Genomic DNA, 56,391 nt, shown 5'->3' on the forward strand with positions numbered 1-56,391 from the left:
GCGGCCAGCGTCTGTTGCGTGAAGCAAAAACACTCGATCTTCTTGAAGAATTCCGTTGCCTGCTTCGGCGCGTAGCTCGGAATCGCCTGCGCCACCATCGGCCGGCCCTGCCCGTTGGTCACGTCGTACACGATCGTCGTGAGTTCGCCCGGATGCACGTCGAGGCTGTTGTGCTCCGGCTTGAACCCGAGCGGACCGCGCGCATTCGCATCGAACTCGACCGACACCGTGCGGCTGTAGTCGACCTGCGTGTTCTTCGCCTCGCGTTCGCTGACATCGCGCTGCACCAGGTTGTTGATGCCGGTGATCTGGCAAATCGCGCGATACATCGGAATCAGCGCGAAGCCGAAGCCGAACATCAGCCCGGCCACGACGAAGAGCTTCATCAGCATCGAACGATTGAACGCGCGATCGACGGCGCCCTCTTCCGGCTTCGACATACGACTACTTCCTCGCTACTGCGTCAGTTGCTGCATCAGTGAGTGGACAGCCACCACTGCTTGATCACGACACCCACAAAAAAAACGGCGGCGATGACGAGCAGGGTGAGGCCGAGCCGCTTGTTGCCCGCGCGAATCTGCTCGGGCGTTCGTCTTTCTTGTGGATTCCGGTTCATCTGAAACTTCGGTTCCGCGCCCGCCGCGCCTGCCTGCGCGGCAGGCAGCGGCGGAACGCTGGGTGAAACTTATTCGACGTGCGGCGGTTGCTCGAACGTGTGGAAGGGAGCCGGGCTCGGCACCGTCCACTCGAGGCCCGTCGCGCCATCCCACGGCTTGTCCGACGCCTTTTCCAGCTCGCCGCCGCCACGGTAGGCCGGCAGCGCGACCGCGAACAGGAAGTACACCTGCGCGAGGCCGAAGCCGAATGCACCGATCGTCGCCACCTGGTTGAAGTCCGTGAACTGCGCCGGGTAGTCCGCATAGCGGCGCGGCATGCCCGCGAGACCGACGAAGTGCATCGGGAAGAACGTCAGGTTGAAGAAGATCATCGACGACCAGAAGTGGATCTTGCCGCGCGTCTCGTTGTACATCCAGCCCGTCCACTTCGGCGCCCAGTAGTACCAGCCCGCGAATAGCGCGAACAGCGACCCGGCCACCAGCACGTAGTGGAAGTGCGCCACCACGAAGTAGGTGCCGTGGTACTGGATGTCGAGCGGCGCCATCGCCAGCATCAGGCCCGTCAGACCGCCGAACGTGAACACGAACAGGAAGCCGATCGCGAACAGCATCGGGGTTTCGAACGTCATCGAGCCGCGCCACATCGTCGCGAGCCAGTTGAACACCTTCACGCCCGTCGGCACCGCGATCAGCATCGTCGCGTACATGAAGAACAACTGACCGGTGACCGGCATGCCCGTTGCGAACATGTGGTGCGCCCAGACCATGAACGACAGGATCGCGATCGAAGCCGTCGCGTACACCATCGAGCTATAGCCGAACAGCGTCTTGCGTGCGAACGCCGGGATCACCTGCGACACGATCCCGAACGCCGGCAGAATCATGATGTACACCTCGGGGTGGCCGAAGAACCAGAAGATGTGCTGATACATCACCGGGTCGCCGCCGCCTGCCGCGTTGAAGAACGACGTGCCGAAGTGGCGGTCGAACAGCACCATCGTGATCGCGCCTGCCAGAACCGGCATCACGGCGATCAGCAGGTACGCGGTGATCAGCCAGGTCCATGCGAACATCGGCATCTTCATCAGCGTCATGCCCGGTGCGCGCATGTTCAGGATCGTCACGACGATGTTGATCCCGCCCATGATCGACGAAGCGCCCATGATGTGGACCGCGAAGATCGCGAAGTCCATGCCCGGGCCCATCTGCGTCGACAGCGGTGCGTACAGCGTCCAGCCGGCGGCCGTCGCGCCGCCCGGCGCGAAGAACGAACCGACCAGCAGCACGGCCGCGACCGGCAGCAGCCAGAAGCTGAAGTTGTTCATCCGCGCGAACGCCATGTCGGACGCGCCGATCTGCAGCGGAATCATCCAGTTCGCGAAGCCGACGAACGCCGGCATGATCGCGCCGAACACCATGATCAGGCCGTGCATCGTCGTGAGTTCGTTGAAGAACTCCGGACGCATGATCTGCAGGCCCGGCTCGAACAGCTCGGCACGGATGCCGAGTGCCATCACGCCGCCCGACAGGAACATGATGAACGAGAACAGCAGGTACAGCGTACCGATGTCCTTGTGGTTGGTGGCGAACAGCCAGCGACGCCAGCCGTGCGGGGCTTCGTGCGCGTGGTCGTCGTGCGCGTGGTCCGCGGCTACGTCGTGCCCGATGCTAGACATGAGAATCTCCTAATGCGAATACGTCGACTAACTGAGCGACACGTCAAGCCGCCGGCCCGATCTCGACCCGCCGGGCTTCCTTGGCGTCAGCCCCGCCCGTGATCGTTTCCGGCTTTTTGAGAATAATGTGGTCTTCCGCCACGCCTGCTGCCTTCAGCGCGTCGCGCACGGCCTGTGCACGATGCTTGGCGAGTTCGGCGTTCGCGTCGGCCGAGCCCGACTTGTCGGTGAAACCCGACAGCGCGAGCTTCGCGTCCGGATGTGCCTTCGCATAGTCGGCCGCTGCGGCGATCGCCGCTTTCGCGTCGGCCGGCAGCACGCTCTTGCCGGTCTCGAAGTAGATCGTCGACAGCGCAGCCGATGCTGCCGCCGGTTCCGCGCCCGACGCGGCTTGCGCCGGTGCCGAGGCCGCTTCGGCCGGAGCCGCCGCGCCTGCCGCGTCTTCCGGCATCTTGCCGTTGCGCGCGTCAGCCACTTGCTTCGGCTGCAGCAGGTCGTTCTTGTGGTTGCCCCACGAATTGCGCTCGTACGTGATGACCGACGCGATGTCGAGGTCCGACAGCGATGCCCACGACGGCATTGCGCCCTTGCCGTGCAGCACGCGCTCGACGTGACCGGCGATCGGGCCGTTCACGATCTGGCTGCCGTCCATCGCCGGGAAGGCGCCGAGGCCCTTGCCGTTCACCTGGTGGCAGGCCGCGCAGTTCGCCTTGTAGACTTCCTCGCCGTGCGCGACGAGTTCGGCCATCGTGTAAACCTTGTTCGGATCGACCGAAGCGCTGGCCAGCTTGGCCTTCTGCGCAGTCACCCACTTCGCATAGTCGTCGTCCGACAGCACAACGACCACGACCGGCATGAATGCGTGTTCCTTGCCGCACAGTTCGGTACAGAAGCCGCGGAACGTGCCGACCTTGTCGGCCTTGAACCACGTGTCGCGTACGAAGCCGGGGATCGCATCCTGCTTCACGCCGAACGCGGGCACGTACCACGAGTGAACGACGTCGTTCGCGGTCGTGATGATGCGGATCTTCTTGTTGACCGGCACGACGAGCGGATTGTCGACTTCCTGCAGGTACGTCTCGGTGATCGGCTTCTTGCCCATCACTTCGTCACGCGGGGTGCTGAGCGTCGACAGGAAGCTGATGCCCTCGCCCGGGCCCTTCACGTAGTCGTAGCCCCACTTCCACTGGTAGCCGGTGACCTTGATCGTGAGATCGGCGTTGGTCGTGTCCTTCATCGCGACGACGGCCTTCGTGGCCGGCAGCGCCATCAGCACGACGATGATGAACGGCACGATCGTCCAGATGATTTCGACGGTCGTGCTTTCATGGAAATTGGCGGCCTTGTGGCCTTTGGATTTGCGGTGCGCGAAGATCGAATAGAACATCACGCCGAACACGCCGACGAAGATCACCGTACACAGGATCAGCATCATCGTGTGGAGATCGTAGAGCTCCTCGGCGATCTTCGTGACCGGCGGCTGAAAGTTGATCTCGTTGACGCGGGGGCCGCCCGGGCTATCACCGACCGCCAGAGCAGCGCCGGCAAAGAGCAATCCGCTGCATGCCAGCACGCCCGTGAGGGCTCGCTTGATTGTTTTCATAGCATCCTTACCCAAAATTTCCATTCAAACCCTCCCCCGTCGCAAGCCGTCGACCCGTTCCGGTCGATGCCCGCGCCTCGTCAGCCGCAGCGCCTGAGCGACACGCGCAGTTCGTCGGCGAACTGCGCACGCTTGTGCTGCGCGAGATGCTGCCCAATTACGACGGTCTGCCCGCGCGATACCAGTCGAATCGGATCGCGTGGCGTCGCACCCGGCTCGACCCGCACCCAGCGCGGGTTGAATTCGATCTGCGTGAACCGCTCCGCATCCATCCGCTCGATCACGAGCCGGTGCGGAAACAGCCTGATGCGCTCGTAATCGACCGCATGACGGGCGTAGACCGCAAACGCGACGCCTACCGCCAGCAATTCGATTCCGGTGAAGGGCATGACGAGCCAGGCCCCCCGCCACATCAGCAATGCCGCGATCACCAGCGAGAAGCCCGCGAGCGACGCGTAAAACAGCACGAACTGGCGCGGCGACACCGAACAGTTGCGTTTCATGAGCCAGTCTTCGAGGACCGGCTCACCGTTCGTCGTCTCCGCCAAAACCCTCGCTGCTTCCATCGCCGCCTCACGCGAATGGCATGCGATGCATGCCTGCATCGGGCTCGCCGGCCCGTATTGCGGGGACCCCGGGACGACAAGCTGACGCATTATAGGCGGGTTCAATGGCATCCACAAGCAAGCGGCTATCGGCCCGCGAGCCAAGCGCCACAAGCTTCCCGGCCGTTTTTCGCGTCAATTCGACCCCGCTTTGCGCCGCTAATTTCGGACATAACAAAACCCCTCTTTACCGCTTCAACGATTCTTCGGACGCCCCTTTCCGATATCTTCGATGCGCACGATCCCATGCCCCTCGGCGGTCGTGCGCGGCACAGCCTTCCACGCGTGGCCGTAGATCACTTCGAACGTCAGCGGAATCGTGCCGTCCGCACGCCGGCGCGCTTCCAGCGCGTCGCCGAGCGCCGCGCGAAAGCGCCGCGCCGCATGCTGCGGCACCGCGCGGTCGAACGGATAGGCGCCCCAGCGACGCACGTCGGCCAGCAGGGAATCGGCAGTCTTGTACGTGACGGTCAGCACTTCCTGGTCCATCACCGGAATCTCGAAGCCGCTCTCGACGAGCATGTCGCCGAGGTCGTGCATGTCGACGAAATCGACGACGCGCGCGGCGGGCGGCGCGATGCCGAGCGCCGCTTCGGCGTCCGCGCAGGCCGCGCGCAGTTCGCGCAGCGTATCGGGGCCGAGCGTGCTGAACATCAGCAGGCCGTTCACGCGCAGCACGCGCTGCCATTCGGGGAACACCGTATCGGGACGCGAATGCCAGTGCAGCGCGAGATTCGACCAGATCAGGTCGAACGCGCCGGCCGCGAACGGCAGCATCGAGAAGTCGGCCTGCGCGACGCGCGGGCCGCGCTGGCCCAGCGCCCGGCCGAGCGACGCGGGCAGCCAGCGGCGCCAGCTCGCCTGCTCGACCTCGCGCTGGCCCGCCCGCGCGAGCATCGCGCCGGACAGGTCGACACCGAACACCGGGGCTTCGGGAAAGCGCGCGCGCAGCGCCGGCAGGTCGTCGCCCGGACCGCACCCCGCGTCGAGCACGGCCGCGGGGCTCACCTTGATGTATTCGAGGCGCTCGTTCATCCGCTGCGCGATCTCGCGCGGCAGGAACGCGACCGCGTCGAACGCGGCGGCGCGGCGATCGAAGATCCGCCGCAAACGCCGGGCGTCATTGGCCGGACGGCCGGTTGAAGTCGAAGCTGGGGACATGTCAGGCACACTGGCGAAGAGCCCGAAGTATACTCGCTCGCCTCGCTGCCTTCAGCGAGACGGGGCCGCCAGGAGTGTTCGCGATGGATCGCCGTTTCGCCCCGCGCCCAATGCGCGTCGTTTTGTCGCAGGTTCGTGCGCTAGCCATGCGCGTCGTCGCACTCGCGTTGCCGAATCGGTGCGCGCTGTGCGGCAATTTGTCACATACGGTGATGTGCAGCGCCTGCGACGCCGCGTATTGGAACGAAGCGCGACTGCGCTGCGACGTCTGCGCGGTGCCGCTGGGCGCCGGGCAGCCGCGGCCGCGCCGAGCGCGCGGCCGGCATGATGGCGCCGGTTCCGCGTCCGCGTACCGGTGCGACGCATGCCGCGCGACTCCGCCGCCGTTCGATGCGACGCTCGCGCTCGCCGATTACCGCGCCCCGCTCGACGGGCTCGCGCGCGGCCTGAAGTTTCATGCGCGGCTCGCGCTGGGTGCGGAATTCGCGGCCCGGCTCGCGCAGCGGGTCGACGACACGGACGCGATGCGCGCCGCCGGCCGCTTCGACGTGATCGCACCGGTGCCGCTGTCGCGCGGACGGCTCGTCGCGCGCGGCTACAACCAGGCGTGGGCGATCGCGCGGCCGCTCGCGCGCCGGCTCGGCGTGCGCGCCGACGCGGCGCTGCTTGCACGCGTGACCGAAACCGCGCCGCAGTCGCGGCTCGACCGGCGTGCGCGGCGCGACAACGTGCAGGCAGCGTTCGCGGCGGCGGGCGACCTCACCGGCCGCCACGTGGCGCTCGTCGACGACGTGATGACGTCCGGTGCGACGCTCGCGGCAGCCGCGAATGCGTTGAAGGCGGCGGGTGCCGCGCGCGTGACGAATCTGGTTGCGCTGCGCACCGCCAGGGATTAATTAGTTAGAGAGGCCGGCCGCCCGCTCGCGGCGACGGCCGTCACGAACCGGCCGGCCGGGACGGAATGCACGCTGCTCCGCCCCGGCCGGCCCAGCCAGACCCAACCATGTTCAACGTCGTCCTCGTCGCCCCAGAAATTCCGCCGAACACCGGCAACGTGATCCGCCTGTGCGCCAATACCGGCGCGCGCCTGCATCTGATCGAGCCGCTCGGCTTTCCGCTCGACGACGCGAAGATGCGCCGCGCGGGCCTCGACTATCACGAGTATGCGGAAATGCGCGTGCACCGCGACTGGGACGCGTTCGTCGCTACCGAAGCACCCGATCCCGCGCGGATGTTCGCATTCACGACCCGCGGCTCGGGCCGCTTTCACGACCATGCGTTCGTGCCCGGCGACTGGTTCGTGTTCGGCTCCGAGACGCGCGGCCTGCCGGCCGAATTGCTCGAACGCTTCCCGAACGAACAGCGCGTGCGCCTGCCGATGCGGCCAGGCAACCGCAGCCTGAATCTGTCGAATACGGTGGCCGTGGTCGTGTTCGAGGCGTGGCGCCAGGCCGGTTTCGAAGGCGGCGCCTGACGCGCGCCCGGCCCGAACCGCATCGCGCAACGTTAGCTGCGCGCGAGCCGCGCGCGATACAGGTCGTAGATATCGGATGAAAAACACGCGAATACCACGCGTGCGAGGTTCGGCGCCTGCGGCAGCATTTCGGCGACCGTGCCGACGGCGATGTCGACGGCCTCCTCGGCCGGATAGCGGTACACACCACAGCTGATCGCCGGGAATGCGATCGAGGTCGCCGCCACTTCCTCGGCCAGCTCGATCGCGCGCCGGTAGCATCCGGCAAGCAGTTCGGGCTCGCCGCGCCCGCCGCCGTGCCACACCGGGCCGACCGCATGAATCACGTACCTCGCCGGCAACGCGTGGCCGCGCGTGAGCTTCGCGTCGCCGGTCTCGCAGCCGCCGAGCGTGCGGCACTCGGCCAGGAGGCCCGGGCCGGCCGCGCGATGGATCGCGCCGTCGACCCCGCCACCGCCGAGCAGCGAACCGTTCGCGGCGTTGACGATCGCGTCGACGTCGAGCGTCGTGATGTCGACGCGTTGCGCGTCGAACGTGGTGGAACCGATCTGCAGCATGACACCCTCCCGAAACACCGGAGACTGTTCAAGCGTAGTGCGCTTTGGCGCCGCCCGCTTTGCGCGGGCGCGCCCGGCCGCAAAAATCGGTGTGATTTGTCAGTGTTATTCGGCGCGCGCGTCGCGCCGCAGCAGGCCGCTGACCGCATCGCGCGGTGCGACGCCGTCGAACAGCACACCGCATACGGCTTCGGTGATCGGCATTTCGATCGCTTGCGCGCGCGCGAGCGCGAGCACGGCCTGCGCACAGCGCACGCCTTCGGCCACATGGCCGAGCGCGCCGAGGATGTCGTTCAGCGAGCGGCCGGCCGCCAGTTGCAGGCCGACTGTGCGATTGCGCGACAGGTCGCCCGTCGCGGTGAGGATCAGGTCGCCGAGGCCCGTGAGGCCCGTGAAGGTTTCCGCACGGCCGCCGAGCGCGACGCCGAGCCGCGACATTTCGGCGAGGCCGCGTGTGACCAGCGCGGCGCGCGCGTTCAGCCCGAGCCCAAGGCCGTCGGAGATGCCGGTCGCGATCGCCAGCACGTTCTTCACCGCACCGCCGACCTCGACGCCGACCACGTCGTCACCCGTATAGATCCGCATCGCGCCGTGATGGAACGCGGCTAGCGTGCGCTCGCGGCACTCGGCGGAGGTGCTTGCGACCGTCAGCGCGACGGGCAGCGCGAGCCCGACCTCGCGAGCGAAGCTCGGCCCCGACAGCACGCCGTTGCTGTGCTGCTCCGGCAACTCGGCCGCGATCACCTGGTGCGGCAGCAGGTGCGTGTCGGCCTCGAAACCCTTGCAGACCCACACGATGTGCGCAGGCACGCAGCCTGCGTCGCGCATCGCGCCGAACAGCGTGCGCAGCCCGGCCACGGGCGCGGCGATCACGCACAGCGCGTCGTCCGCGGCGCCGTGCGCGAGCGCGGCGCCGAGATCGGCGTCGTAGCGCAGCGCATCGGGCAGCGCGATGCCGTCCAGATAGCGGGAATTTTCGTGCCGGGCCTGCAGCCCGGCGATCAGCGCGGCGTCGCGCGCCCAGAGAAGCGTATCGTGCCGCGCGGCCAGATGGCCCGCGAGCGCGGTGCCCCAGGCACCGGCGCCGAGAACGGCTACTTTCATACCCAGCACCGGTCCGGAGTGAAACGTCAGTTCAGCGTCGTGCCGTTCGGTGCGCCTGCGGCACCGGCCTGCTGCTGCTGAAGCTGCGCGAGACGCTGCTCGTACAGCGCCTGGAAGTTGATTTCCGCCAGGTGGATCGGCGGGAAGCCCGCACGCGTGATCGCGTCGGCGATGTTCGAGCGCAGGTACGGGAACAGGATCGTCGGGCAGGCGATGCCGACGAGCGGGTCGAGCTGTTCGTCGGGAATGTTGCGAATGTCGAAAATGCCGGCCTGCTTCGCTTCGATCAGGAACGCGACCTTGTCCTTCACCTTCGCGGTGACGGTACCCGACACGACAACCTCGAACACGCTTTCCGCGAGGCGGTCGGCCTTGACGTCGACTTCGACTTCAACCGACGGCATGTCCTGCTCGAGGAAGATCGCCGGCGAATTCGGCTGCTCGAGCGACATATCCTTCAGGTAGACGCGCTGGATGTTGAAGAACGGTTGGTTTTCGACGTCGGACATGGTGTTTCCCTAAAAGTGGTGACGGGGCGGCCCGGCTTCACGCCGGCCGCCTCGGTTGAATCCTGCGCGCTCGAGCCGCGGCGCGACCGGCGGCCATTCTGCCCTAATCAGGCCGCTTGCAGAAGCGGCAAGAGGCCGCCTTCGCGGTCGAGCTTCGACAGATCGTCGTAACCGCCGACGTGCGTCTCGCCGATGTAGATCTGCGGCACCGTGCGACGGCCCGTGCGCGTCATCATTTCGTCACGGCGGGCCGGATCGCGGTCGATGAGCACCTTTTCGATCTGCTCGACGCCGCGCAGCTTCAGCAGGCGCTCGGCCTGGATGCAATACGGACACACCTGCGTGCTGTACATCAAAACCTTGCTCACTTCGCCACTCCTTGTTTGACGACCGGCATCCCGGCCTGCTGCCAGGCGGCAACGCCGCCCTCGAGCACGTGCACCTCGGCATAGCCCGCCGCCTCGACCTCGCGCGCCGCCTTCTGCGACTGCTGGCCATTCTGGCAGACGAGCAGCACGGGGGTGCTCTTGTTTTTCGCGACCTGCGCGATCTTCGCGCCGATCTCGCCGGCGGCGACCTGACGCGCCGACGGCAGGTGGCCGGCGGCGAAGTCGGACGCGGTACGCAGGTCGATCACGATCGCGTTGCGGCGGTTGATGAGCTGCGTCGCCTCCGCGGCCGACAGGCCGCCACGGCCGCGGCGCAGGGCCGGCCATGCGAGCAGGCCGCCGGAAACCAGCAGGATCGCGATAAGGGCCAGGTTCGTGTAATTGGTAAAGAACGTCACGGAATGCCGCCGGAAAAAGAGAAATCGGAAAAGGACAATCCTGCCATTATAAAATAACCGTCTTGCGCGATGGCGGGCCCGGACCGGGTACCGCGCGACGCGCCCCGCTTCCCTATCACTACCGACCGCAAGATCCATGTACAAACTCGTTCTCATCCGCCACGGCGAATCGACGTGGAACAAGGAAAACCGCTTCACCGGCTGGGTCGACGTCGACCTGACCGAACAGGGTCGCAACGAGGCCTACCAGGCCGGCGAATTGCTCAAGGAGGCAGGCTACACGTTCGACATCGCGTACACGTCGGTACTCAAGCGCGCGATCCGCACGTTGTGGCACGTGCAGGACAAGATGGACCTGATGTACCTGCCGGTCGTCCACTCGTGGCGCCTGAACGAACGCCACTACGGTGCGCTGTCGGGCCTGAACAAGGCGGAAACGGCCGCCAAGTTCGGCGACGACCAGGTGCTCGTGTGGCGCCGCAGCTACGACACGCCGCCGCCGGCGCTCGAGCCGACCGACGAACGCGCGCCGTTCGCCGACCCGCGCTACGCGAAGGTGCCGCGCGAACAGCTGCCGCTCACCGAATGCCTGAAGGACACGGTCGCGCGCGTGCTGCCGCTGTGGAACGAATCGATCGCGCCGGCCGTCCGTGCGGGCAAGCAGGTGCTGATCGCCGCGCACGGCAACTCGCTGCGCGCGCTGATCAAGTACCTCGACGGCATCTCGGACAGCGACATCGTCGGCCTGAACATCCCGAACGGCGTGCCGCTCGTGTATGAACTCGACGAGAACCTGAAGCCGATCCAGCACTACTACCTGGGCGACCAGGACGCGATCGCGAAGGCACAGGCTGCCGTCGCGAAGCAGGGCAAGGCGGGCTGATACCCGCGATGCCGGGCATGCCGCCGCGCGCGCGGCCTGCCCGGCCCAACCCGGCGTGTGGCGCGAACCTTCGCGGCCCCGGTGCGGTCGAATCCGCTTTCGAATCCGCTGCGCGTCCGGCGGCACCCGACGGGAACCAGGGCTCCGGGGCCAATTCGCACCGTTCCACTGGGCAATCGGACGAACAGTTATACTTGTCCGCTACATCCCCGCTACCGCCACGCGCTTCCCGACCGCACCAGACTCTCTATGCGAATGAAATTGAAGAACATCGGCCTGATTGCCGCGGGCCTCGCCACGGGCGTATTCGCCACGCTGCAGGTTTCGGCGTCGGCCGAGCAGACCGCCACGGCGCCGCTTCCCCTCGACCAGCTCCGCCTGTTCGCGGAAGTGTTCGGCCAGATCAAGCGCGAGTACGTCGAACCGGTCGACGACAAGAAGCTGCTGACGGCAGCGATCAAGGGCATGGTGTCGAGCCTCGACCCGCATTCGTCGTTCCTCGACAAGACCGACTATGACGAACTGCAGGAGCAGACCAAGGGTCGCTTCGCCGGTCTCGGCATCGAGATCTCGCAGGAAGACGGTCTCGTCAAGGTGATCTCCCCGATCGAAGATACCCCCGCGTTCCGCGCCGGCATCCGTCCGGGCGACCTGATCACCCGCATCAACGACAAGCCCGTGCGCGGCATGACGCTCGACAAGGCCGTCAAGCAGATGCGCGGCGAGCCGGGCACCAAGGTCACGCTGACGATCTTCCGCAAGAGCGACGACCGCACGTTCCCGATCACGGTCACGCGCGCGATCATCAGGGTCCAGAGCGTCAAGATGAAGCTGCTCGACCCGGGCTACGCATACATCCGGATCACGAGCTTCCAGGAGCGCACGACGCCCGATCTCGCCGCGAAGCTGCAGGACATCGCTCGCCAGCAGCCGAATCTGAAGGGCCTGATCCTCGACCTGCGCAACAACGGCGGCGGCCTGCTGCAAAGCGCGGTCGGCGTCGCCGGCGCGTTCCTGCCGCCCGACTCCGTCGTCGTGTCGACCAACGGCCAGATCCCGGATTCGAAGCAGGTCTACCGCGACACCTACGACAACTACCGCCTGCCGTCCTTCGACGGCGATCCGCTGAAGAGCCTGCCGCCGGTCTTCAAGACCGTGCCGATGGTCGTTCTGACGAACGCGTATTCGGCGTCCGCGTCGGAAATCGTCGCCGGCGCGCTGCAGGATTCGAAGCGCGCGCAGATCATGGGCAAGACGACGTTCGGCAAGGGCTCGGTGCAGACGGTCCGTCCGATGACGGCCGACACCGCGCTGCGCCTGACGACGGCCTACTACTACACGCCGAGCGGCCGTTCGATCCAGAACAAGGGCATCACGCCCGACGTGCCGGTCGATCAGTACGCGGACGGCGATCCGGACGACGTGCTCGTGACGCGCGAGGTCGACTACACGAACCACCTCGCGAACACGCAGGATCCGAACGAGAAGAAGGAACAGGAAGAACGCGAGCAGCGCCGGATGGACCAGCTGCGCGTCCTCGAGGAGCAGAACGACAAGAAGACGCCGGAGCAGCGCCAGAAGGACCGCGATCGCAAGCCGATCGAGTTCGGCAGCACCGACGACTTCATGATGCAGCAGGCGCTCAACAAGCTCGAGGGCAAGCCGGTGCAGGAATCGAAGTCGCTGCTCGCCGAGAGCACGACGAAGAGCCCTGCAGCCAAGGCCGCGTCCACCACGAAGGCGTCGGGCGCGAAGGCGGCCGCACCGAAGCCCGCGTCGGCACCGCAGTAAGCGCCGGCCGGCATCCGACGGGCCATCGCGGGAAGACCGCGATGGCCCGTTTTTCATGTGCGCCTAGAATGAATCGATACGCTGGCGCTTCCGCCCCGCTCACGACTTCCCCATGAACGACGATCAACTCCTCCGCTACTCCCGCCACATCCTCGTCGACGAAATCGGCATCGAGGCGCAGCAGCGCTTTCTCGACGCGCATGCGATCGTCGTCGGCGCCGGCGGTCTCGGCTCGCCGGCCGCGATGTATCTCGCGGCGTCCGGAGTCGGCACGATCACGCTCGTCGACGCCGACACGGTCGACCTCACGAACCTGCAGCGGCAGATCCTCCACGCGACCGCATCGGTCGGCCGCAGCAAGGTCGAATCGGGGCGCGACGCGCTCGCGCGGCTGAACCCGGAAGTGACCGTGCATGCGGTCGCGGCGCGCGTCGACGATGCGTGGCTCGATGAACATGTGCCGCGGGCCACCGTCGTGCTCGACTGTACCGACAACTTCGCGACGCGCCATGCGATCAACCGCGCGTGCGTCGCACACGGCGTGCCGCTCGTGTCGGGCGCCGCGCTGCGCTTCGACGGCCAGATCAGCACGTTCGATTTCCGCGACCCGGCCGCGCCCTGCTACGCGTGCGTGTTTCCGGAAGACCAGCCGTTCGAGGAAGTCGCGTGCGCGACGATGGGCGTATTCGCGCCGACGGTCGGCATCATCGGTGCGATGCAGGCCGCCGAAGCGCTACGCGTGATCGGTGCGATCGGCACGACGCTCAACGGCCGGCTGATGATGCTCGATTCGCTGCGGATGGAATGGACGACGATGAAGATCGCGCGCCAGGCCGACTGCCCCGTGTGCCAGGGCCGGCACTGACGCGCGCAGGATGCATGCGCCGAATGGCGCATGCGTGACGTTTCGCAACCTTCTCGACGGTTCTGCGACGCGGCCCACGCCGCCTAGGCGGCCGCGTCGGCGCGCGGCTCCGCGACCGACAGGCGCTTGAGCGCCGCCTGCACTTCCTCCGGCTCGAATGCGGCCAGCACGTCGGCCGTGGGCTTCTCGAGCGCCTTCAGATGCGCACGCAGAATCTCCTGCTTCACGACCAGCAACTGGCTCGGATGCATCGAGAATTCGGTGAGCCCCATCCCGAGCAACAGGCGCGTGAGCGCCGGATCGCCCGCCATCTCCCCGCACACCGACACCGACACACCGGCCCGCTTCGCTTCGCGCAGCGTATAGGCGATCAGGTGCAGCACCGCCGGATGCAGCGGGTCGTACAGATGCGCGACCGCATTGTCCGCGCGGTCGATCGCGAGCGTGTACTGAATCAGGTCGTTCGTGCCGATCGACAGGAAATCGAAGCGCTTCAGGAACAGCGGCAGCGCGATCGCCGCGGCCGGAATCTCGATCATCGCGCCGATGCGCACGTTCGGATCGTACGCGAGCCCCGCGTCGTCGAGCTGGCGCTTCGCCTCTCGGATCAGGTCGAGCGTCTGGTCGATCTCCTGCGCGTGCGCGAGCATCGGGATCAGGATCTTCACCTGCCCGAACGCGGACGCGCGCAGGATCGCGCGCAGCTGCGTGAGGAACATCTGCGGCTCGGACAGGCTCCAGCGGATCGCACGCAGGCCGAGCGCCGGGTTCGGCGCCGTCTCGTAGCCTTCGTCGAGCGCCTCGAGCGGCTTGTCCGCGCCGACGTCGATCGTGCGGATCGTCACCGGCATGCCCTTCATCCACTCGACCGCGCGCTTGTACGCGGCGAACTGCTCCTCCTCCTCGGGCATCTCCTTCTGATGCATGAACAGGAACTCGGAGCGGAACAGCCCGACGCCGACCGCGCCGGCCTCGACCGCCGCCTTCGCGTCGTCGGGCAGCTCGATGTTCGCGTACAGCTCGATCTTCGTGCCGCACAGGGTTTGCGTCGGCGAGAACTTCAGCCGCTGCAGCTTGCGTTGCTCGAGCAGCTTCTCGGACTGACGGTACGAATATTCCTCGAGGACGATCGGCGCGGGATCAACGATCACGATCCCCTGGTCGCCGTCGACGATGATCAGGTCGTCCTGCCGAATCAGCGCGCTCGCATGCTGGACGCCGACCGCGGCGGGAATGCCGAGGCTGCGCGCGACGATCGCCGTGTGCGACGTGCGGCCGCCGAGATCGGTGACGAACGCCTGGAACGACTGCGACTTGAACTGCATCATGTCGGCCGGCGCGATGTCGTGCGCGACGACGATCATCTCGCTCTGGCCTTGCGCGGCGGCGCCATCGAGCGCCTGCGACGCCGACGGCGCACCGGCGAGCGCTTTCAGCACGCGCTCGACCACCTGTTCGATGTCGGCCTTGCGCTCGCGCAAGTATTCATCCTCGATGTCGTCGAAGTGGCGCGTGAGCAGCTCGAGCTGCTCGGTCAGCGCCCATTCGACGTTGTAGCGTCGCGTGCGGATCAGGTCGATGGTTTCCTGCACGAGCATCGCGTCGCTCAGGATCATCGCGTGGACGTCGATGAACGCGGCCACTTCGGTCGGGGTGTCGTCGGTCAGGTCGGCGCGCAGCGCCTCGAGCTCGTGATGCACGACCTCGCGCGCCGTGCTGAAACGCGCGACCTCGGCGTCGATCTGGTTCGCCTCGACCAGGTAATGGGCGACGTCGAGCGCCGCCGGCGCGATCAGGTACGCTCGCCCGATCGCGATACCACGTGAGACGGGAATGCCATGCAGCGTGAAGGACACGCGCACCTCCTCTGTACATGTAAAGCCGCGGCACACTGCTGCGATGCGCTTATGACCCCGGTTAGCGATTATAAATTCCGTACCTCCATGCTGACAGCGTGCAGCGCAGCATTGCCATTTCCGCATCAATGCCGCGGACGAAAAAAATGCCGCGACAAACGCGGCATTCTGCTTCGAAACGACAACGATCCCGCACGGGGATCACTGACCTTCGCCGAACTTGTCCGCAATCAGCTTGAGCAGCGCATCCATCGCCTCGCGTTCGTCGGGACCTTCGGTCTCGATCGTCACGGTGCTGCCGATGCCCGCCGCCAGCATCATCACGCCCATGATGCTTTTTGCGTTGATCTTGCGTCCGTTGCGCGTCATCCAGACTTCCGACTGGAAGTTGCCGGCCAGTTGCGTAAGCTTGGCCGATGCGCGTGCATGGAGCCCCAATTTGTTGACGATGGTGGTTTCTTGTTGAAGCATGGTTCTCGGTCGGGTCGGTCGCGGCCGCCGGCGACGTGCGTCGGCGGGTCGGTCTAAAACGGAAAACGGGGCAGTTAGTGCGATTCGGTGCGCGGTTGCGGCTCGGGCGGAATCGGCGCGCACTGGCCGCAGCCGACTTCGGTCGGCGGCGGCGGTGTGCCGGCCGCGACTTCGTGGACACCCTTCGCGCCGCCGGACAGCGCCTTGTCGACGAGCTTGTCGAGCGGCACGGTCCGGTAGCAGACGGCCCGCACCAGCATCGGCAGGTTCACGCCCGCCAGCACGCGCACGTTGTCGAGCTTCGCGAGCTGGCCCGCGATGTTCGCGGGCGTCGCGCCGTACATGTCGGTCAACACGACGACGCCATTTTCTTCCCTGAGCCGCGCGAGCTCCGCGTGCGCGAACGCCATCACCTGGGTGGGATCGCTGTCCGCCAGCACGTCGATGCACCCGATGCGCGCGGGCACGCCGCCGTAGATGTGCGCGATGCAGTCCCGCAGCGCGGTGGCGAGCGGTGCGTGCGCGATGATCAGAATCCCGGCCATGTCAGACTGCCCCCGGCCGCCCCTGGCGGGCCGACGCCCCGCAGCGGGGCAACGAGCGTAGCGAGTGAGGGAATCGTTTCATGTTCAGCCTTGCAACGGTTTCGGCCCGACCGCCGGGCCTTCGGCGCGCTGGTCGCGGCACCGGGCAAGCGGGCATTGTAGCAGGCCGGTCGAACCGCTCCGGCGACGGGGGACCTGCGCGGCCGCCGCCGGGCTTGCGCGGAAAGCGGGCTACGCGGCCGCCCGCTCCAGCGCGTCGATGAACATCGCGGCGACGTCGAAACCCGTCTGCTCCATGATTTCGCGGAAGCACGTCGGGCTCGTCACGTTCACCTCGGTCAGCCAGTCGCCGATCGCGTCGAGCCCGACCAGCAGCAGCCCGCGCGCGGCGAGCACCGGCCCGAGCGTCTCGGCGATCTCGCGGTCGCGCGCCGTCAGCGGCTGCGCGACGCCGAGCCCGCCCGCGGCGAGATTGCCGCGCACTTCGCTGCCTTGCGGAATCCGCGCGAGCGAATACGGCACCGGCTCGCCCGCGATCAGCAGAATGCGTTTGTCGCCGGCCGTGATCTCAGGGATGAACTTCTGGATCATCAGCGAGCGCGTGCCGTCGTGGCCGAGCATCTCGATGATCGCGCCGAGATTCATCCCGTCGGCCTTCACGCGGAACACGCCCATCCCGCCCATGCCGTCGAGCGGCTTCACGATCACGTCGCCATGCTCGGCGTGGAACGCACGCAAGCGCGCGGCGTCGCGCGTGACGAGCGTCGGCGCGACGAACTGCGGAAACTCGCCGATCGCCAGCTTCTCCGAATGATCGCGGATCGACTGGGGCTTGTTGAACACGCGTGCGCCCGCGCGTTCGGCAAGCTCGAGCATCCAGGTGGCCGTCACATACTCCATGTCGAACGGCGGATCCTTGCGCATCAGCACCGCGCCGAACGACGTCAGCTGACGCGATTCGTGCGCGCCCGTCTCGTACCACGGATGGCGATGCAGATCGGCCGTGTCGCCGACGATTGTCACGCGCTGCACGTCCGCCTCGACGCCCGAGCCCGTCCACGCGAGCTGGTGCGGCTGGCACGCGTAGACCGCATGCCCGCGCCGCGCGGCCTCCGCCATCATCGCGTAGGTCGAATCCTTGTAGATCTTGAAGCGCTCGAGCGGGTCGGCGATAAAGAGAATGTCCATGCGGGTCCTGTACGTAGCGAAGCCGTTACACCTGGATGGCTTCGGGATCGGTCTTTTCCAGTTCGATCGACGACGCGATCAGCGACAGGCGCGCGACGACGCCGTACATGTAGAAACGGTTCGGCGGCGCGGCGCCCGGCTTCGCGCCGGCATCCGGCAGCGCGGTGTGCTCGAAGCCGAGCGGCACGTAGTGCATGCCGGGCGCGTTCAGGTTCTGGTCGCGCTCGCGGCCGCCGTGCGTTCGGTAGAAACCGCCGACCACGTAGCGGTCGATCATGTACACGACCGGCTCCGCGACTTCGTCGCCGACGCGCTCGAACGTGTAGACGCCTTCCTGCACGATCACGTCGCGCACCGCGAGGCCGGCCTTCGACTCGGCCATCTGCGCGCGCTCGGCCTTCGACATGCGGCCGATCTCGGCCGCGTCGTGCACGGTCATCACGCCGCGCCCGGCGGTGCCCGCGTCGGCCTTCACGACGACGTACGGCTTTTCGCTGATCCCGTATTCGCGATACTTGCGCGCGATCTTCTTCAGCACGCCGTCGATCGCGTCGGCGAGCGCCTGCTCGCCTTCATGGCCCTGCCAGTCGACGCCTTCGACGTGCGCGAAATACGGATTCACCATCCACGGATCGACGCCGACCATCTTCGCGAACTTCTTCGCGACGTCGTCGTAGCACGAGAAGTGCGTCGACTTGCGGCGCACGGCCCAGCCCGCGTGCAGCGGCGGCAGGAGGTACTGCTCGTGCAGGTTTTCCAGCACGGCGGGAATCCCGGCCGACAGGTCGTTGTTCAGCAGGATCGAGCACGGATCGAAATTCTTCAGGCCGAGACGGCGCTGCGAACGCTCGAGCGGTTCGAGCACGATCTTCTGGCCGTCGGCCAGCGTGATCGGCGTCATGTCGGTGATGCTCGGGTCGAGCGAGCCGAAGCGCACGTTCAGGCCGGCCTGGCGCATGATCGTCGCGAGCCGTGCGACGTTTTCCAGGTAGAACGCGTTGCGGGTCGGCAGCTCGGGAATCACGAGCAGATTCTTCGCGTCCGGGCAGATCTTCTCGATCGCGGCCATCGCGGCCTGGACGGCGAGCGGCAGCACTTCGGACGGCAGATTATTGAACGCGCCGGGGAACAGGTTCGCGTCGACGGGCGCCAGCTTGAAACCGGCGTTGCGCAGGTCCACCGAACAATAGAACGGCGGGGTGTGTTCCTGCCATTCGAGCCTGAACCAGCGTTCGATCGCAGGCGTCGCGTCGAGGATCTTCTGCTCGAGCTCGAGCAGCGGACCGTTCAACGCGGTAACGAGGTGGGGAACCATGAATCACTCGCGAGCGGGAGAATGAAGATTGTAGAGCAATTGCCCCGCCCATTTGGGGATTGTTCCCGGCTTCGCAAGGGTTTGGAGGAAGTTTTCGGCTATTGACCCGATAGCGTGAAGGGTTATGCGCTACGGCAGCACGCGGCAGGAGAAAAAAAGCCCGCCGGGCGGGCGGGCCGAAGTCGCTGCGCTCATTCGGGGCGGGCGCCGTCTGCGCGGCGGCCCGCCGTCATCCGTACGACTTATTCGACGTGCTCGCCGTGCAGCACCACGTCGAGGCCTTCGCGCTCTTCCTCTTCGGTCACGCGCAGGCCGATCGTCAGGTCGATCAGCTTCAGCAGCACGAAGCTCAGCACGCCGCTGTACACCAGCGTGATCAGCACGCCCTTGGCCTGCAGCAGCAGGCTGCCGTCGGCGCCGCCGATGTCCTTGACCGCGAACACGCCCGTCAGCAGCGCGCCGAGAATCCCGCCGATGCCATGCACGCCGAACGCGTCGAGCGAATCGTCGTAGCCGAGCTTCGACTTGAGCCACGTCGCCGACCAGAAGCACACGACGCCTGCCGCGATACCGATCACGAGCGCACCCGTCACGCCGACGAAGCCGGCGGCCGGGGTGATCGCGACGAGGCCCGCGACCGCGCCCGACACGATGCCGAGCACCGACGGCTTGCCGTGCGAGATCCATTCGGCAAACATCCAGCCGAGCGCCGCGCACGCCGTTGCGACTTGCGTCGTCAGCATCGCGAAGCCGGCACGGCCGTCGGCCGCGACCGCGGAACCCGCGTTGAAACCGAACCAGCCCACCCACAGCATCGAGCCGCCGATCATCGTCAGCACGAGGTTGTGCGGCGCCATCGACTCACGACCGAAGCCGACGCGCTTGCCGAGCATCAGGCACGACACGAGGCCCGCGATACCGGCGTTGATGTGCACGACGGTGCCGCCCGCGAAGTCGAGCACGCCGTCGGCCGACAGCCAGCCGGTCGGCTCCCACACCATGTGCGCGATCGGCACATAGACGATCAGCGACCAGAGCGTCATGAACACGAGCATCGCCGAGAACTTCATCCGGTCGGCGAACGCGCCGCAGATCAGGGCCGGCGTGATGATCGCGAACGTCATCTGGTAGACGAAGTAGACCGATTCCGGAATCGTCGTCGCCAGGTGGCTGACGGTCAGCGTGGTCGCCTTGTCGCCCTTCACGTAGCTCATGCCGTGCAGGAACGCGCGCGACAGCCCGCCGATGAAGCCGTTGCCCGGCGTGAACGCGAGGCTGTAGCCGACCACCGTCCACAGCACCGTGATCACCGCGGTGATCGCGAAGCTCTGCATCACGGTAGCGAGCACGTTCTTCTTGCGGACCATGCCCGCGTAGAACAGCGCGAGGCCGGGGATCGTCATGAACAGCACGAGCGCGGTGGACGTCAGCATCCACGCGGTGTCGCCGGCACTGATCTTCGACGAATCGACGGAGAACGGCTCGGTCGGCGCGGCGGGTGCGGCCGGCGCGGACGCGGCGGCAGCGGCCGATGCGTCGGAGGCGGCGCCCGAAGCGGGTGCGGCGGCAGCGGCAGGTGCCGATGCGTCCGTGGCGGCCGGCGCCGAAGCAGCCGGAGCGGCGGCGGCCGACGCATCGGACGCCGTTGCGGCGGGCGCGGACGCAGCCGCGGCGGAAGCCGCGTCGTCGGCGAGCGCGGGGCCGACACCGGCCGCGATCAGCGAACCGGCCATCAGCAGGGACATCAGAAGTTTGCGCATCTCGGGTTTCCTCTTGTCGCTTGTCTTTGTCTGTTACAGCGCGTCTGCGCCGGTCTCCCCGGTCCGGATCCGGATCACTTGCTCGATCGGCGTGACGAAGATCTTCCCGTCGCCGATCTTGCCGGTGCGGGCGGCCCGCTCGATCGCCTCGACCGCCTGGTCGACGAGATCGTCGGACACGGCCGCCTCGATCTTCATCTTCGGCAGGAAATCGACCACGTATTCGGCGCCCCGGTACAACTCGGTGTGCCCCTTCTGGCGCCCGAACCCTTTCACCTCAGTGACCGTGATGCCCGAGACGCCGAGCGCGGAGAGCGCTTCGCGCGTCTCATCGAGCTTGAACGGCTTGATGATTGCGGTAATCAGTTTCATGAAGTCCTCTCGCTGGGTGGTCCCGTCGAATTGGTTGGAATGGTGTAACGGTCTCTCCTCAGCAACTCGCATGCCATGTTCGTGCGAAGACCGCCTCGAACCGCTCTTAAACAGGGTCGCATCTAATGTTGAAAGGTGCGGAAGCCCGGCCGAATGGCCAACATGGCCCGGTTTGCTGGCGCACCGAAAGGATCGTTGCTAGAGTGCACGCACGTCCCGGCTTACCGGGCCATTCACCCATGCGGGCGCCGTGCCCGGAAATCGCGCCGCGGGCGCACCATTTCCGGTCATGCGTGCATCATGGGCACGTATGCAACTGAATATGCACACTTTTTGTGCAAGGAAGGAAATCTCATGAAGCAACCCAGCGACGTTTTCAACGACCTGCAGTCGCGCGTCAGCGATCTGCTGAAAAACTCGCCGGCCAAGGATGTCGAGCGCAACGTGAAGGCCATGTTGTCGCAAGGCTTCTCGAAGCTCGATCTCGTCACGCGCGAGGAGTTCGACACGCAGGCACATGTGCTCGCCCGCACTCGCGTGCGTCTCGAAGAACTCGAGAAGCGCGTCGCGGAACTCGAGCAGAAGCTCGCAGCGCTCCAGGCCTGACACCCCACCCGACCGACTGGTCCGGGCGCGGGCCGCCTCGTGCGGCCCGCGCCTGTCGCCCAGAAATCAGCCAGTCGGCTAGCCGTTCCGTCGTTCCTCGCTCTTCGCAGTTCGTCGTTCCTCGTTCTTTCCCGCGCCACGCCGGCAGCGCGCACCGATTCCTCCGATTCCCGCGGCACGCGGCCCCGAACGGCCGTAGCCCGTCCGATTCATCTACAGGAGCCTCGCCATGTCGCTCGCCGTGGTGCGCAGTCGCGCGCCGGCGGCCGGCCGCGCGCCGGACGTCACCGTCGAAGTTCATCTTGCCAACGGGCTGCCGTCGTTCTCGATCGTCGGCCTGCCTGATCTCGAAGTCCGCGAAAGCCGCGAGCGCGTGCGCGCCGCGCTGCAGAACTGCGGATTCGACTTCCCCGTCAGGCGTATCACCGTCAATCTCGCGCCGGCCGACCTGCCGAAGGAATCGGGCCGCTTCGACCTGCCGATCGCGCTCGGCATCCTCGCCGCGAACGGCCAGCTCCCGGCTGATGCGCTGGCCGGCCGCGAATTCGCGGGCGAACTGTCGCTGACCGGCGCGCTGCGGCCGATGCGCGGTGCGTTCGCGATGGCGTGCGGCGCCGCGCGCGACTGGCGCGCGGGTCATGCCGCAGCGGACCTCGATTCCGGTCCCGGTTCCGGTTTCGATTCCAGCGGCCATTCCGGCGTCGATTGCATCGCGATATCCGGCGTGTCAGCCCGGTCGCGCCCGCCCGAGCTGTACCTGCCGCTCGACAGCGCGGCCGAGGCGGCGCTGGTGCCGGGCGTCACCGTGTTCGGCGCGCCCGACCTCCCCGCGCTGTGCGCGCACCTGGCCGGCACGTCGGATGCCCGGCTCACGCCGGTCGCGGCGCCCTGCCTCGACGGCGTGCCGGCGCCCGCCGCGCCCGATCTCGCGGACGTCGTCGGCCAGCGCGGCGCCCGGCGCGCGCTCGAAGTCGCTGCCGCGGGCGGGCACCACATGCTGATGATCGGGCCGCCCGGCGCCGGCAAGTCGATGCTCGCCGCGCGTCTGCCCGGCCTCCTGCCGCCGCTGACCGACGACGAGGCGCTGACGTCGGCCGCGCTCCTTTCCGCGAGCCGCATCGGCTTCTCGCCCTCGCAATGGCGGCGGCGCCCGTTCCGCTCGCCGCACCATTCGTCGAGCGCCGCCGCGCTGGTTGGCGGCCGCAACCCGCCTCAGCCGGGCGAGATCACGCTCGCGCACCTCGGCGTGCTGTTTCTCGACGAGCTGCCCGAATTCGACCGGCACGTGCTGGAAATGCTGCGCGAGCCGCTCGAAGCGGGCCGCATCACGATCTCGCGCGCGGCGCAGCAGGCCGACTTCCCCGCCGCGTGCCAGCTGATCGCCGCGATGAACCCGTGCCCGTGCGGCTGGCACGGCGATCCGTCCGGGCGTTGCCGCTGCACGCCCGATGCCGCCGCGCGCTACCTGCGCAAGCTGTCGGGCCCGCTGCTCGACCGGATCGACATCCAGATCGACCTGCCCGCGCTGTCGCCGGCCGAACTCGCGTCGCGCGCGACGGCACCGGGCGAGCCGAGCGCGGCGGTCGCCGCACGGGTCGCCCAGGCGCGTGCGCTGCAACGCGACCGGCAGGGCAAGACCAATCACATGCTGAGCGGCCGAGAAACCGACGACCTGTGCCGGCCGACCGACGACGGCGAGCGGCTGCTGCGCGAGGCCGGCGAGCGCTTCGGCTGGTCGGCGCGCGCGTATTTCCGCGTGCTGAAGGTCGCGCGCACGATCGCCGATCTGGCCGGCGACCCGTTGCCGACGGCCGCGCAGATCGCCGAAGCGATCCGCTACCGGCGTGCGCTCACGGCGCTGTGAGCGCCTTCGGAGGACAAAATACGGCTGTCAAGACTTGACTTATGCACAATTTCACGAATCCGGCCCCGGATCACCCTGTATGGGCGCCCTTTCATCGCAAAATTCGTATCTCTTTGTTTTTATTGATTTTTCTCAAAGTGATCACGAGCTCTGAAATGCGCCGGACGGCCGTCCGGCGCGGCTTTGCGGGAGATTCGATCAACTTTTCAACAAAGTTATCCACACGCACTGTGGATAGCCGAAAAATCCCCGCAAAATCCGGCGATTAGCGTCGAAAGCTGCGAATGAACTTTCAATTGTCACGAAGCGTCCAAGCGCCCTCGCCGGCCGCTGTCAGTCGAGTTTGAACGAACCGAAAAACTGGTCGAGCTGCTCCTGCGCGAGCGGCCGGTCGGCGATCGCGACGGCCTGGTACGCGTGCCGGCCCCGCGCCACGAGCCGCGCGACGATCGTCTTGTGCGAATGGTCGCCGCCGCTGGCCGCGCCCGCGACGCGCAGTTCGAGCCCGTTCACCGCGCCGCCGGCCGCGAGCGGCACCGGCACCGAGGCCGTCTGCGGCACGCCTTCGAGATTGCGCGACAACCCGGACCGCAGAAACTCGAGCGCCGCGCGGCGCGTATCGTCGCGGTCGTCGGGCAGCGTCAGCGTGCCGACCGCGAACACCGCGCCGTCGACGTGCGCGGCCTGCATCCGCATCGGCATCGACGCGCCGCCGACCGCCACCGGCTGATCCTCGACGGTCGGCTTCGCCGGCAGGTCGATCGTGTAGCCGGCGTCGTTGTGCAGCGTGCGCCAGTCATACGACGGCGAGCACGCGGCCAGCACCGCGCTCACGCATGCGAGCGCGGCGAAGTGTCGCAGCGGACGAAAAAGGGGGCGCAACGAATGGAGAACTTCCTTCGGCATGGCAGTGATGGGGACAGGCAAAACGCCCATTATCCGCCGAAGCCGGCGCCCGGTATGCGTGGCGGCCGCCGGTGCGCGCGCCGCATTCGCGCTAAAATGAGCGCCGAATTTCGACGTCCTTTGCATCGATCCGCGTCATCGACCGACTCCGAGAGCACCGCAGATGAACACCACGCCTCCCGCCCAGCGCCGCACCAGCCCCGTCCGCTATATCGTCGCGGCCGTCGTCGTCGCGGCCATCGCCGTTGCCGGATTCTTCGCGTTCAACGGCAAGTCCACCGTGCCGGACGCCACGTTCACGCTGCTGTCGGGCCAGAAGGTGTCGACGGCCGGCGACCTGAAGGGCAAGGTCTACCTCGTGAATTTCTGGGCGACGAGCTGCGCGACCTGCATGCAGGAAATGCCGCAGATGGTCGATACCTACAATCGCTTCAAGGGCCAGGGGCTGGAATTCGTCGCGGTCGCGATGAACTACGATCCGCCGATGTACGTCGCGAACTACGCGCAGACGCGTCAGCTGCCGTTCAAGGTCGCGCTCGACGACGGCAGCGTCGCGAAGCAGTTCGGCAACGTGCAGCTCACGCCGACGACCTTCGTCGTCGACAAGGACGGCAAGATCCTGAAGCGCTACGTCGGCGCCCCGCAGTTCGCGGAACTCGACGCGCTGCTCAAGAAGGCACTCGACGGCAACGCGGCATGAGCGCCGCACGACAAGACTCGCAGGGCCGCCCACCGCGCCCTGCTCCGCACCACGGACCGCCCGACCGGCCAGCCCGGTTCCGCGGTCCGTCTCTTTTTCAGCGCTCGGTTTCGCCTTTCGCCGACAGCCCGTAGCGCTTCATCTTCTCGTACAGCGTCGCCTTGCCGACATGCAGCCGGTCGGCCGTCGCGGCGACCGCGCCGCCCGTCTGGTTCAGCGCCTCGGCGATCACCGCGCGCTCGAACTGCTCGATGCGCTCCTTCAGCGTCTGGTCGCTCTCCGCATCGTCGCCGCCCGCGCCGGCTTCCTGCGGCATGTCGGCGACGCCGAGCACGAAGCGGTCGGCGGCGTTGCGCAGCTCGCGCACGTTGCCGGGCCAGTCGCGCTGCATCAGGCTCGCACGTTGCCGGTCGGTCAGCACGGGAGCCGGCCGCCCGTAGCGCACGGCCGCGTCGAGCATGAAGTGCTCGAACAGCGGCACGATGTCCTCGCGGCGCTCGGCGAGCGGCGGCAGCGCGATCGTCACGACGTTGAGCCGGTACAGCAGGTCGCGCCGGAACGTGCCGGCCGCGACGAGTTCGCTCATGTCGCCCTTCGCGGCCGCGACGACGCGGCAGTTCACGCGGATCGGCTGGTTCGAGCCGAGCCGTTCGAGCACGCCGTCCTGCAGCACGCGCAAGAGCTTCACTTGCAGCGCGAGCGGCATGCTTTCGATTTCGTCGAGGAACAGCGTGCCGCCGGATGCGTATTCGAGCTTGCCGACGCGACGCTTCGCGGCACCGGTGAACGCGCCGGGCTCGTAGCCGAACATCTCCGACTCGAACATCGGCTCGGGCAGCGCGCCGCAGTTCACCGCGATGAACGGCTTGTCGCGACGCGGCGACAGCTCGTGCAGGCTGCGCGCGATCAGTTCCTTGCCGGCGCCCGTGTCGCCGTTGATCAGCACCGATGCGTCGGTGGGCGCGACGTTCGCGATCAGCTTGCGCACCTGTTCGATCGCCGGGCTGCGGCCGATGATGCGCGGCGCGACGATGTTCTGCCCGGCCAGCTCGCGCCGCAGCGCATGGTTCTCGAGCACCAGCTCTCGCCGCTCGAGCGCGCGGCGCACGGTCTCGATCAGCCGCTCGGCCGCGAACGGCTTTTCGATGAAGTCGTACGCGCCGTCACGCATCGCCTGCACGGCCATCGAGATGTCGCCGTGGCCGGTGACGAGGATCACCGGCACGTCGGGCACGCGCTCGCGGCACTGCGCGAGCAGGTCGAGCCCGCTCGCGCCGGGCAGCCGGATGTCGCTGACGATCGCGCCGGCGGTTTCCGCGACGATCGCCTTGTCGGCCGCCTCGGCCGATTCGAACCCGACGACGTCGAACCCCGCGAGCTGGAGGCTCTGCACGCTCGCCCGGCGAACGAGCGCATCGTCTTCGATATAGATCACTTGCAGCCGGTTGGCCATCTTGGTCACTTGCTCCTGACAGGCCGCGCGGCGCTGGTGCGCGCGGCCCTCGTTGATGCCGGTCGGCCCTAGTGCGAGCCCGCCGGTTCGGACACCGAGTCCGGATGATGCGTGCGCGCGCGCCGCAGCGTCAAGACGAACAGCGCGCCGCCGGACGGGGCATTGCGCGCGGTCAGCGCGCCGCCCGCGTCGCTCGCGATCGACGACGAGATCGCGAGGCCCAGCCCGAGCCCGCGCCCCATTTCCTTGGTCGTGAAGAACGGTTCGAACAGGCGCGGCAGCAAGTCGGGCGCGATGCCGGAGCCGTTGTCGCGCACCTCGATCGCGAGCGTCGCGACCGACACCGCGATCGTCACTTCGATCGCCGGTGCCGCGACGCCCGCGACCGCGTCGAGCGCGTTGCCGATCAGGTTGATCAGCACCTGTTCGAGGCGCAGGTCCTCGCAGCGGGCGACGAGTTCCGGATAGTCGCACGCGAGGTCGAGCGGGGCATCCTGCGCGGGCGACACGGTCGCATCCTGCAGCGTCAGCGTGAGCGCGACGCCGCGCAGCCGGTCGCCGAGCAGCGACAGCACGCTGCGCAGCGCGCGCACGACGAGCGCCCGTTCGTTGCGCGGCTTCGCGCGGCCGACGAACAGCTTCAGCTGATTGGTGATCTTGCCCATCCGCTCGGTCAACGCGGCGATCGCCTCGAGGTTCTCGCGCGCGGCCGCCTGCTCGCCGCGATCGAGCAGCACGCGCGTGTTGTCCGAGAAACTGCGCAGCGCCGCGAGCGGCTGGTTCAGTTCATGCGTGATGCCGGCCGCCATCTGGCCGAGCGCGGCGAGCTTGCTCGCCTGGATCAGTTCGTCGTGCGCGGCGCGCAATTCCTGTTCCGCGCGGATCCGGTCGCCGACCTCCTTCTGCAATTGCTCGTTCGCCTCCGACAGGTCTGCCGTGCGCTCCTCGACGCGCCGGTTCAGCTCCGCATACGCCTGCTGCAGCAATGCGCGGCCGCGGATCATCTCGCGCACGCGTGCGCGGCGCATGCGCCAGTAGAACGCGAGCAGCGCGACCGACACGAAGCCGAAGCCGGTGACGATCGTCGCGTTGCGCGCGTCGGCGTCGATGGGCGCGATCGGCGCGAGCGTTACCAGCAGCCAGTCGGGTTCGCCGATCCGCCGCTTGCTCGCCAGGAAGCGCGGCGCGCGCAGGCCGGGACCGAGGCGCACGATCTCCGCGTCGGCGTCGAGCACCTGCTCGACGCGCAGCGGCAGCGGCGTGACGGGCTGCTGCGCGTACTGGCGCGTCTCGTAGATCGACGCGGCGACGGGCCCCGTCAACGGATGCAGCGTGTGATATTTCCACGCGGGCACGGACGACAGGAACACCACGCCGTGATCGTCCGCGACGACGAGCGGCTCGGACGCGTCGGCGCCCTGGAACCATTCGAGATTGAGCTTCACGACGACGACGCCCGCGATCCTGCCGTCGCGCCACACCGGCTGCGAGATGTAGTAGCCGGGATCGCGCGAGATCGTGCCGATCCCGAAGAAGCGGCCGACCTGGCCGCCCATCGCATCGATGAAATACGGACGAAACTGGTATCCGGTCCCGACGAAGCTGTCGGGCGCGCGCCAGTTGCTGGCGGCGACGCACAGGCCGTCCGCACCGATCACGTAGGTGACGGTCGCATGGGCGTGTTCGTTGAGGTCTTCGAGATAACGGTTCGCGCGCGCGGTGAAATCGGCGCGCTTCGGCTCGGCGAGCAGGTCCAGCACGTACGGGTGGCTGCCGAGCAGATAAGGCAGCGACTCGTAGCGGTCGAGCGTGCTCTTGAGCGCGTTGGTGGTGCGGTCGACGCGCACCGCGGCGTTGCGCTGCAGCTCGGCGACGCCGCGCCGCCACGTGACGGTCCACGTCAGCGCGCACGCCGCCGCGAGCGCGGCGGCAAGCACGACGAGGATGAGCAGGCGGCGCTTCACGGACGTGACTTCCTGGCGATGCGGATCGCCTATTGTGTCATAGGGATCCGCGTCGCCGCCCGGGCCGCCGCGCGGCGCGCCGCCCGCGGGCGGTGCCGCCGCCTGCTCCTTCATGACGTCAGACGCCGGCCGTCTCGGTCGTCGTGACCTCGCCGCCGCCCGTCAGCGCCTGGCGCAGCTTGTTGCGGTCGAGTTCCTTTTCCCAGGCCGACACGACGACGGTCGCGACGCCGTTGCCGATGATGTTGGTCAGCGCGCGGCATTCGCTCATGAAGCGGTCGATGCCGAGGATCAGCACCATGCCCGACAGCGGGATCGTCGGCACGACGGCGAGCGTCGCGGCCAGCGTGATGAAGCCCGCGCCCGTGACACCGCTCGCGCCCTTCGACGTCAGCATCGCGACCGCGAGCAGCGTGAGCTGCTGCATCCACGTCAGTTCGATGTTGGTCGCCTGCGCGATGAACAGCACGGCCATCGTCATGTAGATGTTGGTGCCGTCGAGGTTGAACGAGTAACCGGTCGGCACGACGAGGCCAACCACCGAGCGCGAGCAGCCGGCCTTCTCCAGCTTCTCCATCAGCTGCGGCAGCGCCGCTTCCGACGAGCTCGTGCCGAGCACGATCAGCAGCTCTTCCTTGATGTACGACACGAAGCGGATGATCGAGAAGCCCGTGGCGCGTGCGATCGCGCCGAGCACGACCAGCACGAACACGACCGAGGTCAGGTAGAACGTGCCGATCAGCTTGAGCAGCGGCACCAGCGAGCCGACGCCGTACTTGCCGATCGTGAACGCCATCGCGCCGAACGCGCCGATCGGCGCCAGCTTCGTGACGATGTGCACGATGCCGAACAGCACGCGCGTGAGGCCGTCGATGAAGTCGGTCACGACCTTGCCGCGCTCGCCGAGGTGCGCGAGCACGCTGCCGAACAGCAGCGCGATCAGCAGGATCTGCAGGATTTCGCCCTGCGCGAACGCATCGACCATCGTGTTCGGGATGATGTGCATCAGGAAGTCGACCGTCGACTGCCCGTGCGCCTTCGCCGCGTACGATGCGACTTCCTTGCCGTTCAGCGTCGCCGGATCGATGTTGAAGCCGACGCCCGGACGCAGGATGTGCGTGGCCGCGAGGCCGAGCAGCAGCGCGAAGGTCGACACGATCTCGAAGTACAGCAGCGCCTTGCCGCCGACGCGGCCGACCTTCTTCATGTCCTCCATGCCGGCGATGCCGGTGACGACCGTACAGAAGATGATCGGTCCGATCACCATCTTGATCAGCTTGATGAAGCCGTCGCCGAGCGGTTTCATGTCGGTGGCGAGCGCCGGGTAGAAGTGGCCGAGGATCACGCCGACGATGATGGCGAAGATCACCTGCACGTAGAGCACTTTGTAGAAGGGTTTCTTCTTCACGATGGTTCCTGCTGAAGTAGATGAGCCGGTGGAAACGGCGTCACGCGCGCGGACGAATGTCAGGGGAAGGGCCATTCGCCCGCGCGGCTGCCGTGCCGCAACAAGCGATGCCTCAGGACGTCCGGAGGGAGTGGAAGGCAGTGGTCATCGATTGTCTCCTTGGTTTAATAGTCAGGCCGGGGGGATGGCCGTGCTTTTCATATCGCAAGGTCGATGCCAGGTTTCCGGAACCCCTCAAGCCATTGTTTTCATTGTATTTCTCATAATGCGGCAGGCAAGGAAATCCGGGATTCCGGATTTCCGGAAAATATCCGTCCGGCGATCCGGACGGAGGGATCGTTTCATCCGACGAATCAATGCTGGACGGCCTCACCGGCCAGCACGCCCGTCTGCGCGTAGAACTCCTGCCGCGCGAAGGCTTCGCGCTCGCGCCGCGCGCGCTCGCCGCGGTCCGCGAGCGAGCCGACGACGATCCCGACGAACGCGAGCGGCACCGACACGAGCGCCGGGTTGTCGAGGAACACCGGCGCATGCGCGTGATGCAGCACGTCGACCCACACCGACTTCGACAGCACCGTGAGCGCCACCGCCGACGCAAGGCCGAGGCCGCCGCCGAGCACCGCGCCGCGCGTCGTCATCCCGCGCCAGAAGATCGACATCGCGAGCACAGGGAAATTCGCGCTGGCGGCCACCGCCGCGACGAGGCCGACCATGAACGCGACGTTCACGTGCTCGAACAGGATCGACAGCGCGATCGCGACCGCGGACAGCCCGATCGTCGCCGCGCGCGAGATGCGCATCTCCAGCCGCTCGTCGGGCTTGCCTCGCGCCCACATCTGCGCATACAGGTCGTGCGAGATCGTGGTCGCGCCGGCGAGCGTCAGCCCGGCGACCACCGCGAGGATCGTCGCGAACGTGACGGCCGCGATGAAGCCGTAGAACCAGTTGCCGCCGACCGCCTGCGCGAGCTTCACCGCGACCATGTTCGAGCCGCCGAGCAGGTCGTGCGTCAGGTTGAAGGTGCCGTTCGCGCCGAGCCGGAAGAATTCCGGATGCTGCGCGAGCAGCACGATCGCCGAGAAGCCGATCACGAACGTGAGCAGGTAGAAGTAACCGATGAAGCCGGTCGCGTAGAGCACCGACTTGCGCGCCTCCTTCGCGTTCGGCACCGTGAAGAAGCGCATCAGGATGTGCGGGAAGCCGGCCGTGCCGAACATCAGCGCGATGCCGAGCGACAGCGCGTTGGCCGGATCGCGGATCAGCTTTCCTGGCCCCATGATCGACAGCGCGCCCGGATGCACGGCCACCGCGCGGCGGAACATCTCGTCGACGCTGAAGCCGAATTCGCCGAGCGCGAGCAACGCGAGCAGCGTCGCGCCGCACAGCAGCAGCACGGCCTTGATCACCTGCACCCAGGTGGTCGCGGTCATCCCGCCGAAGAACACGTACACGACCATCAGCACGCCGACGATCAGCTCGGCCGTGCCGTACGACAGCCCGAACAGCAACTGGATCAGCTTGCCCGCGCCGACCATCTGCACGACCAGGTACAGCACGACGATCGTCAGCGCGTTCGCGGACGTCAGCAGCCGGATCGGCCGCTGCGCGAAGCGGTACGCGACGACGTCGACGAACGTGAACTTGCCGAGGTTGCGCAGCGGCTCGGCGATCAGGAACATCACGAACGGCCAGCCGACGAGGAAGCCGATCGAGTAGATCAGCCCGTCGAAGCCGAACATGAACACCATCCCCGACAGCCCGAGGAACGACGCGGCCGACATGTAGTCGCCCGCGATCGCGAGCCCGTTCTGCAGCCCGGTGATGCCGCCGCCGGCCGTGTAGAAGTCGCGTGTCGAGCGCGTGCGGCGCGCGGCCCAGCGCGTGAGCGCGAGCGTCGCGAACACGAACGCGAAGAACATCGCGATCGCGACCGGGTTCAGTTCGACCTTGTCGGGCATCGGCCCCGCGACGGCGCTCGCGCGCGCGGCGGAGGTGGAGAAAACGAGAACGGCCAGCGCGCCGAGCGCGCGCGAGATGCGTCGCATGTCGGCCTCCGTCACGAACGTTGCAGGATCGCGTCGACGCGGCGGTCGAACGCACGGTTCGCGCGCAGCACGTAGCACGCGGTCAGGCCGATCGCGACCAGGATGATCGCGACGCCCGCGACGATCCCGACCGTTGTCGTCGCGCCGCGGTACAGCGGCGTGGCCAGCACGCGCGGCGCGAGCGCGACGAGCAGGATGAAGCCGTAGTAGATGGCGATCATCAGCGCCGTCAGCGTGAAGCTGAAGCGGCGTCGCGCACGCACGAGCTGCTGGTAGTCACGGCGCGCCGTGACCGATTCGATGACGGAATGCTCCATGGTGTCTCCGATGTCCCCTCGTCGTTCGCGAGGCGTGTCTTATGGATGGTCGGCGCGCGTCGACTGCTCCGCCCGCGCCGCGGCGGCAATACATGACACGCGCTACACGACGCGATCCGCACGCAGCCGCGCCAGGTCGTCCGGCGACAGCCCGAGCCAGCGACCGAGCACGTCGTCCGTATCGGCGCCGAGCACCGGCGGCGCACCGCGCACCGGCAGGCGCGCGCCGTCGAAGCGATACGGCGGCGCGAGCACGTCGACGCCGCCCGCGACCGGATGAGGCTGCCGCGTGACGAGCCCCGCGCGGGTCGCGCGCTCCGACGTCAGCGCGTCGTGCAGCCCGAGCACCTCACCGCACGGAATGCCCGCATCGGCGAGTGCCGCGAGCAGCATCGCGCGCGGCCGCCGCGCGAGTTCGCCGCGAATCTCCGGCAGCAGCGCGGCGCGGTTTTCGGAGCGGCCGAGGTTGGTCCTGTAGCGGTCGTCCGCGGCGAGATCGGGCCGCTCGATCGCATCGCAGAAACGTGCGAACTGCGTGTTGTTGCCGACCGTGATCACGAGCGGGCCGTCGGCCGCATCGAACACGCCGTACGGCACGATCGACGGATGCGCGTTGCCGTAGCGCGGCGGATCCTCGCCCATCAGCAGCGCGTCGAGCCCGTAGTACGCGGTGATCATCAGCCCGCAGTCGAACAGCGCCATCTCGATGCGCCTTCCGCGCCCCGTCGCGTGACGCTCGTACAGCGCGGCGAGGATCGCCTGCGCCGAATACATGCCGGTGAACAGGTCGACCGCCGCGACGCCGAATTTCAGCGGCGGCTGGCCGGCCTCGCCGTTCAGCGCCATCAGCCCCGCCTCGCCCTGCACGACGAGGTCGTAGCCGGGCCGCGCGGCCTCCGGGCCCGAGCGGTCGTAGCCGGAAATCGCGCAATGCACGAGCCGCGGATTCAGTTCGGCCAGCGCGTCGTAGCCGAGGCCGAGTTTCTCTGCACCGCCGAACTTGAAGTTGTGGATCAGCACGTCGGCCTGCGCGGCCAGCTCGCGCGCGATGCGCCGCCCGTCCTCCGTCTGCAGGTCGACGCAGATCGACCGCTTGCTGCGGTTCACGCTGTTGAAGTAGGTCGTCTCGGTCTCGCCGATCCGCAGCCCCCAGTCGCGCGTGTCGTCGCCGCGCACCGGATGCTCGACCTTGATCACGTCCGCGCCGAAATCGGCGAGCACCATCGCGCTCCACGGGCCCGCGAGCACGCGCGAGAAATCGAGCACCTTCACGCCGGCCAGCGGCAATGCGCGCGGATCGTTCGTCATCCTTGTCTCCTCCATTCGCGTCGCATGCCTTTACTGTTTCGACAGCGCGATGTAGCGCGCGAGATGATGATCCTCGTCGCCGAGCTGGTGATCGATCATCACGAGCCGCTTCGCGTAATGCGACAGCGGCAGCTCCCACGTCATCCCGATCCCGCCGTGCAGCTGGATGCTTTCCTCGGCGACGAGCGTGCCGATCCGGCCGATGCTGTATTTCGCCGCCGCGAGCGCGCGCTCGCGCACCGCGCGCGGCGCATCGAGCTGCGCGGCCGCGTTGATCACCGCCGAGCGCGCCTGCTCGACTTCGAGCAGCAGGTCGGCCATCCGGTGCTGCAGCGCCTGGAAGCTGCCGATCGGCAGCCCGAACTGCTTGCGCGTGCGCAGGTAGTCGAGCGTCGCGTCCTTCGCGACGTCCATTGCGCCGAGCGCCTCCGCCGACAGCGCCAGCAGCCCGTAGCCGAGCACGCGTTCGAGCAGCGCGGCGCCGGCATCTCCGTCCCGAGCATCCGGCGCGCCGAGCGCGGCATCGGCCGCCAACACGACGCGCTCGAAACGCACTTCGGCCGCGCGGCCGCCGTCGATCTTCCTGTAGTCGCGCAGCGACACGCCCGGCGCGTCGGCCGGCACGACGAACAGGCCGATGCCGGCCGCGTCGTCGTCATGACCGGACACGCGCGCGCTGACGACGAAGAATGCCGCCTGCGCGGCCTGGTCGACGACGCCCTTCGCGCCCGTCAGCACCCAGCCGTCGCCGTCGCGCTCGGCGCGCGTGCGCACGGTCGTCAGTTCGTAGTGCGAGCCCGGCTCGTCGTGCGCGAACGCGGCGCTCGCGCTGCCGTCGATCAGCGCGGCAAGCCGTTCGCGATGCGCGTCGCCGCCGGCGAGCGACAGCGCGCGGCCCGCGAGCAGCGCGCCGAGGAACGGCTCGACGACGAGCCCGCGCCCGAGGCATTCGAACACCACGGCGATATCGAAACCCGCGCCGCCGAAGCCGCCGTCGGCTTCGGGAAACAGCGCGCCGACCGCTCCGAGTTCGGCGAAGCGCCGCCACATCGCGCGATCGAATCCGTCGGTCGACTGCGCGATGCGGTCGCGCACCGGGAACGCATACTGTTCGGCGATGAAGCGGTTCAACGTGTCCGCCAGCATCCGGCGGTCTTCTGTGTGCTGGAAATCCATCGTCGCGTCCCTCGTTACAGCCCGAGCATCATCTTCGCGATGATGTTCTTCTGGATCTCGTTCGAGCCGCCGAAGATCGACAGCTTGCGGTTGTTGAAGTACTGCTGCGCGGCGCTCGCGGCCCCGTCCGGGCCGACCGGCTCGCCGTCGTGATCGGCGTCGAACGCCTCCTCGACGAACGGCTGCGCGTAGGGCCCCATCGCGCGGCGCATCAGCGCGGTGATCTCCTGGCGGATCTGCGTGCCGCGAATCTTCAGCATCGAGCTTTCCGCGCCCGGCACGCCGCCGCCCGCGACCGCGGCCAGCACGCGCAGGTTGGTCGTGCGCATGTTCTCGAGCTCGATCTCGACGCGGGCGACGCGCGCCGCGAAGAACGGATCGTCCGCGAGCGGCCGGCCATTCTTCGTCACCTTCGCGGCGACCGCGCGCAGCCGGTCGAGCGCGGCCGTCGAGAAGCCGATTCCGGCGATGTTGGTGCGCTCGTACGTGAGCAGGTATTTCGCGTAGGTCCAGCCGCGGTTCTCTTCGCCGACCAGGTTCTCCACGGGCACGCGCACGTCGGTGAAGAACACTTCGTTCACCTCGTGCTCGCCGTCGAGCGTGATGATCGGGCGCACTTCGACACCCGGCGTGGTCATGTCGATCAGCAGGAAGCTGATGCCCTCCTGCTTGCGCACGTCGGTCGCGGTGCGCACGAGGCAGAAGATCATGTTCGCGTAGTGGCCGAGCGTGGTCCACGTCTTCTGGCCGTTCACGACGTAGTGATTGCCGTCGCGCACCGCGCTCGTCTTCACCGACGCGAGATCGGAACCGGCGCCCGGCTCCGAATAGCCCTGGCACCACCAGTCGGTGCCGTCGAGAATGCGCGGCAGCCAGTGGCGCTTCTGCGATTCGTCGCCGTACTTGATCAGCACGGGCCCGAGCATGTTGACGCCGAACGGGACGATGCGCGGCGCGCCGGCGAGCGCGCATTCGTTGTCGAACAGGAACTTCTGCGCGACGCTCCAGCCGGGGCCGCCATACTCGCGCGGCCAGTGGCTCGCGAGCCAGCCGCGGGCATTCAGGATTGCGTGCCATTCGCGCATGTCGTCGCGCGTCAGATGCAGGCCGCTCTTCACCTTGCGCGCGGTGCGCGCGGGCAGTTCGGCGGCGAGAAAGCGCTGCACTTCGGTGCGGAACGCTTCCTCTTCGGGCGTGAAATTGAGGTCCATCGTGAGTCCGTTGCGAATGCGGTAGGCGTTCAGTCGATATGGTTCAGGCTCGCGAAATCCGCGCCGCGCTCGACCAGCTCGACGATCAGCGGCGAAGGCTTCCAGAACAGCGGATCCTCCTTCGCGAACGCGCGGATGTCGGCGAGCACGTTCGCGAGGCCGACCGTGTCCGCGTAGTGCATCGGGCCGCCGCGATAGCGCGGGAAGCCGTAGCCGTACAGGAACACCGCGTCGACGTCGAGCGGGCGCAGCGCGATCTTCTCGTGCACGACGTTCGCGCCTTCGTTGATCATCGCGGCGAGGTAGCGGCGCATGATCTCGTCGTCGGTGAACGTGCGCGGCGCGATGCCTTTCTTCGCGCGCTCGTCGGCGACGATCGCCTCGACTTCCGGGTCCGGCGTGCCGACCCGCGCGCCGTCCGGATACAGGTAGTAGCCGCGCGCGGTCTTCTGCCCGAACCAGCCGCGCTCGCACAGCCGGTCGGAAATTTCCACGTAGCGGGCGCGCGGGTCGCGCGTCGCCGCGCGGCGCTTGCGGGTCGCCCAGCCGATGTCGCCGCCCGCGAGGTCGACGACCTGGAACGGCCCCATCGGAAAACCGAATTCGCGCACCGCGCGGTCGATCTGGTAAGGCGATGCGCCGTCTTCCATCAGGTAGTCCGCGGCGGTGCGATAGACCGCGAGGATCCGGTTGCCGATGAAGCCGTCGCACACGCCGGCGCGCACGGGCGTCTTCTTCAGCTGCCTGGCCAGCGCGAACGCGGTCGCGACGACCTCAGCGCTCACGCGCGCCGGCACGACGATCTCGAGCAGCTTCATCACGTTGGCCGGCGAGAAGAAATGCAGGCCGATCACGTCGGCCGAACGGTCGATGCTGGCAGCCAGCTCGTCGATGTCGAGATACGACGTGTTGGTCGCGAGCACCGCGCCCGGCTTGCACACGCGCGCGAGTTCGGCGAACACCGCCTTCTTCACGCCCATGTCCTCGAACACGGCCTCGATCACCACGTCGGCCTGCGCGAGCGCGTCGTACGACGTGCTGCCCTTGAAGCGCGCGAGCCGCGCCGCATGCGCGGCCGGCGTCATCCGCCCCTTCGCGACGAGGCCGTCGTACACCTTCTCGACATGCGCGCGGCCGCGCGCGAGCGACGCTTCGTCGCGTTCGATCATCGTCACGGGCAGTCCGGCGTCGAGCGCCGCGACCGCGATGCCCGCGCCCATCGTGCCGCCGCCGACCACGCCGATCCGCTCGACCGGACGCGCGTTCGCGCGCCGCGCCTCGGGTGCCTTCGCGGCCTCGCGTTCCGCGAAGAACGCGTGCACGAGGCCCGCGCGCTGCGGGCTGTCGATGCATTGCAGGAACAGGCTGCGTTCGAGCTTCATCCCCGCGTCGAACGACTGCGTGAGCGCGGCCTCGACCGCATCGACGATCTTCGCCGGCGAGAACAGGCCGCGCGACTGCTTCGGCAGCTCGGCGCGCGCCGCGTCGATCGCGGCCTGCGCGGCCGCGCGATCGGCGAGCCCCTGCGCATCGCGCGTGCGCCGCGCCGGCGCGCCGAGCGACACGAGTTCCTGCGCATAGGCGAGACCTTCGGCGAGCGTGTCGTCGCTGTGCGCGACGCGATCGACGAGGCCGAGCGCGAGCGCTTCGTCGGCGCTGGCGTGACGCCCCGTCAGCATCAGGTCGAGCGCGGCCTTCGCGCCGATCAGGCGCGGCGTGCGCTGCGTGCCGCCCGCGCCGGGCAGCAGGCCGAGCGTGACTTCGGGCAGGCCGAGCTTCGCGCCGGGCACGGCGAGCCGGTAATGCGCGGCGAGCGCGACCTCGAGGCCGCCGCCGAGCGTCGCGCCGTGCAGCGCGACCACGACCGGCTTCGCGCTCGATTCGATCCGCTCGCATACGTCCGGCAGCGACGGCGGCATCGGCGGCTTGCCGAACTCGCGGATGTCGGCGCCCGCGATGAAGTTGCGGCCGGCGCCGACGATCAGCACCGCGCGAATCGCGTCGTCGGCCTGCGCGGCGTCGAGCGCGTCGGCGAGACCGCGCCGCACGTCGGCGGACAGCGCGTTGACGGGCGGATGGTCGATCGTGACGACGAGCACCTTGTCGCGCCGTTCGCGCGTGACGGTGCCGGCGCCGGAAGGTTCGGGGAAAGCGGGTGAATTCATCGTGTCTCCAGTGCGGTGCGCCGCGCGGGCGGAACCGGTCGTCGGGCCGGCGAGCGGTGCCGGCTCCCGGGCCTGGTGCCGCGCGGCGGGAAACGATCCGGCGTGGTTGCCGGGCATGACTCGATTCTCGATTGATCGAGATTCATTGACAATTCCCGCGCGCCTTTACAAGCTGTCAAGTCTGACTTGACATTGAATGCTTTCGGACCGTTTCCGGCCCTTAAGCGGGCGGGATCGGGAGACACAAGACATGGACCTGAACGCGCTGACGCTGCTCGTCGAGATCCTCGATGCGGGCAACCTGAGCAAGGCCGCGCAGCGGCTCAAGATGAGCCGCGCGAACGTCAGCTACCGGCTGAACCAGCTCGAACGCTCGATCGGCCAGCAACTCGTGCGCCGCACGACGCGCCGCATCGAGCCGACCGAGATCGGGCTGAAGCTGTACGAGCACGGCCGGCGCATCCGCAACGAACTGCTCGCCGCGCAGGAATCGGTGACGACGCTCGGCCAGGACCTGCAGGGCCGCGTGCGGCTGTCGGTGCCGAGCGGCTACGGACAGATGGTGATGTCCGAGTGGCTGCTCGCGTTCAAGCGGCTGCATCCGGGCATCGTGCTCGACGTGGTGTTCGAGAATCGCGTGGAGGACCTGATGCGCGACGAAGTCGACATCGCGATCCGCGTGATGTCCGAACCGCCGCAGAACCTCGTCGCGCGCGACATGGGCGCGGTGCGCTACGTCGCGTGCGCGTCGCCCGCGTTCGCGGCCGCGCACGGGATGCCCGCGAGCCTCGGCGCGCTGGCCGCCGCGCCGGTCGTCACCGCGACGGTGCTGGGGCGGCAGTTGCGGATCGCCGCGTATCTCGGCGACGAACGCCACGAGGTGCTGCTCGAACCCACGCTGATTTCGGAGAACTTCCTGTTCCTGCGCCAGGCGATCCTCGCCGGGATCGGCGTCGGCATCGTGCCCGACTACGTGATGCAGGACGACATGCGGCGCGGCACGGTCGTCACGTCGCTCGACGCGTACCGGCTCAGCATCTTCGGCACGCACATGTACATGCTCTACATGCCGAACCGGCACCACACGCGCGCGACCGCGACGTTCATAGAGTTCATCCTCGAACAGGCCGGGAAGACCGGCCGGGGCGGGCCCGACGGGATGCGTCAGGGTTTCCTGTCGGGTGACAACCCGCCGGCCGCGCGGCGACAATAGCGCGCCGCCCGTGCGGAGCGCGTGCCGCGCATACGCCGCCGCCTTCGAATTCACCGTTGCCGAGGGTTCAATGTTCGACCGGATTCGTCCGTATTCGCGTCCCTGGACGCCCGTCGCCGCGCTCGCGCTCGTCGCGCTCGCCGCGTTCAGCGCCGGCTGCACGTCCCCGTCCGCGCCGTCGGGCGCCGTCGTCCCGGTCGCCGCCGCGTCGGGCGCCGCGGTGCCGCTGCCCGGCGTCCACGCGCCCGAACGCTCGTCCGGCTGGATCGACAAGCCGGGCTGGACCTCGCAGCACTTCATGATCGCGGCCGCGAACCCGCTCGCGACGCAGGCCGGCTACGAGATGCTGAAGGCCGGCGGCACCGCGATCGACGCGGCGATCGCGACGCAGATGGTGCTCGCGCTCGTCGAGCCGCAATCGTCTGGGCTCGGCGGCGGTGCGTTCATGCTGTACGCCGACGGCAAGACGACGCAGGCATACGACGGCCGCGAAACCGCGCCGGCCGCCGCGACCGACCGCCTGTTCTACGGCCCGACCGGCCAGCCGATGGGCTTCTACGAAGGTGTCGTCGGCGGGCGTTCGGTCGGCACGCCGGGCGTGCTGCGCATGCTCGACGCCGCGCACCGCGCGCACGGCAAGCTGCCGTGGCGCCGGCTGTTCCAGCCCGCGATCCGGCTCGCCGAGCACGGCTTCACGATCAGCCCGCGCCTGGCGATGCTGATCGCGAACGACAAGTACCTGATGAACGACCCGGCCGCGCGCGCGTACTTCTACAACAAGGACGGCACGCCGAAGGCGGCCGGCACGGTACTGAAGAACCCCGCGCTCGCGACCGTGCTGCGCCAGGTCGCCGACCGCGGCGCGAATGCGTTCTACACCGGCGCGATCGCGCGAGACATCGTCGCGAAGGTGCGCAAGCACCCGACCAATCCAGGCCTGCTGACGCTGCAGGATCTCGCGCGCTACAAGGCGAAGGTGCGTGCGCCGCTGTGCGCCGACTACCGGCGCTCGGTGGTGTGCGGGATGCCGCCGCCGTCGTCGGGCGGCCTGGCGGTCGCGCAGATGCTCGGCATCCTCGAGGCGATGCCCGACTGGCAGCAGATCGGCGCGCAGAAGCCGGTGCGGACCGAGCTCGGCTACGAGCCGACGCCGTTCGCCGCGCACCTGTTCAGCGAAGCCGGGCGCCTCGCGTATGCGGACCGCGCGCGCTACGTCGCCGATCCCGATTTCGCGCCGCTGCCGGGCGGCAGCTGGGCGAGCCTCGCCGACAGGACCTATCTCGCGCAGCGCGCGCGCCTGATCGGCGACACGAGCATGGGCGTCGCGCAGGCCGGCACGCCGCAGGGCGCGACGCTCGCGCTGGCCGACGACCGCAGCCCCGAATTGCCGTCGACGTCCGACATCGCGATCGTCGACCGCTACGGCCAGGCGCTGTCGATGACGACCAGCGTCGAGGACGCGTTCGGTTCGCGGCTGATGGTGCGCGGTTTCATGCTGAACAACCAGCTCACCGATTTCTCGTTCGTGGCGAGCGAGAACGGCCGGCCCGTCGCGAACCGCGTGCAGCCGGGCAAGCGGCCGCGCTCGTCGATGGCGCCGGAACTCGTGTTCGACAAGAAGACGAAACAGGTGACGATGATCGTCGGCTCGGCCGGCGGCCCTGCGATCATCAACCACGTCGCGAAGACGCTGATCGGCGTGATGGACTGGGGGATGACGATGCAGCAGGCGATCGCGCTGCCGAACGTCGGGTCGATGAACGGGCCGACGCAGCTCGAGCGCGGCCGCGTGTCGGACGCGCTCGTCGACGGGCTGAAGGGACGCGGGCACGACGTGCAGGTCGTCGAGATGAATTCCGGTCTGCAGGGGATCCAGCGGCTGAACGTGCAGGGGCAGACGGTGTGGTTCGGCGGGGCCGATCCGCGGCGGGAAGGGATCGCGATGGGGGATTGAAGGCGGCCGGCAGAGGCGGCGCGCATGCGCCGCCTGCTGCGTGTCATCCGCGCCCTTTCCACGGCACGATCCGTCGCTCGACCCATCGCATCGCGAGATCGAACAGCCACGCGATCGCGCCGATGATCAGGATGCCCATCACGACGATATCGGTGCGCAGGAAGCTCGACGCATTGAGCACCATCTGACCGAGCCCGGCCGTCGCGGCGACCATCTCGGCCGCGACGAGCGTCGTCCAGCCGAACCCGATCGCGATCCGCAGGCCGGTGAGGATTTCCGGCAGCGCGGCCGGCAGCACGACGTGGCGCACGATCTGCGCGAAGCTGCCGCCGAGCGAATAGGCGGCGTTGATTTGCTCGACCGTCGCCGCACGCACGCCCGCACGGGCGGCCATCGCGATCGGCGCGAAGCACGCGAGGAAGATCACGACCAGCTTCGCCGTCTCGTCGATGCCGAACCAGATCACGACGAGCGGCAGGTACGCCAGCGGCGGCAGCGGCCGGTAGAACTCCAGCAGCGGATCGAGTACGCCGCGCGCGACTCGACTCACGCCCATCAGAACGCCGGCCGGCACGCCGATCGCGGTGGCGAGCAGGAATGCGCCGAACACGCGCGCGGCACTCCACAGCAGATGCTCGGACAGCGGCAGGCCGCCCTGGATGCGGCCGTGCCACGCATCGACGAATGCCGCCCACACCGCTTCCGGCGCGGGCAGGAACAGCGGCGGCAACCACTGCCAATGCGTCGCGCTCCACCACAGCACGGCCAGCGCCGCGACCGTCGCCGCGCTGAGCCCCGCGGTTTTGCCCTGGCCCGGCAAGCGGTAGCGGCGCGACGGCCGCGCCGCCTTGCGCCGCGTCGTGCGCTCGTCCTGCTCGCCCCTCCCGGCCACTCGGTCGGCCGCCCAGGAATCCTGCGTGCTCATGTCGTCCTGCCTGTGCAAAGTACTGATCCGGCCGCGCCCGACGGACGCGCCCTGCCGCGCGAATTCGTGCATCACGTGACCTCCGCGACCGCCTCGTCGCGATGCAGATACGCGATCAGCCGCTCGCGCCATGCGATGAAATCCGGCGACGACTTCACCGCGCGCGCATCGCGCGATTCGACGTAGCGCCGCGCGAACGGCAGCTCGAAGGTTTCCGCGATGCGGCCGGGGCCGGGCGTCATCACGACGAGACGCGTCGCGAGGAACAGCGCCTCCTCGACGTCGTGCGTGATGAAGAACACCGTCTTGCCCGTGCGCGCCCATACGTCGAGGACGAGCGCCTGCATCGTGCCGCGCGTCATCGCGTCGAGCGCGCCCATCGGCTCGTCCATCAGCAGCACGCGCGGATCGCTCGCGAGCGCACGCGCGATGCCGACGCGCTGCTGCATCCCGCCCGACAGTTCGTACACGCGCGCATGCGCATGGCGCTCGAGGCCGACGAGCGCGAGCATCTCCGTCGCGCGCGCTTCGCGCTCCGCCTTCGACACGCGCGCGAAGCGCAGCCCGAGCGCGACGTTCTCGAGCACGTCGAGCCAAGGCAGCAACGCATATTTCTGGAACACGACGCCGCGATCGGCGCCGGGGCCCGCGACCGGCACGCCGTCGACGCGCACGTCGCCCGTCGTCGGCGCGACGAAGCCGGCCATGCAGTTCAGCAGCGTCGTCTTCCCGCACCCGGACGCGCCGAGCGCGACGACGAATTCACCGGAATCGATGCGCAGGTCGACGCGCGCGAGCGCCTGCGTCGTCGGCCGACCGCGTTCGCCCGGATAGGCGACCGATACCTGACGGACTTCCAGCGTGCTCATGATCGAGGGCTCCGCGATGAGTGGCCTGAGTCGCCTGACGCGCCGCGTTCAGCGCGCGGCCTTCTGCACGAACTGCGGATCGACGCCGACCGAGTAGTCGGCGAGCACGGTCTGGATCGTGCCCTGCGATTTCAGGAACGCGGCGGTGGCCGCGAGCGACTTCGCGGCACCCGACTGCGCACCGCCGCCGAGCCACGTCGGCGACGCCTGCTCGGCCGGCGTCGGGAACGCGTAGAGCGCGAGGCTCGCGGGCACGTCCTGCACGTTCGCGCCCGATACCTTCGCGACCGCCGCGACCTGCGGCGAACCGGCCTTCCACGCGGCCGCATGCGCGCGGTAGTCGGCATCGGCGGACGCGAGCACCTTCACGAAGCGCGCGACGAACTCGGGGTTCTCGCGCGCGAACTTGCGGCTCACGACGAAGCCGTCGAAGGTCGCCTTGCCGCTTTGCTTCGCGACCTGGCCCGACGTCGTCAGCACGGTGCCCGACTGCTTGACCTTCGCGAGCACCGGATCCCAGATGTAGGTCGCGTCGATGTCGCCGCGCGTCCATGCGGCCGCGACCTCGGGCGGACGCAGGTTGACGATCTTCACGTCGTTCGGATTCACGCCGGCGGCCTGCAGCGCGACGAGCGTATGGAAATGCGACGTCGACACGAACGGCACGCCGATCTTCCTGCCCTTCAGCGCGGCGACGCTGGTCACGCCGGAGCCGTTGCGCGCGACGAGCGCCTCGGCGTCGTTGATGTTGTCGAGCACCCAGAACAGCGAGATGTCGAGCCCCTGCGACAGGCCGGCCGCGATCGGGCTCGACCCAGCCTCGCCGAGCTGCACGGAGCCCGACGCGAGCGCGCGGATCACATCGGCGCCGCTGTCGAGCTTGCGGAACGTGACCTTGTAGCCGGTTGCCTTTTCGACTTCACCGCTCGCCTGCGCGTAGCGCCACGGCACGACCATGTCCTGATACGCGATCACGACTTCGCGCGATTCGGCGTGCGCCGCGCCCAGCGCGGCAAAGGCGGTCAGCGCGACGACGGCGCGGCGGACGAAGCTGAAACGGGACATGCGGCTCTCCTTCGAATGCGGGCATTGCTGCGGGAGAGCCGACTTTACGAGCTTTGCGCGCGGCGGGAGCGAACTTATCCTGCGAAGCTATCGATGCCGTTTCAGCTTTGCTTTCCACGTTCGACCGGATCGCGCGTCCGGTCGGATGGCGATTGTCGTGCGAACGCGCGGGCGGCGGCCGCACCAACGAAAAAGCCCGCATCGCTGCGGGCTTCTTCAACTGCATGAGATGTGAGGCTGATGCGCGAACGCGGCGCTCAGACCACCCCGGCCCCGTGCGCCTGCAGATCGGCGTGATAGCTCGAACGCACCATCGCGCCGACGGCCGCGTGCGTGAAGCCCATCTTGTACGCCTCTTCCTCGTACATCTTGAACGTGTCCGGATGCACGTACGCACGCACCGGCAGGTGGTGCTCGGACGGCTGCAGGTACTGGCCGATCGTCAGCATGTCGACGTCGTGCGCGCGCAGGTCGCGCATCACCTGCAGGATTTCCTCTTCGGTCTCGCCGAGGCCGACCATCAGGCCCGACTTCGTCGCGACGTCCGGATGCTGCGCCTTGAAGTCCTTCAGCAGCTTCAGCGAGTGCGCGTAGTCCGAACCCGGGCGCGCTTCCTTGTACAGGCGCGGCACCGTTTCGAGGTTGTGGTTCATCACGTCGGGCGGTGCCGCGTTGAGGATCGAGATCGCGCGGTCGAGGCGGCCGCGGAAGTCCGGCGTCAGGATCTCGATGCGCGTTTCCGGCGACTGCTCGCGCACTTCGCGGATGCACTCGACGAAGTGAGCGGCGCCGCCGTCGCGCAGGTCGTCGCGGTCGACGCTCGTGATCACCACGTACTTGAGCTTCAGCGCGGCGATCGTGCGGGCCAGGTTCTTCGGTTCGTCCGCGTCGAGCGGATCGGGACGGCCGTGGCCGACGTCGCAGAACGGGCAGCGGCGCGTGCACTTGTCGCCCATGATCATGAACGTCGCGGTGCCCTTGCCGAAGCATTCGCCGATGTTCGGGCAGCTCGCTTCCTCGCACACGGTATGCAGGTTGTGCTCGCGCAGGATCGTCTTGATCTCGTTGAAGCGCGAACTGCCGGTGGCCGCCTTCACGCGGATCCATTCCGGCTTCTTCAGCTTCTCGATCGGAATGACCTTGATCGGGATGCGCGCCGTCTTCGCCTGCGCCTTCTGCTTGGCGGTCGGATCGTAGGCCGGGGTCGCGGCCGAATCGGCCGGTGCGGGGGAAGCGGTAACGTCAGTCATTCGAATGTTCCAGTGCCTGCGGCTTGTCGGCGGCCGCGGATTCGCCGTCGAGGTTGGCGATCAGACGCCCCACCAGCGTGTGGGCGACGTCGTTCCAGTCGGCGGCAACCTCGAGGCTCGCCATGTCGACGGTTTCCAGTCCGGCATAGCCGCACGGGTTGATCGCGAGAAACGGGCGCAGATCCATCTTCACGTTCAGGCTCAGCCCGTGATAGCTGCAGCCGTTGCGGATCTTCAGGCCGAGGGCCGCGATCTTCGCGCCTTCGTGCACGCCGGATGCCACGTAGATTCCCGGCGCGCCCGCCTTGCGGACCGAAGCGAGATTATACGCCGCGAGGGTTTCGATCACGGCTTCCTCGATCTTCGTCACGAGCGTGCGCACCATCAGCTTGCGCCGGCGCAGGTCCAGCAGCAGGTAGACGACGATCTGGCCGGGGCCGTGGTAGGTGATTTGTCCGCCGCGGTCGACCTTCACGAGCGGCACGCCGCTGTCGGCCACCAGCAGGTGGGCCGGGTCGCCGGCCTGGCCGAGCGTGTAGACGGGCGGATGCTCGACGACCCAGATTTCGTCGCCGGTGTCGGCCGTGCGCGTGTCGGTGAACGCACGCATCGCGTCGAAGCTCGTCTCGTAGGCCTCGCTGCCCCGCCAGCGCACGGTGACCGGCGCGACGGGCTGAACCGGAGACCCGGCGGGCGATTCGGAAACAGCGACAGGCGTGGACACGATGGCAACCGGCGAGACGGACATGGGCGGTAGTTTACCGAAAACCCATGCGTCTCGCCGGCTCCGGAAGGGGACGGATCGCGCGTATCCGTCGGAGGAAAGGCCCGTCAGACGGTGCGCCAGCCGTCGTGGAGCAGCGCATTCACGCGATCGCGCAGCCGTGCGAGCGCGCCGCGCGCGATCTCCCCGGCCGGCCGCGACACCGAGAACGCGACATGCGCGCCCTGCCGGCCTTCCGCGCTGAGCCACAGCCGCTCGCCGCGACGCAGCCGGAGCGTCTCGCCGTCGACCAGGAAGTAGTCTTCGACGTCATTGCTGCGCGTCGCCCACACCGGCCCGCACTGCACCGTCAGACGGGTGCTGCGCTGCACCTTCATCGGCACGGTTTCGCCCGCGGGAATTTCGAACGTGATGCTTGAAGAAATTTCTTGCATGATCGTCTCCGCCAATAAATGCTTCGATGGCTACAATCGTAGTCACTTCAAGGCGTCCGACAAAACGACCAATTTTCACGTCGATGTGAGGAAAATTAGCAAATGGACCTCCGCCAGCTGCCTGCGCTGAACGCGATTCGCGCGTTCGAAGCCGCCGCCCGCCACGAGAATTTCTCCCGCGCCGCCGACGAGCTGTACGTCACGCACGGCGCGGTCAGCCACCAGGTTCGCGCGCTCGAGGAGGAGCTCGGCGTGCAGCTGTTCACGCGCAACGGCAAGCGGCTGTGCCTGACCGACGCCGGCATGCGCTACGCGCAGCAGGTCCGCACCGCGTTGATGGTGATCGCCGACGCGACGCGCGAGGTGCGCGCAAGCGACCGCGGGCGACGGCTGGTGGTGTCGATGCTGTCGTCGTTCGCCGCGCGCTTCATCACGCCGCGCATTGGCACGTTCATCGAGCGGCATCCGGAAATCGACGTCGAGCTGCAGTCGACCAACTCGCTCACCGATTTCGCGCGCGACGACGTCGACCTCGCGATCCGCTTCGGCTCCGGCACCTATCCGGGGCTGCACGTCGAGCCGCTGTTCGAGGAGGTGTTCTTTCCGGCGTGCTCGCCGACGCTGAACGGCGGCAAGCTGCCGCGGACGCCCGCCGATCTCGTGCACTACAACCTGCTGCGCTCGGACGACGAGCTGTGGCGGCCGTGGTTCGACGCGGCCGGGCTCGATACGCTGACCGAGCCGAAACGGGGGATTCTGTACCAGGATTCGTCGAACCTGCTGCTGGCCGCGATCGACGGCCAGGGCATTGCGCTGGTGCGCCGCTCGCTCGCAGTGCACGACCTGCTGGACGGGCGCCTCGTGCGCCTGTTCGACATCGACGGGCAGAGCCCGTGGCACTATTTTTTCGTGTGTCCGCCGCCGCTCCTGAACACGCCGCGCGTGCAGGCGTTCAGGACCTGGCTGCTTCAGGAAGTCGCCGAATACAAGCTGCTGTGCGACGAGCTGGACGCGCGGCGCGCGGCGGGGAAGACCCCCGCCGAGTGCGCGCAGGAAGGAGGATGGAAAGCGGCGCTTAGAGCACGACCTTGACCATCGGATGGCCGGTCAGTGCACGATAGATGGTGTCGAGCTGTTCCTGGCTCGTCGCGCGCACGGTGATCGTGAGGCCGGTGTAGTTGCCGCCGCTCGAGGCACGCTCCTCGATCTTCTCGACGTCGATCTCGTTGTCGTGGACGGCCACGACCTTGAAGATCGTGTCCTTGAATTCCGGGTGCGCCTTGCCCATGATCTTGATCGGAAAATCGCACGGAAACTCCAGCAGCGACTCCTTCCGGGTATCGATCGCGCCGGTGACCTCGATGGTTTTGGTCGGTTCGCTCATCATTTTCTCCGGGTTAGGTCAAACTGTTCAAACTCGCGCGCCTTCGCACGCTGGTACGCGTCGTACAACGCCGCGAACACGGGGCCCGGCTTGCCGCCCTGCACGGGCAGATCGTCGAGCGACGTGACGGGCAAAATCTCTTTCGTGGCCGACGTGATCATGATCTCGTCCGCCGAGCGCAGCTCGACCTCGCTGATTTCGCGCGCGACGAACCGAATGCCGCATTCCTCGGCCAGCTGCTCGACCAGCGCGTAGCGAATCCCTTCGAGGATCCTGTTGCTGCGCGGCGGTGCCATCAGTTCGCCGTTCTTCACGATCCATACGTTCGACGACGAACCTTCGGTCACGTTGTCGTCGCGCAGTTGAATCGTCTCGAACGCATCGCGTTCGGCCGCATGCTGCGCCATCAGCACGTTGCCAAGCAGCGAAATCGACTTGATGTCGCAATGCAGCCAGCGACGATCCTCGGCCGTCACGCAGCGCACGCCCCGCGCGCGCTCCTCGTCCGACGGCAGGCGCAGCGGGCTCGTCATCGCGAACACCGTCGGCACCGCGTTCGCCGGGAACGCATGGCCGCGCTTCGCGACGCCGCGCGTCACCTGCAGGTAGACGAGCGCATTGCCGTCGCCGAGGCCTTCCGCGTTCGCGGCGACCACGCGCTCGATCAGCGCGCGCCAGCCCGCCGCGTCATGCGGATCGTCGATGCCGATCTTCTTCAGGCTGCGCGCGAGCCGTTCCAGATGCTGTTCGATCCGGAACGGCACGTGCGCGCCGTCGTGCGCATAAACGGGGACGACTTCATACACGCCATCGCCGAAGATGAACCCGCGGTCGAGCACCGGGACCCGGGCTTGCGACAGCGGCACCAGCTCCTCCTGCGACGACACGCTGAGGTAGACGATCGGTTCGAATTCGGCTTGGCTCATGGCTATACCAGATGGGGATGAAGTCGTGAAAACAAAGGCCCGTCGTGCTTACTTCTTCTTGCTGAACATCAGCAGGATCGAGTCCCAGATACGACCGAAGATACCCGCTTCCGGCACCGCCTGCAGCGCGACGACCGGGAACTCCGACAGCGTCTTGCCGTCGGCGACGATCTTCACGGTACCGACCTGCTGGCCTTCCGCGAGCGGCGCGATCAGCGGCGCGTTGACCTCGACTTCCGGCTTGACCTTGTCGCCCAGGCCGCGCGGCACGGTCACCCACTGGTCGCCCTTCACGCCGACCTGCACGGTGTTTTCCTTGCCCTTGTAGATGCGCGGCGTCGACATCGCCTGGCCGCCCTTGAACAGGCGCACCGCGTCGAACGCGCTATAGCCGTAGTTCAGCATCTTCATGCTGTCCTGCGTGCGCTCGCTTTCCTTCTGCTCGCCCATCATCACCGACACGAGACGGCGCTGGCTGTCGACACCCGGGATCGCGCGCTTGGCCGACGCGATCAGGCAATAGCCGGCCGCTTGCGTATGGCCCGTCTTCAGGCCGTCGACCGTCGGATCCAGCCACAGCAGGCGGTTGCGGTTGCCCTGGCGGATGTTGTTGTACTTGAATTCCTTCTCCGAGAAGATGCTGTAGTACTGCGGAAAATCGCGGATCAGGTGCGCGGACAGCTTCGCGAGGTCGCCGGCCGTCGTGTAGTGGTTCGGGTCGGGCATGCCGTTCACGTCGGCGAAGTGCGTGCCCTTCATGCCAAGGCGCGCCGCCTCGTCGTTCATCAGCGTGACGAACTGCCCTTCGCTGCCGCCGACCAGTTCGGCCAGCGCGATCGCGGCGTCGTTGCCCGACTGGATGATCATCCCGTACACGAGGTCGTGCACCGACACCGGCTTGTTCGCCTCGATGAACATGCGCGACTCGTCGGTGCCGACACGGCGCACCGCTACGCTCGGCGTGACGATCTGCTCCATCGAGATCTTCTTCTTGTCGAGCGCTTCGAACACCAGGTAGGCCGTCATCAGCTTCGTCAGCGACGCGGGCTCGACGCGTTCGTCCGCGTTGCCCGATGCGAGCACGGTGTTGCTGGTCGCATCGACGAGCACCCACGAGCGCGCGTTCACGCCCGGCGGCGGCACCGCGCCCGGCATGAAGGTCGCGGGCGCGCCGGTGAACTGCTCGGTGGCGGCGGCCGGCGCGGCATGCGCGGCCTTGGCCTTGGCGGCCGGCTTCGCCTCGGCGACGACGATCGTCGACGCGAGTGCGACGGGCAGCATCACGCCCAGCGCGACGTTGCGCGCGGCGGTGCCGAAGGCGATGGAAGAAGCGAGGGACTTGAGGCCTTGGGGAGACAGACGCATGATCGATTCAGGCTGGTGGCAGAAAGTGCGGCGCGAAACGCGCAGGGGTTGAACGGCAAGGCGGCGAGCGTTCCGGCGTTCGTCCGACTGCGTCGGACGGCGCGAAACGCGCCGGTTGGACTCGTGCGGACGCGTTCGGTTCGCGGCCGTCGCGAGCGGGCGGACAGGCGGCGAAACGAGCGCCGCATGGGCCCGGCCGGGCCGCGGGCGACGCGAAATGCGGCCATTATACGTGGCCGCGAACGGCGTTTTCGCGAACCAGGGCTCAGGTGGCCACACACAGGCTTCGGGAGGATAGCGCGGCTTCGCTGCGGAGAATCGTGCTCGAAGCCGCGCGAAAGGCGTGCGCAGGCGCCGTGCAAGCCGGGTTGCGCCGTGCGGGAGCGGGTATGTGCGATCGCGTCGGGACACAATGCGGCGCGATGTCGCGCGCGCGGCGACATCGCGGTCGTGCGGCAGCGGCGCCGCACGCCGGGTTCAGCGGATCAGCGCCACGCGTCGACGATGATGCGCTTCAGCACGTGCAGCTTGCGATGCAGGAAATGCTCGGCACCGGGGATCACGACGACCGGCAGTTCCTGCGGGCGCGCCCAGTCGTAGACCGATCCGATCGGCACCGTGTCGTCGGTTTCGCCGTGGATCACGAGCGTGTTCTCCGGCACGTCGGCGACCTCCCAGCGGCTCGCGGCCGTGCCGACGAACACCATCCGCTCGATCGTCTCGCCCGCGTCGCGCAACCGCTTCGCGACGTGCGACAGCACGAAGGTGCCGAACGAGAAGCCTGCGAGCACGAGCGGCAGGTCCGCATAGGCGGGCTGCGCGCGCATGTGCGCGAGCACGGCGAGCAGGTCATCGGCCTCGCCGACGCCGTTGTCGTGCACGCCCTCGGTCGCGCCGACGCCGCGGAAATTCGACCGGTACACCACGTAGTCGAGCTGGACCAGCGTGCGCGCGAGCGTTTGCGCGACCTTGTTGTCCATCGTGCCGCCGAACAGCGGATGCGGGTGCGCGACGAGCGCGATGCCGCGCGGCGCGGCGCCGCCTTCGCGCACCGCGTCGGGCAGGTCGACCGCGATTTCGATCTGCCCGACCGGGCCGGGGATCAGCGACTTCTGCGTATGAACGTTCATTCGGCCGGCCCGCTCAGATCTTCAGGCGGTCGACGACCTTGCCGTCGCGCAGGTGCGATTCGACGATCTCGTCGATGTCGGCCTGATCGACGTACGTGTACCACGTGCCTTCCGGATACACGACCATCACGGGCCCTTCCTCGCAACGGTCGAGGCAACCGGCCTTGTTGATGCGCACCTTGCCCGGCCCCGCGAGGCCGAGTTCCTTCACGCGCTTTTTCGCGTACTCCTGCATGGTCTGCGCGTCGCATTGCGCGCAGCTCGGGCGCTCGGCGCCCGGTTCGCGCTGGTTCAGGCAGAAGAAGACGTGGTGCTGGTAGTAGGAATCCATGATGGTGACGTGCGGCCCGGCGCGGCGCCGGGCGGAAAGAAGGGGCGATTGCCGTTGCGCGCGGCAACGGATGTGCGGACGATTATAGCGACCGGCGCGCGCGGCTGCCCGCGACCGACGAGGCGCGGCCGCGCCGCCCCGTTGCCTCTCCCGACGCGTCAGCGCCGCCGCGCGGCCGGCAGCCACGCGTGCTCGACTCGCTGACCGAGCCAGATCAGCGCCGCGTAGGGCCAGATCCACGCGAGCCAGCGCGCGATGCTGTTGAAGTGCACGTAGCGGCCCTGCCGCCAGCCGGACAGCGTGAAGTCGAAGAACGGGTTGACGGGCAGCAGGTTGACGAGCGCCACACCGGCCAGCAGCGCGAGCGCCGCGAGCAGCGCGCGCCACGCGGCCGGCACGCGCAATGCGAGCAGCGCCGCCGCGAAGCCGAGCTCGATGCCGAGCCGCGCGCCGGGCGTCGCCCACACGACGACGAGGCCGGTGCTCGACTGCATGAAGGTCGCGGCCGCCTTCAGCGCAAGCGTCGCGGCGACGAACGCGATCAGGAGCCGCACGCGCGGCGCGCGGGCGCGCATCGCGAGCGACGCGATCGCCAGCGCGGCGAACAGCATCAACCCGCCGAGCGCGGCTTCCCACGCGGAATCGGACAGCCAGCCGTCGACGCGCTCGGGCCATTCGCTCACGCGCCACGCGGCCGGCAGCCATGCGAGCAGCGCGTCCTGCATCGAGCCGTCGGCGCGCTCCCACAGCGCGGCCGGCCAGTCGCCGATGCCGAACAGGAACGGCGACGGAAACAGGATCGCGAACGGCCACAGCGCGGCAAGCAGCAGCGGCGTCGCGCCGTCGGCCTCGAACCACGCGAAGCGCAGCCGGCGCAATGCGCCGCGGTCGAGCAGCGCGCCGGTGGCCGGTGCCGCGAGCGCCGCGCCGAGCAGCGCGCCGAGCGCGTTGGCCGCGAGGTCGAGATTCGACGCGACGCGCGTCGGCAGGTAGGTCTGCAGCGCCTCCATCGATCCCGACAGCAGCACGCCGAGGCCGCCCACGATCAGCGTCGCGGCCACCCCGCGCCAGCGCGGATGCAGCGCGAGCACGCCGAGTGCGCCGAACGGCATGTAGCCGAGCACGTTGGTGACCACGTCGAACGCGGTCACATAACGCTGCATCGGCGCGAACAGGTAGTCGAACGGCCCGATGCCAAGCGATACCCAGCCGTCGAACGGATACAGCGATGCATAGACGATGAGCGCCGCATACGCGGCGAACGCCTGCCGCGCCAGCGACGACGCGCGCGACGTGCCCGGCGCGCTCATCGCGGCTGCGCGCGCTGCGTCACGGGTTGCCCGCGTACGCCTGCACGCCGACCCACGCGGCGATCTGCGACACGAGCTCGTCGCTCGCGGCCGCGAGCGCGCGCGCGCCGCCGGCCGCGTCGGGCGTGCTCGACGGCGCGCGCGCGACGAACGTGCGCTGGCCGAGCACCTTGCCGTCCTGCATCAGCGTCGCGCGCGCGGTGACCGCGCCGTGGCTCTGCGACTGCCCGTCGAACACCTGCTCGAATTCGTTCAGGTCGACCTTCAGCGTCGGCGCGCGCACGCCGTCGGAGCCTTCGAGCACCGCGCCGCGCGACGACAGCGCGCCGCGCAGCCGCTGCGTGAGCAGTTGCGCGGGCGGCGCGGTCCAGCGGCTGTCGCGATAGACGGCCGTGCGCTGCGCATCCGCATACGCGAGGCGATAGACGAACTTGTCCGTGTCGAGCGCGTCGGGCGCGGCGACGTCGAGCACCTTCAGCGCGGGGCCCGTGCCGGCCGTGACGGCCGATGCGGCCGGCCCGAGGTCGTAGCGGACGTTCGACAGCGCCGCGCCGTTGCCGGCGCAGCCGGCGGCGAACACGAGCGTCAGCGTCGCGAGCGCGGTCGCGGCGGGACGCAGCGCGCGATCAAGGATTCGTGGCATGGCATGTTCCTGCATGATGTTTCCGGTTTCGATGGCATCGTGGCCCGGTCTGGCGCCGGGCCGGTCGATCGACGTCGATGGGCTGGCGATCCGCTTCATTTCCCGGCGGCCCCTGCCCCCGGCCAGACGAAACCCGCCTCGCCGGGGCCGGGCGCGGAGCCGGGCGAACCGAACAACAGACTGCTCGGGTTGCGGCCGAGTTCACCGGCGACGTCCTTCAATTGCCGCGACGCATCGCCGACGCTGCCGGCCAGCACGTTGAAGCGCGGCAGCGTGTCGTACTGGACCCGCGCGTTCAGGTCGTTCAGCGCGACGCCGACCTGCTCGGCAGCCGAGCCGGCCTTGTTCAGGTTCGCCACGAGCGGCCCGTTCGGCTGCAGCAGCGTGTTCGCCGACGCCATCGCGCGATCGACCTGGTGCATCGTTTCCGGCAGCGCGGCCACCGCCGGCGCGAGCTGCTTCGACAGCGTCGTCGCACCGTCCGCCGCGTGCTGCAGGCTTTCGGCCGTCGCGCGCAGCTGCTCGCGCATCTCCGGCGACATCAGCGCGTTCGCGCTTTTCGCCGCCAGTTCGAGCTGCCGCAGCAACACGTCGCCGCGCTCCTGGATCTGGTCGAACAGGCTCGGCCGCATCGGAATCTGCGCGATCGCCTTCGGCGACGACGGCAGCGGCGCCAGATCGCGGCCCGTATCTTCGAGCTGCACGAACGCGATGCCCGTCACGCCCTGGAAGCCGAGGCTGCCGTAGGTCGACTGCGTGATCGGCGCGTCGTGGTCGACGAGGATCCGGATCCGGATCTGGCCCGGATGCGAGCGGTCGAAGCCGATCGACTGCACCTTGCCGACGTCGAGGCCGCGAAAACGCACGGCCGCATCGGGGAACAGGCCCGTCACGTTGGTGCGCGCGAGCAGGTCGTACGGCACGCGCACGGTGCGGTCGACGTTGAACCAGAACACGGTGCCCGCGATCGCCAGCGTCAGCGCGATCGTGAACAGGCCGGCCCAGAACGCATGTGATTTGTTTTCCATTCGCGGGTTCCTTGCTTCTTGCCTTGCTTACAACTCGACGCTCGACGGCGCCGGTTCGAGGGCCGCCTTCGGCAGCTTCGCGCGCCGCTCGGGCGGCAGCGCCTGCAGTGCGCGGCGCCCGCGCAGCCCCAGGAAATATTCGTGGATGAACGGATGGTCGACGTTCGCGGCCTCCTCGACCGGCGCCGCCACAAGCACCTTGCGATCGGCCAGCACCGCGACGCGCGTCGACAACGCGACCATCGTGTCGAGATCGTGCGTCACCATCACGACGGTCAGCCCGAGCGTGCGGTGCAGCGTCGCGATCAGCTCGACGAATTCGTCGGACGCCTGCGGGTCGAGCCCGGCGGTCGGCTCGTCGAGGAACAGCAGCTCGGGCTCGAGCGCGATCGCACGCGCGATACCGACCCGCTTCACCATCCCGCCCGACAGCGCGGCCGGCATCTTCGACGCGTGCTTGCACGGCAGCCCGACCATCTCGAGCTTCAGCATCACGATGTCGTGCAGCAGGTCCGGCGGTACGCGGCCAAGCTCGCGCAGCGGCTGCGCGACGTTGTCGAACACCGTCATCGACGAGAACAGCGCGCCCTGCTGGAACAGCATCCCCGAACGCGTGCGCATCATCCGCGCGCTCGCGTCGTCGATCTTCGACGTGTCTTCGCCGAACACCTTGATCGTGCCCGACGTCGGCCGCTCGAGGCCGAGGATCTGCCGCACGAGCGTCGTCTTGCCCGAGCCCGAGCCACCGACGATCGCGACGATCTCGCCGCGCCGCACGTCGAAATCGAGCTTCTGGTGAATGATGTTGCGCCCGTAGCGCTTCGTCAGGTTGCGCACCTCGATCACGAGGTCGTCGCCGTGCGCGGCCGCCGCCGGCGGCATGCCGACCGAGCCCGCGCCGACTGCCGCGGCATGTGCGCTGGCGGCATCGGCCGGCGCGGCACCGGCCGCCGGTTGTTTCGACGCGTTCATCCGAGCCCCACGTTCTGAAACAGGATCGCGAACACCGCATCGGCGAGGATCACGACCGTGATCGACGACACGACCGACGTCGTCGTGCCTTCGCCGAGGCTTTGCGAGTTCGCCTTGATCCTGAAGCCGAAATGACATGCGACCAGCGCGATCAGCATGCCGAACACGACGCCCTTGCCGAGGCCGATGTACAGGTTCGCGATCGGCACGACGCCCGGCAGCGAGCGCACGAAATAGTTGACGTCGATCCCGAGCACGAACTTCGCGGCGAGCGCGCCGCCCGTCAGCGCGACGATGTTGGTCCACATCACCAGCAGCGGCATCGCGACGCCGAGCGCGAGCACGCGCGGCAGGATCAGCCGCAGCCCGTGCGGAATGCCCATCACGCGCATCGCGTCGAGCTCCTCGGTCACGCGCATCACGCCGATCTGCGCGGTGATCGCCGAGCCCGAGCGGCCCGCGACGAGGATCGCCGACAGCACGGGCCCGAGTTCGCGAATCACCGACAGCCCGAGGATGTTCACGATGTAGCGGTTCGCGCCGAACATCTGCAGCTGCTGCGCGGACAGATAGCTGAGCACGATGCCGATCAGGAATGCGACGAGC

General features: G+C 68.1%; 55 protein-coding genes (2 of these 55 cut by a window edge). 11 read left to right on the forward strand and 44 right to left on the reverse strand.

The annotated features are described in order from the left end of the window. The 6 genes from WS87_RS15840 to WS87_RS15860 form a co-directional block, all read right to left on the reverse strand. Positions 1–440, reverse strand: the 5' portion of a protein-coding gene (locus tag WS87_RS15840) for a cytochrome c oxidase assembly protein (RefSeq protein ID WP_059507798.1). It extends 169 nt beyond the left edge of the window; only the first 440 of its 609 coding nucleotides appear in the window; its start codon is at positions 438–440; the stop codon falls past the left edge of the window. Between the two features lie 35 nt (positions 441–475). Next, positions 476–616 carry a cytochrome oxidase small assembly protein gene (locus WS87_RS34005; RefSeq protein WP_006752059.1) on the reverse strand — a complete coding sequence of 47 codons (141 nt, stop codon included), beginning with the start codon at positions 614–616 and terminating at the stop codon, positions 476–478. A 69-nt stretch (positions 617–685) separates the two neighbouring features. Further along, entirely contained in the window at positions 686–2,293 is a 1,608-nt protein-coding gene (gene ctaD, locus WS87_RS15845) for a cytochrome c oxidase subunit I (protein WP_059526209.1), read from the reverse strand. Between the two features lie 43 nt (positions 2,294–2,336). Then, positions 2,337–3,920: a cytochrome c oxidase subunit II gene (gene coxB, locus WS87_RS15850; protein ID WP_059819827.1), complete on the reverse strand. Its 1,584-nt coding sequence runs from the start codon at positions 3,918–3,920 to the stop codon at positions 2,337–2,339. A gap of 56 nt (positions 3,921–3,976) precedes the next feature. Next, the gene (locus WS87_RS15855) at positions 3,977–4,501 is read right to left on the reverse strand and encodes a DUF2244 domain-containing protein (protein ID WP_059599867.1); all 525 of its coding nucleotides are present in this window, start codon (positions 4,499–4,501) and stop codon (positions 3,977–3,979) included. Between the two features lie 195 nt (positions 4,502–4,696). After that, a complete protein-coding gene (locus tag WS87_RS15860) occupies positions 4,697–5,662 on the reverse strand; it encodes a methyltransferase domain-containing protein (protein WP_059819828.1) in 966 nt (321 codons plus the stop codon). Positions 5,663–5,745: 83 nt separating this feature from the next. Between WS87_RS15860 and WS87_RS15865 the strand changes: the two genes are divergently transcribed. Both WS87_RS15865 and trmL read left to right on the forward strand, forming a co-directional pair. Next, positions 5,746–6,558: a ComF family protein gene (locus WS87_RS15865; RefSeq protein WP_059819829.1), complete on the forward strand. Its 813-nt coding sequence runs from the start codon at positions 5,746–5,748 to the stop codon at positions 6,556–6,558. A 107-nt stretch (positions 6,559–6,665) separates the two neighbouring features. Further along, positions 6,666–7,136 (forward strand): tRNA (uridine(34)/cytosine(34)/5-carboxymethylaminomethyluridine(34)-2'-O)-methyltransferase TrmL, encoded by a 471-nt coding sequence (gene trmL / locus WS87_RS15870; RefSeq protein WP_059691434.1) that lies wholly within the window; start codon positions 6,666–6,668, stop codon positions 7,134–7,136. A gap of 32 nt (positions 7,137–7,168) precedes the next feature. Here trmL and WS87_RS15875 read toward each other — a convergent pair whose 3' ends face one another. The 5 genes from WS87_RS15875 to WS87_RS15895 all read right to left on the reverse strand — a co-directional run bounded on the left by WS87_RS15875 (position 7,169) and on the right by WS87_RS15895 (position 10,093). Next, a complete protein-coding gene (locus tag WS87_RS15875; RefSeq protein ID WP_059819830.1) occupies positions 7,169–7,693 on the reverse strand; it encodes an O-acetyl-ADP-ribose deacetylase in 525 nt (174 codons plus the stop codon). Between the two features lie 105 nt (positions 7,694–7,798). Further along, the gene (locus WS87_RS15880; protein WP_059526231.1) at positions 7,799–8,797 is read right to left on the reverse strand and encodes an NAD(P)H-dependent glycerol-3-phosphate dehydrogenase; all 999 of its coding nucleotides are present in this window, start codon (positions 8,795–8,797) and stop codon (positions 7,799–7,801) included. Positions 8,798–8,823: 26 nt separating this feature from the next. Then, positions 8,824–9,306: a protein-export chaperone SecB gene (gene secB / locus WS87_RS15885; RefSeq protein WP_059681636.1), complete on the reverse strand. Its 483-nt coding sequence runs from the start codon at positions 9,304–9,306 to the stop codon at positions 8,824–8,826. Between the two features lie 107 nt (positions 9,307–9,413). Continuing rightward, positions 9,414–9,674 (reverse strand): glutaredoxin 3, encoded by a 261-nt coding sequence (grxC, locus tag WS87_RS15890; protein WP_011658009.1) that lies wholly within the window; start codon positions 9,672–9,674, stop codon positions 9,414–9,416. Continuing rightward, the gene (locus WS87_RS15895; protein WP_059691433.1) at positions 9,671–10,093 is read right to left on the reverse strand and encodes a rhodanese-like domain-containing protein; all 423 of its coding nucleotides are present in this window, start codon (positions 10,091–10,093) and stop codon (positions 9,671–9,673) included. Before WS87_RS15895 ends, grxC begins: the two co-directional genes overlap by 4 nt. 136 nt (positions 10,094–10,229) lie before the next feature. Here WS87_RS15895 and gpmA point away from each other — a divergent pair, with 136 nt between their 5' ends. The 3 genes from gpmA (at position 10,230) to WS87_RS15910 (ending at position 13,632) form a co-directional block, all read left to right on the forward strand. Further along, positions 10,230–10,976: a 2,3-diphosphoglycerate-dependent phosphoglycerate mutase gene (gene gpmA, locus WS87_RS15900; RefSeq protein ID WP_059526237.1), complete on the forward strand. Its 747-nt coding sequence runs from the start codon at positions 10,230–10,232 to the stop codon at positions 10,974–10,976. 249 nt (positions 10,977–11,225) lie between these two features. Then, a complete protein-coding gene (locus WS87_RS15905; protein WP_059526241.1) occupies positions 11,226–12,767 on the forward strand; it encodes a S41 family peptidase in 1,542 nt (513 codons plus the stop codon). A 112-nt stretch (positions 12,768–12,879) separates the two neighbouring features. Continuing rightward, positions 12,880–13,632 (forward strand): HesA/MoeB/ThiF family protein, encoded by a 753-nt coding sequence (locus WS87_RS15910; protein WP_059526244.1) that lies wholly within the window; start codon positions 12,880–12,882, stop codon positions 13,630–13,632. Between the two features lie 83 nt (positions 13,633–13,715). Here the strand turns inward: WS87_RS15910 and ptsP are convergent, their stop codons facing one another. The 7 genes from ptsP to WS87_RS15945 form a co-directional block, all read right to left on the reverse strand. After that, positions 13,716–15,488, reverse strand: a complete 1,773-nt coding sequence (gene ptsP, locus WS87_RS15915) for a phosphoenolpyruvate--protein phosphotransferase (protein ID WP_059526298.1) — start codon at positions 15,486–15,488, stop codon at positions 13,716–13,718. 201 nt (positions 15,489–15,689) lie between these two features. Then, positions 15,690–15,959, reverse strand: coding sequence for an HPr family phosphocarrier protein (locus tag WS87_RS15920; protein WP_006477716.1), 270 nt, complete (start codon positions 15,957–15,959; stop codon positions 15,690–15,692). Between the two features lie 74 nt (positions 15,960–16,033). Further along, the gene (locus WS87_RS15925) at positions 16,034–16,504 is read right to left on the reverse strand and encodes a PTS sugar transporter subunit IIA (protein ID WP_059526247.1); all 471 of its coding nucleotides are present in this window, start codon (positions 16,502–16,504) and stop codon (positions 16,034–16,036) included. A gap of 231 nt (positions 16,505–16,735) precedes the next feature. Next, a complete protein-coding gene (gshB, locus tag WS87_RS15930) occupies positions 16,736–17,692 on the reverse strand; it encodes a glutathione synthase (protein WP_059526250.1) in 957 nt (318 codons plus the stop codon). Positions 17,693–17,717: 25 nt separating this feature from the next. Then, the gene (gene gshA, locus WS87_RS15935) at positions 17,718–19,007 is read right to left on the reverse strand and encodes a glutamate--cysteine ligase (protein ID WP_059451518.1); all 1,290 of its coding nucleotides are present in this window, start codon (positions 19,005–19,007) and stop codon (positions 17,718–17,720) included. A 242-nt stretch (positions 19,008–19,249) separates the two neighbouring features. Further along, a complete protein-coding gene (locus WS87_RS15940) occupies positions 19,250–20,767 on the reverse strand; it encodes an ammonium transporter (protein ID WP_059819831.1) in 1,518 nt (505 codons plus the stop codon). Positions 20,768–20,800: 33 nt separating this feature from the next. Further along, the gene (locus tag WS87_RS15945; protein WP_006398175.1) at positions 20,801–21,139 is read right to left on the reverse strand and encodes a P-II family nitrogen regulator; all 339 of its coding nucleotides are present in this window, start codon (positions 21,137–21,139) and stop codon (positions 20,801–20,803) included. Between the two features lie 354 nt (positions 21,140–21,493). On the opposite strand from WS87_RS15945, the gene WS87_RS15950 reads away from it, so the two are divergent. Next, a complete protein-coding gene (locus WS87_RS15950; RefSeq protein WP_059819832.1) occupies positions 21,494–21,745 on the forward strand; it encodes an accessory factor UbiK family protein in 252 nt (83 codons plus the stop codon). Between the two features lie 229 nt (positions 21,746–21,974). Beyond that, the gene (locus WS87_RS15955; protein WP_059819833.1) at positions 21,975–23,609 is read left to right on the forward strand and encodes a YifB family Mg chelatase-like AAA ATPase; all 1,635 of its coding nucleotides are present in this window, start codon (positions 21,975–21,977) and stop codon (positions 23,607–23,609) included. Positions 23,610–23,942: 333 nt separating this feature from the next. Here the strand turns inward: WS87_RS15955 and WS87_RS15960 are convergent, their stop codons facing one another. Next, the gene (locus WS87_RS15960) at positions 23,943–24,515 is read right to left on the reverse strand and encodes a hypothetical protein (RefSeq protein WP_059819834.1); all 573 of its coding nucleotides are present in this window, start codon (positions 24,513–24,515) and stop codon (positions 23,943–23,945) included. Positions 24,516–24,678: 163 nt separating this feature from the next. Between WS87_RS15960 and WS87_RS15965 the strand changes: the two genes are divergently transcribed. Beyond that, positions 24,679–25,215 carry a peroxiredoxin family protein gene (locus WS87_RS15965; protein ID WP_059819835.1) on the forward strand — a complete coding sequence of 179 codons (537 nt, stop codon included), beginning with the start codon at positions 24,679–24,681 and terminating at the stop codon, positions 25,213–25,215. A gap of 97 nt (positions 25,216–25,312) precedes the next feature. Here the strand turns inward: WS87_RS15965 and WS87_RS15970 are convergent, their stop codons facing one another. The 9 genes from WS87_RS15970 to WS87_RS16010 form a co-directional block, all read right to left on the reverse strand. Next, complete coding sequence (locus tag WS87_RS15970; RefSeq protein WP_059465914.1) at positions 25,313–26,668, reverse strand: sigma-54-dependent transcriptional regulator; 1,356 nt, start codon at positions 26,666–26,668, stop codon at positions 25,313–25,315. A 68-nt stretch (positions 26,669–26,736) separates the two neighbouring features. After that, the gene (locus WS87_RS15975) at positions 26,737–28,746 is read right to left on the reverse strand and encodes a sensor histidine kinase (protein ID WP_059819836.1); all 2,010 of its coding nucleotides are present in this window, start codon (positions 28,744–28,746) and stop codon (positions 26,737–26,739) included. Positions 28,747–28,750: 4 nt separating this feature from the next. Further along, positions 28,751–30,040, reverse strand: coding sequence for a dicarboxylate/amino acid:cation symporter (locus tag WS87_RS15980; protein WP_059819837.1), 1,290 nt, complete (start codon positions 30,038–30,040; stop codon positions 28,751–28,753). A gap of 353 nt (positions 30,041–30,393) precedes the next feature. Beyond that, the gene (gene actP / locus WS87_RS15985) at positions 30,394–32,085 is read right to left on the reverse strand and encodes a cation/acetate symporter ActP (RefSeq protein ID WP_059819994.1); all 1,692 of its coding nucleotides are present in this window, start codon (positions 32,083–32,085) and stop codon (positions 30,394–30,396) included. 11 nt (positions 32,086–32,096) lie between these two features. Further along, on the reverse strand, positions 32,097–32,402 hold the full coding sequence (locus WS87_RS15990; protein WP_059819838.1) for a DUF485 domain-containing protein: 306 nt from the start codon (positions 32,400–32,402) through the stop codon (positions 32,097–32,099). A 102-nt stretch (positions 32,403–32,504) separates the two neighbouring features. Further along, positions 32,505–33,710, reverse strand: coding sequence for a CaiB/BaiF CoA transferase family protein (locus WS87_RS15995; protein ID WP_059703370.1), 1,206 nt, complete (start codon positions 33,708–33,710; stop codon positions 32,505–32,507). Between the two features lie 30 nt (positions 33,711–33,740). After that, positions 33,741–34,886, reverse strand: coding sequence for an acyl-CoA dehydrogenase family protein (locus WS87_RS16000; RefSeq protein ID WP_059819839.1), 1,146 nt, complete (start codon positions 34,884–34,886; stop codon positions 33,741–33,743). 14 nt (positions 34,887–34,900) lie between these two features. Then, the gene (locus WS87_RS16005; protein WP_059819840.1) at positions 34,901–36,097 is read right to left on the reverse strand and encodes an acyl-CoA dehydrogenase family protein; all 1,197 of its coding nucleotides are present in this window, start codon (positions 36,095–36,097) and stop codon (positions 34,901–34,903) included. A gap of 29 nt (positions 36,098–36,126) precedes the next feature. Beyond that, positions 36,127–38,262, reverse strand: a complete 2,136-nt coding sequence (locus WS87_RS16010) for a 3-hydroxyacyl-CoA dehydrogenase NAD-binding domain-containing protein (protein WP_059819995.1) — start codon at positions 38,260–38,262, stop codon at positions 36,127–36,129. Between the two features lie 250 nt (positions 38,263–38,512). Here WS87_RS16010 and WS87_RS16015 point away from each other — a divergent pair, with 250 nt between their 5' ends. Both WS87_RS16015 and ggt read left to right on the forward strand, forming a co-directional pair. After that, positions 38,513–39,475 carry a LysR family transcriptional regulator gene (locus tag WS87_RS16015; protein ID WP_059691426.1) on the forward strand — a complete coding sequence of 321 codons (963 nt, stop codon included), beginning with the start codon at positions 38,513–38,515 and terminating at the stop codon, positions 39,473–39,475. Positions 39,476–39,545: 70 nt separating this feature from the next. After that, on the forward strand, positions 39,546–41,429 hold the full coding sequence (gene ggt / locus WS87_RS16020; protein ID WP_059819996.1) for a gamma-glutamyltransferase: 1,884 nt from the start codon (positions 39,546–39,548) through the stop codon (positions 41,427–41,429). 43 nt (positions 41,430–41,472) lie between these two features. Here the strand turns inward: ggt and WS87_RS16025 are convergent, their stop codons facing one another. The 6 genes from WS87_RS16025 to WS87_RS16050 all read right to left on the reverse strand — a co-directional run bounded on the left by WS87_RS16025 (position 41,473) and on the right by WS87_RS16050 (position 46,696). After that, positions 41,473–42,426, reverse strand: a complete 954-nt coding sequence (locus tag WS87_RS16025; protein WP_059819841.1) for an ABC transporter permease subunit — start codon at positions 42,424–42,426, stop codon at positions 41,473–41,475. After that, complete coding sequence (locus WS87_RS16030) at positions 42,426–43,223, reverse strand: taurine ABC transporter ATP-binding protein (protein WP_059819842.1); 798 nt, start codon at positions 43,221–43,223, stop codon at positions 42,426–42,428. Before WS87_RS16030 ends, WS87_RS16025 begins: the two co-directional genes overlap by 1 nt. A gap of 48 nt (positions 43,224–43,271) precedes the next feature. Continuing rightward, positions 43,272–44,288: a taurine ABC transporter substrate-binding protein gene (tauA, locus tag WS87_RS16035; RefSeq protein ID WP_059819843.1), complete on the reverse strand. Its 1,017-nt coding sequence runs from the start codon at positions 44,286–44,288 to the stop codon at positions 43,272–43,274. Positions 44,289–44,545: 257 nt separating this feature from the next. Next, entirely contained in the window at positions 44,546–45,538 is a 993-nt protein-coding gene (gene lipA, locus WS87_RS16040; RefSeq protein ID WP_057928546.1) for a lipoyl synthase, read from the reverse strand. Continuing rightward, complete coding sequence (lipB, locus tag WS87_RS16045) at positions 45,531–46,286, reverse strand: lipoyl(octanoyl) transferase LipB (RefSeq protein WP_057928547.1); 756 nt, start codon at positions 46,284–46,286, stop codon at positions 45,531–45,533. The genes lipA and lipB overlap by 8 nt, the downstream gene beginning before the upstream one ends. An 83-nt stretch (positions 46,287–46,369) precedes the next feature. Then, complete coding sequence (locus tag WS87_RS16050) at positions 46,370–46,696, reverse strand: DUF2917 domain-containing protein (protein WP_059524043.1); 327 nt, start codon at positions 46,694–46,696, stop codon at positions 46,370–46,372. A gap of 102 nt (positions 46,697–46,798) precedes the next feature. Between WS87_RS16050 and WS87_RS16055 the strand changes: the two genes are divergently transcribed. After that, a complete protein-coding gene (locus WS87_RS16055; protein ID WP_059819844.1) occupies positions 46,799–47,788 on the forward strand; it encodes a transcriptional regulator GcvA in 990 nt (329 codons plus the stop codon). Here the strand turns inward: WS87_RS16055 and WS87_RS16060 are convergent. From WS87_RS16060 to WS87_RS16105, 10 genes are all read right to left on the reverse strand, one after another. Next, positions 47,772–48,080: an HP0495 family protein gene (locus WS87_RS16060; protein WP_059524041.1), complete on the reverse strand. Its 309-nt coding sequence runs from the start codon at positions 48,078–48,080 to the stop codon at positions 47,772–47,774. The two genes, WS87_RS16055 and WS87_RS16060, sit on opposite strands and share 17 nt — an antisense overlap. Beyond that, on the reverse strand, positions 48,080–49,006 hold the full coding sequence (locus WS87_RS16065; RefSeq protein WP_059524008.1) for a D-amino acid aminotransferase: 927 nt from the start codon (positions 49,004–49,006) through the stop codon (positions 48,080–48,082). Before WS87_RS16065 ends, WS87_RS16060 begins: the two co-directional genes overlap by 1 nt. A 48-nt stretch (positions 49,007–49,054) precedes the next feature. Continuing rightward, the gene (locus WS87_RS16070; RefSeq protein WP_059703286.1) at positions 49,055–50,371 is read right to left on the reverse strand and encodes a D-alanyl-D-alanine carboxypeptidase family protein; all 1,317 of its coding nucleotides are present in this window, start codon (positions 50,369–50,371) and stop codon (positions 49,055–49,057) included. 485 nt (positions 50,372–50,856) lie between these two features. After that, on the reverse strand, positions 50,857–51,501 hold the full coding sequence (locus WS87_RS16075; protein WP_059819845.1) for an alpha/beta hydrolase: 645 nt from the start codon (positions 51,499–51,501) through the stop codon (positions 50,857–50,859). Between the two features lie 13 nt (positions 51,502–51,514). Further along, complete coding sequence (locus WS87_RS16080) at positions 51,515–51,832, reverse strand: (2Fe-2S) ferredoxin domain-containing protein (protein ID WP_011694422.1); 318 nt, start codon at positions 51,830–51,832, stop codon at positions 51,515–51,517. Positions 51,833–51,990: 158 nt separating this feature from the next. After that, positions 51,991–53,142, reverse strand: a complete 1,152-nt coding sequence (locus tag WS87_RS16085; RefSeq protein WP_059524002.1) for a VanZ family protein — start codon at positions 53,140–53,142, stop codon at positions 51,991–51,993. A 19-nt stretch (positions 53,143–53,161) separates the two neighbouring features. Beyond that, positions 53,162–53,785: an ABC-type transport auxiliary lipoprotein family protein gene (locus WS87_RS16090; protein WP_059819997.1), complete on the reverse strand. Its 624-nt coding sequence runs from the start codon at positions 53,783–53,785 to the stop codon at positions 53,162–53,164. A 95-nt stretch (positions 53,786–53,880) separates the two neighbouring features. Further along, positions 53,881–54,813, reverse strand: a complete 933-nt coding sequence (locus WS87_RS16095; RefSeq protein ID WP_059524000.1) for an MlaD family protein — start codon at positions 54,811–54,813, stop codon at positions 53,881–53,883. Between the two features lie 27 nt (positions 54,814–54,840). After that, the gene (locus WS87_RS16100) at positions 54,841–55,785 is read right to left on the reverse strand and encodes an ABC transporter ATP-binding protein (protein ID WP_059819846.1); all 945 of its coding nucleotides are present in this window, start codon (positions 55,783–55,785) and stop codon (positions 54,841–54,843) included. Further along, positions 55,782–56,391 carry the 3' portion of an MlaE family ABC transporter permease gene (locus tag WS87_RS16105; RefSeq protein WP_059819847.1) on the reverse strand. Its footprint extends 515 nt past the window's final position, so only the last 610 of its 1,125 coding nucleotides appear in the window; the start codon falls outside the window, past its right edge — the gene reads right to left on this strand; the stop codon is at positions 55,782–55,784. Before WS87_RS16105 ends, WS87_RS16100 begins: the two co-directional genes overlap by 4 nt.

Source organism: Burkholderia sp. MSMB0856 (assembly GCF_001524645.2).
GTDB classification, from domain to species: Bacteria; Pseudomonadota; Gammaproteobacteria; order Burkholderiales; family Burkholderiaceae; genus Burkholderia; species Burkholderia diffusa.

Coding starts and splice junctions, on each gene's coding strand:
- WS87_RS34005 (WP_006752059.1), bottom strand. CDS start 616: ATGAACCGGAATCCACAAGAAAGACGAACGCCCGAGCAGATTCGCGCG.
- ctaD (WP_059526209.1), bottom strand. CDS start 2,293: ATGTCTAGCATCGGGCACGACGTAGCCGCGGACCACGCGCACGACGAC.
- coxB (WP_059819827.1), bottom strand. CDS start 3,920: ATGGAAATTTTGGGTAAGGATGCTATGAAAACAATCAAGCGAGCCCTC.
- WS87_RS15855 (WP_059599867.1), bottom strand. CDS start 4,501: ATGCAGGCATGCATCGCATGCCATTCGCGTGAGGCGGCGATGGAAGCA.
- WS87_RS15860 (WP_059819828.1), bottom strand. CDS start 5,662: ATGTCCCCAGCTTCGACTTCAACCGGCCGTCCGGCCAATGACGCCCGG.
- WS87_RS15865 (WP_059819829.1), top strand. CDS start 5,746: ATGGATCGCCGTTTCGCCCCGCGCCCAATGCGCGTCGTTTTGTCGCAG.
- trmL (WP_059691434.1), top strand. CDS start 6,666: ATGTTCAACGTCGTCCTCGTCGCCCCAGAAATTCCGCCGAACACCGGC.
- WS87_RS15875 (WP_059819830.1), bottom strand. CDS start 7,693: ATGCTGCAGATCGGTTCCACCACGTTCGACGCGCAACGCGTCGACATC.
- WS87_RS15880 (WP_059526231.1), bottom strand. CDS start 8,797: ATGAAAGTAGCCGTTCTCGGCGCCGGTGCCTGGGGCACCGCGCTCGCG.
- secB (WP_059681636.1), bottom strand. CDS start 9,306: ATGTCCGACGTCGAAAACCAACCGTTCTTCAACATCCAGCGCGTCTAC.
- gpmA (WP_059526237.1), top strand. CDS start 10,230: ATGTACAAACTCGTTCTCATCCGCCACGGCGAATCGACGTGGAACAAG.
- WS87_RS15905 (WP_059526241.1), top strand. CDS start 11,226: ATGCGAATGAAATTGAAGAACATCGGCCTGATTGCCGCGGGCCTCGCC.
- WS87_RS15910 (WP_059526244.1), top strand. CDS start 12,880: ATGAACGACGATCAACTCCTCCGCTACTCCCGCCACATCCTCGTCGAC.
- WS87_RS15920 (WP_006477716.1), bottom strand. CDS start 15,959: ATGCTTCAACAAGAAACCACCATCGTCAACAAATTGGGGCTCCATGCA.
- WS87_RS15925 (WP_059526247.1), bottom strand. CDS start 16,504: ATGGCCGGGATTCTGATCATCGCGCACGCACCGCTCGCCACCGCGCTG.
- gshB (WP_059526250.1), bottom strand. CDS start 17,692: ATGGACATTCTCTTTATCGCCGACCCGCTCGAGCGCTTCAAGATCTAC.
- gshA (WP_059451518.1), bottom strand. CDS start 19,007: ATGGTTCCCCACCTCGTTACCGCGTTGAACGGTCCGCTGCTCGAGCTC.
- WS87_RS15940 (WP_059819831.1), bottom strand. CDS start 20,767: ATGCGCAAACTTCTGATGTCCCTGCTGATGGCCGGTTCGCTGATCGCG.
- WS87_RS15945 (WP_006398175.1), bottom strand. CDS start 21,139: ATGAAACTGATTACCGCAATCATCAAGCCGTTCAAGCTCGATGAGACG.
- WS87_RS15950 (WP_059819832.1), top strand. CDS start 21,494: ATGAAGCAACCCAGCGACGTTTTCAACGACCTGCAGTCGCGCGTCAGC.
- WS87_RS15955 (WP_059819833.1), top strand. CDS start 21,975: ATGTCGCTCGCCGTGGTGCGCAGTCGCGCGCCGGCGGCCGGCCGCGCG.
- WS87_RS15960 (WP_059819834.1), bottom strand. CDS start 24,515: ATGCCGAAGGAAGTTCTCCATTCGTTGCGCCCCCTTTTTCGTCCGCTG.
- WS87_RS15965 (WP_059819835.1), top strand. CDS start 24,679: ATGAACACCACGCCTCCCGCCCAGCGCCGCACCAGCCCCGTCCGCTAT.
- WS87_RS15970 (WP_059465914.1), bottom strand. CDS start 26,668: ATGGCCAACCGGCTGCAAGTGATCTATATCGAAGACGATGCGCTCGTT.
- WS87_RS15975 (WP_059819836.1), bottom strand. CDS start 28,746: ATGAAGGAGCAGGCGGCGGCACCGCCCGCGGGCGGCGCGCCGCGCGGC.
- actP (WP_059819994.1), bottom strand. CDS start 32,085: ATGCGACGCATCTCGCGCGCGCTCGGCGCGCTGGCCGTTCTCGTTTTC.
- WS87_RS15990 (WP_059819838.1), bottom strand. CDS start 32,402: ATGGAGCATTCCGTCATCGAATCGGTCACGGCGCGCCGTGACTACCAG.
- WS87_RS15995 (WP_059703370.1), bottom strand. CDS start 33,710: ATGACGAACGATCCGCGCGCATTGCCGCTGGCCGGCGTGAAGGTGCTC.
- WS87_RS16000 (WP_059819839.1), bottom strand. CDS start 34,886: ATGGATTTCCAGCACACAGAAGACCGCCGGATGCTGGCGGACACGTTG.
- WS87_RS16005 (WP_059819840.1), bottom strand. CDS start 36,097: ATGGACCTCAATTTCACGCCCGAAGAGGAAGCGTTCCGCACCGAAGTG.
- WS87_RS16010 (WP_059819995.1), bottom strand. CDS start 38,262: ATGAATTCACCCGCTTTCCCCGAACCTTCCGGCGCCGGCACCGTCACG.
- WS87_RS16015 (WP_059691426.1), top strand. CDS start 38,513: ATGGACCTGAACGCGCTGACGCTGCTCGTCGAGATCCTCGATGCGGGC.
- ggt (WP_059819996.1), top strand. CDS start 39,546: ATGTTCGACCGGATTCGTCCGTATTCGCGTCCCTGGACGCCCGTCGCC.
- WS87_RS16025 (WP_059819841.1), bottom strand. CDS start 42,426: ATGCACGAATTCGCGCGGCAGGGCGCGTCCGTCGGGCGCGGCCGGATC.
- WS87_RS16030 (WP_059819842.1), bottom strand. CDS start 43,223: ATGAGCACGCTGGAAGTCCGTCAGGTATCGGTCGCCTATCCGGGCGAA.
- tauA (WP_059819843.1), bottom strand. CDS start 44,288: ATGTCCCGTTTCAGCTTCGTCCGCCGCGCCGTCGTCGCGCTGACCGCC.
- lipA (WP_057928546.1), bottom strand. CDS start 45,538: ATGACTGACGTTACCGCTTCCCCCGCACCGGCCGATTCGGCCGCGACC.
- lipB (WP_057928547.1), bottom strand. CDS start 46,286: ATGTCCGTCTCGCCGGTTGCCATCGTGTCCACGCCTGTCGCTGTTTCC.
- WS87_RS16050 (WP_059524043.1), bottom strand. CDS start 46,696: ATGCAAGAAATTTCTTCAAGCATCACGTTCGAAATTCCCGCGGGCGAA.
- WS87_RS16055 (WP_059819844.1), top strand. CDS start 46,799: ATGGACCTCCGCCAGCTGCCTGCGCTGAACGCGATTCGCGCGTTCGAA.
- WS87_RS16060 (WP_059524041.1), bottom strand. CDS start 48,080: ATGAGCGAACCGACCAAAACCATCGAGGTCACCGGCGCGATCGATACC.
- WS87_RS16065 (WP_059524008.1), bottom strand. CDS start 49,006: ATGAGCCAAGCCGAATTCGAACCGATCGTCTACCTCAGCGTGTCGTCG.
- WS87_RS16070 (WP_059703286.1), bottom strand. CDS start 50,371: ATGCGTCTGTCTCCCCAAGGCCTCAAGTCCCTCGCTTCTTCCATCGCC.
- WS87_RS16075 (WP_059819845.1), bottom strand. CDS start 51,501: ATGAACGTTCATACGCAGAAGTCGCTGATCCCCGGCCCGGTCGGGCAG.
- WS87_RS16080 (WP_011694422.1), bottom strand. CDS start 51,832: ATGGATTCCTACTACCAGCACCACGTCTTCTTCTGCCTGAACCAGCGC.
- WS87_RS16085 (WP_059524002.1), bottom strand. CDS start 53,142: ATGAGCGCGCCGGGCACGTCGCGCGCGTCGTCGCTGGCGCGGCAGGCG.
- WS87_RS16090 (WP_059819997.1), bottom strand. CDS start 53,785: ATGCCACGAATCCTTGATCGCGCGCTGCGTCCCGCCGCGACCGCGCTC.
- WS87_RS16095 (WP_059524000.1), bottom strand. CDS start 54,813: ATGGAAAACAAATCACATGCGTTCTGGGCCGGCCTGTTCACGATCGCG.
- WS87_RS16100 (WP_059819846.1), bottom strand. CDS start 55,785: ATGAACGCGTCGAAACAACCGGCGGCCGGTGCCGCGCCGGCCGATGCC.